This window comes from Phenylobacterium sp., from assembly GCF_041691455.1.
Classification (GTDB): domain Bacteria; phylum Pseudomonadota; class Alphaproteobacteria; order Caulobacterales; family Caulobacteraceae; genus Phenylobacterium.
In genome coordinates this window covers 1-56,145 of the sequence record NZ_JBEPUO010000005.1, presented here as the reverse complement: position 1 = coordinate 56,145, position 56,145 = coordinate 1, and the positions used below count along the sequence as shown (strand labels likewise).

Annotated in this window: 50 protein-coding genes, 2 pseudogenes and 1 riboswitch; of the genes and pseudogenes, 22 read left to right on the top strand and 30 right to left on the bottom strand. The window is 69.5% G+C overall.

What is annotated here, in order from left to right:
• Positions 1–477 precede the first annotated feature (477 nt).
• On the top strand, positions 478–696 hold the full coding sequence (locus ACESMY_RS09825) for a hypothetical protein (protein ID WP_372784402.1): 219 nt from the start codon (positions 478–480) through the stop codon (positions 694–696).
• Between the two features lie 176 nt (positions 697–872).
• Here ACESMY_RS09825 and ACESMY_RS09820 read toward each other — a convergent pair whose 3' ends face one another.
• The 8 genes and pseudogenes from ACESMY_RS09820 to ACESMY_RS09785 all read right to left on the bottom strand — a co-directional run.
• Positions 873–1,337, bottom strand: coding sequence for a lipocalin-like domain-containing protein (locus ACESMY_RS09820; RefSeq protein WP_372784574.1), 465 nt, complete (start codon positions 1,335–1,337; stop codon positions 873–875).
• Between the two features lie 221 nt (positions 1,338–1,558).
• Entirely contained in the window at positions 1,559–3,442 is a 1,884-nt protein-coding gene (gene uvrC, locus ACESMY_RS09815) for an excinuclease ABC subunit UvrC (protein WP_372784401.1), read from the bottom strand.
• A gap of 48 nt (positions 3,443–3,490) precedes the next feature.
• Positions 3,491–4,816: an amidohydrolase gene (locus tag ACESMY_RS09810; RefSeq protein WP_372784400.1), complete on the bottom strand. Its 1,326-nt coding sequence runs from the start codon at positions 4,814–4,816 to the stop codon at positions 3,491–3,493.
• Positions 4,817–4,856: 40 nt separating this feature from the next.
• Positions 4,857–5,762, bottom strand: coding sequence for an alpha/beta hydrolase (locus ACESMY_RS09805; RefSeq protein WP_372784399.1), 906 nt, complete (start codon positions 5,760–5,762; stop codon positions 4,857–4,859).
• Positions 5,763–5,773: 11 nt separating this feature from the next.
• Positions 5,774–6,079, bottom strand: a complete 306-nt coding sequence (locus ACESMY_RS09800) for a winged helix-turn-helix domain-containing protein (protein WP_372784398.1) — start codon at positions 6,077–6,079, stop codon at positions 5,774–5,776.
• Between the two features lie 3 nt (positions 6,080–6,082).
• A complete protein-coding gene (locus ACESMY_RS09795) occupies positions 6,083–6,697 on the bottom strand; it encodes a hypothetical protein (RefSeq protein ID WP_372784397.1) in 615 nt (204 codons plus the stop codon).
• An 82-nt stretch (positions 6,698–6,779) separates the two neighbouring features.
• A complete protein-coding gene (locus ACESMY_RS09790) occupies positions 6,780–8,567 on the bottom strand; it encodes a long-chain-acyl-CoA synthetase (RefSeq protein ID WP_372784396.1) in 1,788 nt (595 codons plus the stop codon).
• Positions 8,568–8,931: 364 nt separating this feature from the next.
• Positions 8,932–9,075, bottom strand: a pseudogene (locus ACESMY_RS09785) (ClpX C4-type zinc finger protein); the annotation flags it as partial.
• Between the two features lie 337 nt (positions 9,076–9,412).
• Between ACESMY_RS09785 and ACESMY_RS09780 the strand changes: the two are divergent.
• A complete protein-coding gene (locus ACESMY_RS09780) occupies positions 9,413–10,267 on the top strand; it encodes a hypothetical protein (RefSeq protein ID WP_372784395.1) in 855 nt (284 codons plus the stop codon).
• A gap of 68 nt (positions 10,268–10,335) precedes the next feature.
• Here ACESMY_RS09780 and ACESMY_RS09775 read toward each other — a convergent pair whose 3' ends face one another.
• Positions 10,336–10,827, bottom strand: coding sequence for a GNAT family N-acetyltransferase (locus tag ACESMY_RS09775; RefSeq protein ID WP_372784394.1), 492 nt, complete (start codon positions 10,825–10,827; stop codon positions 10,336–10,338).
• 477 nt (positions 10,828–11,304) lie between these two features.
• Between ACESMY_RS09775 and ACESMY_RS09770 the strand changes: the two genes are divergently transcribed.
• Positions 11,305–12,390 carry a sensor histidine kinase gene (locus tag ACESMY_RS09770; RefSeq protein ID WP_372784393.1) on the top strand — a complete coding sequence of 362 codons (1,086 nt, stop codon included), beginning with the start codon at positions 11,305–11,307 and terminating at the stop codon, positions 12,388–12,390.
• Between the two features lie 6 nt (positions 12,391–12,396).
• On the opposite strand, the gene ACESMY_RS09765 is transcribed toward ACESMY_RS09770, so the two are convergent.
• A complete protein-coding gene (locus ACESMY_RS09765) occupies positions 12,397–12,828 on the bottom strand; it encodes a hypothetical protein (protein ID WP_372784392.1) in 432 nt (143 codons plus the stop codon).
• A gap of 107 nt (positions 12,829–12,935) precedes the next feature.
• Complete coding sequence (locus tag ACESMY_RS09760; RefSeq protein ID WP_372784391.1) at positions 12,936–14,354, bottom strand: M20 family metallopeptidase; 1,419 nt, start codon at positions 14,352–14,354, stop codon at positions 12,936–12,938.
• A 153-nt stretch (positions 14,355–14,507) separates the two neighbouring features.
• On the opposite strand from ACESMY_RS09760, the gene ACESMY_RS09755 reads away from it, so the two are divergent.
• On the top strand, positions 14,508–14,717 hold the full coding sequence (locus ACESMY_RS09755) for a hypothetical protein (RefSeq protein WP_372784390.1): 210 nt from the start codon (positions 14,508–14,510) through the stop codon (positions 14,715–14,717).
• Here the strand turns inward: ACESMY_RS09755 and ACESMY_RS09750 are convergent.
• From ACESMY_RS09750 to ACESMY_RS09725, 6 genes are all read right to left on the bottom strand, one after another.
• Positions 14,714–15,466, bottom strand: coding sequence for a pentapeptide repeat-containing protein (locus tag ACESMY_RS09750; protein ID WP_372784389.1), 753 nt, complete (start codon positions 15,464–15,466; stop codon positions 14,714–14,716). The genes ACESMY_RS09755 and ACESMY_RS09750 overlap by 4 nt on opposite strands.
• Before the next feature lie 8 nt (positions 15,467–15,474).
• Entirely contained in the window at positions 15,475–16,560 is a 1,086-nt protein-coding gene (locus tag ACESMY_RS09745; protein WP_372784388.1) for an AI-2E family transporter, read from the bottom strand.
• A 111-nt stretch (positions 16,561–16,671) separates the two neighbouring features.
• Entirely contained in the window at positions 16,672–16,830 is a 159-nt protein-coding gene (locus ACESMY_RS09740) for a hypothetical protein (RefSeq protein WP_372784387.1), read from the bottom strand.
• Positions 16,823–17,437, bottom strand: coding sequence for a hypothetical protein (locus tag ACESMY_RS09735; RefSeq protein ID WP_372784386.1), 615 nt, complete (start codon positions 17,435–17,437; stop codon positions 16,823–16,825). The genes ACESMY_RS09740 and ACESMY_RS09735 overlap by 8 nt, the downstream gene beginning before the upstream one ends.
• A gap of 256 nt (positions 17,438–17,693) precedes the next feature.
• Positions 17,694–19,544 carry a phosphomethylpyrimidine synthase ThiC gene (gene thiC, locus ACESMY_RS09730; RefSeq protein ID WP_372784385.1) on the bottom strand — a complete coding sequence of 617 codons (1,851 nt, stop codon included), beginning with the start codon at positions 19,542–19,544 and terminating at the stop codon, positions 17,694–17,696.
• 75 nt (positions 19,545–19,619) lie between these two features.
• Positions 19,620–19,707, bottom strand: a riboswitch (TPP riboswitch).
• Positions 19,708–20,036: 329 nt separating this feature from the next.
• The gene (locus tag ACESMY_RS09725) at positions 20,037–20,288 is read right to left on the bottom strand and encodes a hypothetical protein (protein ID WP_372784384.1); all 252 of its coding nucleotides are present in this window, start codon (positions 20,286–20,288) and stop codon (positions 20,037–20,039) included.
• 329 nt (positions 20,289–20,617) lie between these two features.
• Between ACESMY_RS09725 and ACESMY_RS09720 the strand changes: the two genes are divergently transcribed.
• The 5 genes from ACESMY_RS09720 (at position 20,618) to ACESMY_RS09700 (ending at position 24,364) form a co-directional block, all read left to right on the top strand.
• Positions 20,618–21,316: a Crp/Fnr family transcriptional regulator gene (locus ACESMY_RS09720; RefSeq protein WP_372784383.1), complete on the top strand. Its 699-nt coding sequence runs from the start codon at positions 20,618–20,620 to the stop codon at positions 21,314–21,316.
• 81 nt (positions 21,317–21,397) lie between these two features.
• A complete protein-coding gene (locus tag ACESMY_RS09715; RefSeq protein ID WP_372784382.1) occupies positions 21,398–21,766 on the top strand; it encodes a hypothetical protein in 369 nt (122 codons plus the stop codon).
• Positions 21,767–21,807: 41 nt separating this feature from the next.
• A complete protein-coding gene (locus ACESMY_RS09710; protein WP_372784381.1) occupies positions 21,808–22,821 on the top strand; it encodes a D-cysteine desulfhydrase in 1,014 nt (337 codons plus the stop codon).
• Complete coding sequence (locus ACESMY_RS09705; RefSeq protein WP_372784380.1) at positions 22,821–23,540, top strand: aspartate/glutamate racemase family protein; 720 nt, start codon at positions 22,821–22,823, stop codon at positions 23,538–23,540. The genes ACESMY_RS09710 and ACESMY_RS09705 overlap by 1 nt, the downstream gene beginning before the upstream one ends.
• A gap of 89 nt (positions 23,541–23,629) precedes the next feature.
• A complete protein-coding gene (locus ACESMY_RS09700) occupies positions 23,630–24,364 on the top strand; it encodes a hypothetical protein (protein WP_372784379.1) in 735 nt (244 codons plus the stop codon).
• Positions 24,365–24,399: 35 nt separating this feature from the next.
• On the opposite strand, the gene ACESMY_RS09695 is transcribed toward ACESMY_RS09700, so the two are convergent.
• From ACESMY_RS09695 to ACESMY_RS09685, 3 genes are all read right to left on the bottom strand, one after another.
• Positions 24,400–24,762 carry a hypothetical protein gene (locus tag ACESMY_RS09695; protein ID WP_372784378.1) on the bottom strand — a complete coding sequence of 121 codons (363 nt, stop codon included), beginning with the start codon at positions 24,760–24,762 and terminating at the stop codon, positions 24,400–24,402.
• A 48-nt stretch (positions 24,763–24,810) separates the two neighbouring features.
• Positions 24,811–25,368, bottom strand: a complete 558-nt coding sequence (locus ACESMY_RS09690; protein ID WP_372784377.1) for a tetratricopeptide repeat protein — start codon at positions 25,366–25,368, stop codon at positions 24,811–24,813.
• A gap of 96 nt (positions 25,369–25,464) precedes the next feature.
• The gene (locus ACESMY_RS09685; protein ID WP_372784376.1) at positions 25,465–26,379 is read right to left on the bottom strand and encodes a DMT family transporter; all 915 of its coding nucleotides are present in this window, start codon (positions 26,377–26,379) and stop codon (positions 25,465–25,467) included.
• A 179-nt stretch (positions 26,380–26,558) separates the two neighbouring features.
• Between ACESMY_RS09685 and ACESMY_RS09680 the strand changes: the two genes are divergently transcribed.
• Together ACESMY_RS09680 and ACESMY_RS09675 are read left to right on the top strand one after the other, a co-directional pair.
• On the top strand, positions 26,559–26,960 hold the full coding sequence (locus ACESMY_RS09680) for a YciI family protein (protein WP_372784375.1): 402 nt from the start codon (positions 26,559–26,561) through the stop codon (positions 26,958–26,960).
• The gene (locus ACESMY_RS09675; RefSeq protein ID WP_372784374.1) at positions 26,957–28,210 is read left to right on the top strand and encodes an RNA polymerase sigma factor; all 1,254 of its coding nucleotides are present in this window, start codon (positions 26,957–26,959) and stop codon (positions 28,208–28,210) included. The genes ACESMY_RS09680 and ACESMY_RS09675 overlap by 4 nt, the downstream gene beginning before the upstream one ends.
• Here ACESMY_RS09675 and ACESMY_RS09670 read toward each other — a convergent pair.
• The 3 genes from ACESMY_RS09670 to ACESMY_RS09660 form a co-directional block, all read right to left on the bottom strand.
• Entirely contained in the window at positions 28,207–28,692 is a 486-nt protein-coding gene (locus tag ACESMY_RS09670; protein WP_372784373.1) for a hypothetical protein, read from the bottom strand. The genes ACESMY_RS09675 and ACESMY_RS09670 overlap by 4 nt on opposite strands.
• Entirely contained in the window at positions 28,689–29,252 is a 564-nt protein-coding gene (locus ACESMY_RS09665) for a response regulator (RefSeq protein WP_372784372.1), read from the bottom strand. Before ACESMY_RS09665 ends, ACESMY_RS09670 begins: the two co-directional genes overlap by 4 nt.
• A 158-nt stretch (positions 29,253–29,410) precedes the next feature.
• Entirely contained in the window at positions 29,411–30,007 is a 597-nt protein-coding gene (locus ACESMY_RS09660; RefSeq protein ID WP_372784371.1) for a TetR/AcrR family transcriptional regulator, read from the bottom strand.
• A gap of 144 nt (positions 30,008–30,151) precedes the next feature.
• On the opposite strand from ACESMY_RS09660, the gene ACESMY_RS09655 reads away from it, so the two are divergent.
• The 4 genes from ACESMY_RS09655 to ACESMY_RS09640 all read left to right on the top strand — a co-directional run bounded on the left by ACESMY_RS09655 (position 30,152) and on the right by ACESMY_RS09640 (position 36,156).
• Positions 30,152–31,108: an SDR family NAD(P)-dependent oxidoreductase gene (locus ACESMY_RS09655; protein WP_372784370.1), complete on the top strand. Its 957-nt coding sequence runs from the start codon at positions 30,152–30,154 to the stop codon at positions 31,106–31,108.
• Between the two features lie 220 nt (positions 31,109–31,328).
• The gene (locus ACESMY_RS09650; RefSeq protein ID WP_372784369.1) at positions 31,329–32,501 is read left to right on the top strand and encodes a DUF3471 domain-containing protein; all 1,173 of its coding nucleotides are present in this window, start codon (positions 31,329–31,331) and stop codon (positions 32,499–32,501) included.
• On the top strand, positions 32,501–34,360 hold the full coding sequence (locus ACESMY_RS09645; RefSeq protein WP_372784368.1) for an ABC transporter ATP-binding protein: 1,860 nt from the start codon (positions 32,501–32,503) through the stop codon (positions 34,358–34,360). Before ACESMY_RS09650 ends, ACESMY_RS09645 begins: the two co-directional genes overlap by 1 nt.
• Complete coding sequence (locus tag ACESMY_RS09640) at positions 34,357–36,156, top strand: ABC transporter ATP-binding protein (protein ID WP_372784367.1); 1,800 nt, start codon at positions 34,357–34,359, stop codon at positions 36,154–36,156. Before ACESMY_RS09645 ends, ACESMY_RS09640 begins: the two co-directional genes overlap by 4 nt.
• A 6-nt stretch (positions 36,157–36,162) precedes the next feature.
• Here the strand turns inward: ACESMY_RS09640 and ACESMY_RS09635 are convergent, their stop codons facing one another.
• The 3 genes from ACESMY_RS09635 to ACESMY_RS09625 all read right to left on the bottom strand — a co-directional run bounded on the left by ACESMY_RS09635 (position 36,163) and on the right by ACESMY_RS09625 (position 39,679).
• Positions 36,163–37,167 (bottom strand): hypothetical protein, encoded by a 1,005-nt coding sequence (locus tag ACESMY_RS09635; RefSeq protein WP_372784366.1) that lies wholly within the window; start codon positions 37,165–37,167, stop codon positions 36,163–36,165.
• Between the two features lie 125 nt (positions 37,168–37,292).
• Positions 37,293–37,622 carry a hypothetical protein gene (locus ACESMY_RS09630; RefSeq protein WP_372784365.1) on the bottom strand — a complete coding sequence of 110 codons (330 nt, stop codon included), beginning with the start codon at positions 37,620–37,622 and terminating at the stop codon, positions 37,293–37,295.
• A gap of 92 nt (positions 37,623–37,714) precedes the next feature.
• On the bottom strand, positions 37,715–39,679 hold the full coding sequence (locus ACESMY_RS09625; RefSeq protein WP_372784364.1) for a CocE/NonD family hydrolase: 1,965 nt from the start codon (positions 39,677–39,679) through the stop codon (positions 37,715–37,717).
• Between the two features lie 77 nt (positions 39,680–39,756).
• On the opposite strand from ACESMY_RS09625, the gene ACESMY_RS09620 reads away from it, so the two are divergent.
• The 3 genes from ACESMY_RS09620 to ACESMY_RS09610 are packed head-to-tail and all read left to right on the top strand — an operon-like array spanning position 39,757 to position 41,055.
• Positions 39,757–40,185, top strand: coding sequence for a VOC family protein (locus ACESMY_RS09620; protein ID WP_372784363.1), 429 nt, complete (start codon positions 39,757–39,759; stop codon positions 40,183–40,185).
• Positions 40,186–40,213: 28 nt separating this feature from the next.
• Positions 40,214–40,612, top strand: coding sequence for a DoxX family protein (locus ACESMY_RS09615; protein WP_372784362.1), 399 nt, complete (start codon positions 40,214–40,216; stop codon positions 40,610–40,612).
• Positions 40,609–41,055, top strand: coding sequence for a YdeI/OmpD-associated family protein (locus ACESMY_RS09610; protein WP_372784361.1), 447 nt, complete (start codon positions 40,609–40,611; stop codon positions 41,053–41,055). The genes ACESMY_RS09615 and ACESMY_RS09610 overlap by 4 nt, the downstream gene beginning before the upstream one ends.
• On the opposite strand, the gene ACESMY_RS09605 is transcribed toward ACESMY_RS09610, so the two are convergent.
• Positions 41,052–41,447, bottom strand: coding sequence for a DUF1801 domain-containing protein (locus tag ACESMY_RS09605; RefSeq protein ID WP_372784360.1), 396 nt, complete (start codon positions 41,445–41,447; stop codon positions 41,052–41,054). The two genes, ACESMY_RS09610 and ACESMY_RS09605, sit on opposite strands and share 4 nt — an antisense overlap.
• A gap of 282 nt (positions 41,448–41,729) precedes the next feature.
• Between ACESMY_RS09605 and ACESMY_RS09600 the strand changes: the two genes are divergently transcribed.
• From ACESMY_RS09600 to ACESMY_RS09585, 4 genes are read left to right on the top strand one after another with little or no spacing between them, the layout of a single operon-like run.
• Positions 41,730–43,673: an efflux RND transporter periplasmic adaptor subunit gene (locus tag ACESMY_RS09600; protein ID WP_372784359.1), complete on the top strand. Its 1,944-nt coding sequence runs from the start codon at positions 41,730–41,732 to the stop codon at positions 43,671–43,673.
• 50 nt (positions 43,674–43,723) lie between these two features.
• Entirely contained in the window at positions 43,724–46,816 is a 3,093-nt protein-coding gene (locus ACESMY_RS09595) for an efflux RND transporter permease subunit (RefSeq protein WP_372784358.1), read from the top strand.
• Positions 46,813–50,139, top strand: a complete 3,327-nt coding sequence (locus ACESMY_RS09590) for an efflux RND transporter permease subunit (protein WP_372784357.1) — start codon at positions 46,813–46,815, stop codon at positions 50,137–50,139. Before ACESMY_RS09595 ends, ACESMY_RS09590 begins: the two co-directional genes overlap by 4 nt.
• A complete protein-coding gene (locus ACESMY_RS09585; protein WP_372784356.1) occupies positions 50,136–51,587 on the top strand; it encodes an efflux transporter outer membrane subunit in 1,452 nt (483 codons plus the stop codon). Before ACESMY_RS09590 ends, ACESMY_RS09585 begins: the two co-directional genes overlap by 4 nt.
• Positions 51,588–51,595: 8 nt before the next feature.
• Here ACESMY_RS09585 and ACESMY_RS09580 read toward each other — a convergent pair whose 3' ends face one another.
• From ACESMY_RS09580 to ACESMY_RS09570, 3 genes and pseudogenes are all read right to left on the bottom strand, one after another.
• Positions 51,596–53,524 carry a PQQ-binding-like beta-propeller repeat protein gene (locus ACESMY_RS09580; protein WP_372784355.1) on the bottom strand — a complete coding sequence of 643 codons (1,929 nt, stop codon included), beginning with the start codon at positions 53,522–53,524 and terminating at the stop codon, positions 51,596–51,598.
• A gap of 92 nt (positions 53,525–53,616) precedes the next feature.
• On the bottom strand, positions 53,617–54,744 hold the full coding sequence (locus ACESMY_RS09575; protein WP_372784354.1) for a hypothetical protein: 1,128 nt from the start codon (positions 54,742–54,744) through the stop codon (positions 53,617–53,619).
• Between the two features lie 52 nt (positions 54,745–54,796).
• Positions 54,797–56,145 (bottom strand): annotated as a pseudogene (locus tag ACESMY_RS09570) (hypothetical protein); the annotation flags it as partial.

Here is a 56,145-nt window from a genome sequence, read left to right as displayed (position 1 = left end):
GCGCCACGCGCGCCGAAGCGGTCAGGTTGGGGAAACGCGGCGGTGGAGTGCTGCGCGCCAAGCGCAGTTCACGAGCCGAGCCGGAGTGTCGCACGGAGGGATGGGGTTGGGCACTTATGCACTTGAGATACCAAACAGGGCTGTGCTGCTGATTCGGTAGCGTGACAGGCCGGTGCATAGGAGCCGTCTCTTGAAAGGAAGAGACGATGCTCAAGGACGAAGAGGGGTCGGAAGGACTGGCCCTAGCTGAGACCATTGCGGTCTCAGCCGACAGGCGGACATGCTGGACTTCGGGTAGGGGTGGAAAGGGGACGCTGCCAACGGATCATCGCTTGCACGACGTCGGCGGTGGGTCTGAACTGATCAGAGTTGTTGATCCGAATGCCGATTTCGTTTGGACCCTGAGGACATCGCTTGAGCCCTCTAGTTCGGTACTACGGCACTCTCGCAGCCTGTCTCGCCGGTTTTGTGGCGCTGGTGATTTACGCCCAAATACTTCCAGTCGACGCTCGCGTCGTCACTGGGGTGTTCGCCGCGGTGTTCGGGCTGTTCATCTACAACACCTTCGGGATCGGCTGTCCGAAGTGCGGCAAGCGTCTGGGGCTGATGCAGAACTGGGGCGGCCTGCGCCGCGGACTGCCGGGGCGCTATTGCACCCATTGCCATGCTGACCTCTCGGTGAGGAGCTTAGACTAAGCCCTGCAGCGCCGTTCCGGCACGGGGGTGGGGGGTGCAGGGCTTCGTTTCCGAAGGTCGTCGATGGGTCGAAAGCAGTCTTCGCTTTGTCGCCGGCGAGCCGAAGTTCGGCGCAGTTTCACCGACGTCGCGTTTGCGGCGGGGAGCCAATGTCTGCTGCTGGCGCGACGCGGACCTCAGGGCCGCACGCGCCGCAGCCGGATTGACCACTCCGCCACACCTGCGGGCAACGGCGTCGGATAGAGGGTCAGGCTGTCGCCCTCGAGTTCGAAGCGTCGTTCCCGGTTGATACCGACTCCGTTCGCGGACTGGGCGATGTCGATGTGAAAGACGATGACGCCACGCGCGTCGTCGACTTCGTAGCGGGCACAGTAGCCGACCATGTGATCGTAGGCGGCGCGCACTTCAGCGTCCGTCGGGCTCGCGCCGGCCCAACGGGGCCGGTCACTGTCGCTGAACACCGTGCACATCCGGCCGGCCGGGTCGTAGATCATATAGCCGCTGGGATGAGCGCCAAGATCAGGATCTGGCCGGATCGAGCCATCGGTCATCTGCTGGCGGGTTTCCACCAGCTTCCAGGCGCCGGCAATGTGCGCAGGCGCGGCGATGGCTGGGCCCGCCAGAGCCGTGATCGCAAGCACTGCCGCCAAGTGGTTTCGCATCGCCGAAGTTCCCCAACGCCCACGCCGGACGCTATTCCACCCTGCCGCGAACCCCGCTTGGGTCGGGCGGCCGAAGCGTACCGGCTTGGTGAGTGTTAGCAACGGATCGAGAGCGGACTGGTCCGGGCGGAGCGCCTGAAGGTCGGATTTCCGGATCGGTCCCAAAGTCCGCAAATGGCGCTTAGCCTACACCCCACCCCTCACCCCTTCCTGAAAAACCCATAGATCCGCTCGGCCAGGGGGGCGCTCACCCCCTCCACCTTCAGGAGGTCGTCGACGCTCGCCCGGCTGACCCCGCGGGCTGAGCCGAAGGCGTGCAGCAGGGCGCGCTTGCGGCCCGGGCCGACGCCCTCGATCTCGTCGAGGGGGTTCTTCTTCATCTCGATGGTGCGCCGCGCGCGGTGGGTTCCGATGGCGAAGCGGTGGGCCTCGTCGCGCAGGCGCTGGAGGTAGTAGAGCACCGGGCTCTTCGGCTCGAGCATGAAGTAGGGCTTGCCGGGGATGAAGAAGCGTTCGAGGCCGGCGTCGCGGTCGGGGCCCTTGGCCACGCCAACCACGGCGATGTCGTCGACGCCGAGGTCGGCCATGACCTCCATCACCGCGTTGATCTGGCCCATGCCGCCGTCGATCAGCACGAGGTCGGGACGCACGGCCCCGCCTTTTCCGTCCAGGGCGCCCTCCTCCTCTTCCTTCACCAGCCGGCCGAACCGGCGGCGCAGCACCTCCTTCATCATCCCGAAGTCGTCGCCCGGGGTGATGTCCGTCCCCTTGATGTTGAACTTGCGGTACTGGCTCTTCTGGAAACCCTCGGGACCGGCGACGATCATCCCGCCGACCGCGTTGGTCCCCATGATGTGGGAGTTGTCGTAGACCTCGATCCGCTCGGGCGGGGCCTCCAGGCCGAAGGCTTCGCAGACGCCGGCCAGGAGCTTGGTCTGGGCCGAGCTCTCGGCCATTTTTCGGCCAAGCGCTTCGCGCGCATTGATGACGGCATGTTCGACGAGCTGGCGCTTCTCGCCGCGCTGCGGCCGGCCGATCTCGACCTTGCGGCCGCCCTTCAGGCAGAAGGCCTCGGCCAGCAGCTCTTTCTCCGCCGGCTCGATATTGACCAGGATCACCTTGGGGATCGGCTTGTCGTCGTAGAACTGGCCGAGGAAGGCCGCCATCACCTCGGGGTCCTCGTCGGACTTGTCGACGCGGGGGAAGTAGGCGCGGTTGCCCCAGTTCTGGCCGGCGCGGAAGAAGAACACCTGGACGCAGGCCTGGCCGCCCTCGGCGAAGAGCGCGAAGACGTCGGCCTCGTCCACCGTCTCGGGATTGATCTGCTGTTCCTGGGCGATGGAGGCGAGCGCGCGGATGCGGTCGCGCAGGCGCGCGGCGCGCTCGAACTCCATCTCGTCGCTGGCGGCCTGCATCTCGCCGGCGATCTTGCTCATCACCGCGCGGGACTTGCCGCGCAGGAAGTCGCCGGCCTCGTCCACGAGCGCGCTGTAGTCCTCCAGGCTGACCAGGCCCGTGCAGGGCGCCGAGCAGCGGCGGATCTGGTGCAGCATGCAGGGGCGCGTGCGGCTCTCGTAGACGCTGTCCGAGCAGGACCGCAGGAGGAAGGCCTTCTGCAGGGTGTTCAGCGTGCGGTTGACCGCGCCGGCGCTCGCGAACGGGCCGAAGTAGTCGCCCTTGATGGTGTGGGCGCCGCGGTGCTTGCGCAGCTGCGCGGCCGGGTGCTCGCGGCGGATGACGATCTCGGGGAACGACTTGTCGTCGCGCAGGAGGACGTTGAAGCGGGGCTTCAGCTGCTTGATCAGGTTGATCTCGAGCAGCAGGGCGTCGGTCTCGGTGCGGGTGGTGATGAACTCCATCGACCGGGTGAGGTCGACCATGTTGGCGATGCGCTGGGTGTGAAAACGGCCTTGCGCGTACTGGACCACCCGCTTCTTCAGGCTGCGCGCCTTGCCGACGTAGAGCACCTCGCCCTCGTCGCCGACCATGCGGTAGACGCCCGGCCGGTCGGGCAGGCGCTTGACCTCATCCTTGATAAGCGCGGCGCCCTTCAGCTGGGGCGGGGCGGCGACGTCGTCGGGCATGGCGCAGATATAGGCGAGTCCGCGCGCCGGCGCAGGGGCCTGGCGGCTTCAGCTGCCCATCACGTTCAGCACCGCCAGCGTCATGGCCTCGACGCCGGTGCGGATGGCGGGCTCCGGCGCGGGGGCGAAGTAGGGGTTGTGGTTGCCGGGCACGCGCTCGCCCCTGGCTTCGGCCGCGGCGATGGTCTTGGGGTCGTAGCCGCCGATGGCGAAGAACAGCGAGTGCGGCATGCCGGCGATCACGAACTCCGAATAGTCCTCGGAGGGCCGGCCGGGCTCGGGCTGGTGGATCGCCTTGTCGCCGAACGCCGCCTTGAAGACCGGATCGATGCGGGCGGTGAGCGCCGCGTCATTGACCACCGCCCGGCCGCCGACCTCCAGCTTCACCTCCGGGGGCGGAGCGGCGGACATGGCGGCCACCGCATTGGCGGTGCGGCGGATGCCCTCCAGCAGCTTCTCGCGCACGGCGGGGTCGAAGCTGCGGATCGTGCCGCGCAGCACCGCGGTGTCGGGGATGATGTTGCCGGCGCTGCCGGACTGGATCGAGCCCACGGTGATCACCCCGAAGGCCGCGGCGTCCTTCTCGCGGCTGACCACGGTCTGGACGTCCATGGTGAAGCGGGCGGCCTCGATGACCGGGTCGATGCTGAGCTCGGGCGTCGAGCCGTGGGCGCCGCGGCCATGGAAGGTGATCTCCAGGCTGTCGGAGGCCGAGGAATTGGCGCCGGGGCGGTAGGTCACGGTGCCCGCCGCCTGCGACTCGACGTGCAGCGCGAAGCCGTAGTCGGGCTTGCCGAACCTCTCGAAGAGCCCGGCGGCGATCATCGCCCGCGCGCCCTCGGTGGTCTCCTCCGCCGGCTGGCCGATGAACATCAGCGTGCCTTTCCACTGACTCTTCATGGCCACGAGCTGCTGGGCGGTCCCGATCCAGGCGGCCATGTGGATGTCGTGGCCGCAGCTGTGGTCGGCGGGCGTCGGCTTGCCACGGTAGTCGGCGACCACGTGGCTGGCGTAGGGCAGCCCGGTCTTCTCCTCCATCGGCAGGGCGTCGAGCTCGGTGCGCACCAGGACCAGGGGGCCGGCGCCGTTCTTGTAGATCGCCACGATGCCGGTTCCGCCGAAGCGCTCGGTGACCTCGAAGCCCAGCGCTTTCATCTCCTTGGCGAGGATGGCCGCGGTGCGGGTTTCCTGCAGCGCCAGCTCGGGGTGCTGGTGGATGTCCTTGTAGAGGGCGTCGAGGTGGGCGTAGCCGCGGTCGAGACCGGCGTCGATCGCCCGCTTGTCGGCGGCCACGTCGCGGGCCTGGGCGGCGCTGGCCAGGAGCCCGGCGGCTCCCGCGAACAGCAGGGTGCGGACGATGCGGTGCGGCAGCATGGATGATCCCCCAGGACTCGTGGGGATCACCCTAGCCGGTTCAGGGCTGGGCGAGGAAGGCGTCCAGGGCCGCGGCGAAGGCCTGCGGCTGGTCGAGCATGATGAAGTGCTTGGCGTCGTCGATGCGGACGAGCTTGACGACCGGCGCGGCGGCGTAGGCGGCCTGGTACTGCGCGTCCACCGCGGCCGTCGGCGCGCCGCTCGGCTTGTTGTCCGGATAGAGCAGCGTCAGGCGCGTCTTCAGGCCGGCGAGGTCCGGCCGCAGGTCCAGCGTGAAGTCATCGTAGGCGGCGCGCCCGACGACGCTCGGATCGCTGGCCAAACCCCAGCCGATCACCGTCTGCTGGTCGGGCTCGCGGCTCACCATGCCCTTGACCATCGGCGTCAGGCCGCTGGCGTACCCCGGGCCGCCCTTGGCCATCATGTCGCGCGTCTGAGCCGCCATCGGTCGAACGGCGTCGGCGTCCTTCGCCCCGAACAGGACGCCCATGAACGGGATGGCGTCCACCATCATCGCTTTCTTCAGGTGCTCCGGGTGCTTTTCGGCGAGGTAGAGGATGGTCGTGCCGCCGAGCGAGTGACCGATCAGCACGGCCGGCGTCAGCTTCTCCTGCACCAGGTAGGCGTCGATGGCCTCGGCGGTAGGGACCAGGACGTCGCCGGCGGCGTTGGCGCGGGCGGGTTCGCCGGCGAAGCCCGCGATCTGGATGAGGTGCAGGCGGTAGTGGCCCCGCAGGCGCTCGGCGGTCGCCTTCCAGGTGGCGCGGGAGGAGGCGAGACCAGGAATGAACACCACGTCCGGGCCCTTGCCCACCACCTCGTCGGAGAAGTGGTCGCGCACCACGATCTTCGAGTCGGCGAAGAGGCGGTTGGGATCGGGGGTTTGGGCGGCCGCGGGGGCCGCCAGCATCAGGACGACGGCGAGCGCGGCGAGGAGCTTGAACATCGGGGCGTCCTTCAGGCGGTGGAATTGACGAGTTTGGCCATGGCGTCGAGGTAGCCGATGAACGCCGCGCGGCCGGCTTCCGTCAAGGTGATGGTGGTCAGGGGCTTCTTGCCGACGAAGCTCTTGTCGATGGCGACGTAGCCGGCCTCCTCAAGCTTGCGGAGGTGAACGGACAGGTTGCCGTCGGTGGCCTGCAGCCGGGCCTTCAGGGTGTTGAAGTCGGCCGTCGCGGCGCTCGACAAATAGGCCATGATCCCCAGCCGAAGCCGGCCGTGGATGACCTCGTCGATCCCCTCGATGTCGAAGTCATCGGCCACGGCTCAGGCCGCCTTGCGGGCCTGACGCATGATGATCAATCCCGGCAGCGACAACAGCCCGATCAGGCTTGCGGCGTAGACGAGGTAGAGCGTCGCCGGCGCGGTCACGAACCAAGCGTTGACCGCTGCCATGATGAAGGCGCCGAAGGCGACGAGATAGAGCCAGCGGACGGCAGTCAGCACCGCGCCGACGAACCATGCCGCGCCATAGAGCGCCAGGATCACCGACGGCAGGGCCGCCATCACCACCCAGGCGTTGGCCCGCGCGCTGATCATCATCAGGCTGATGACGATGGCGAAGGTCGCCCATCCCACGCCCTGCCAGACGACGCCGGCGCTGCGCGCGGCGCCGCTGTTCCGGGGCAGGCGCCGTTTCATCAGGAAGAGGATCACCAGGAACAGCAGGGTGCCGCCGAACCAGACCAGCGGGAAGAAGCCGTCCCAGTTCAGGCGATAGGTGATGCCGCTCCAGCTGGCCACGCTGCAGGCGGCGTAGATCCCGCCGGCGACGACCAGGATAGATCCGCCGGCCATCGGGCCGGTGCGCCCCGCCTCAGCGAGGGTGCGCATGAAGGCGATGTCGTCGCGCATGGCGTTCTGGTCGGTCATCGGTTTCAAGTCCCAGCTCTGACAGGGACTGTCTAGGCGCTATACTTTGTGATGTAAAGTGCTTTGTACGCCCTCGAAGCGGATAGGCGGATCAGACCTTCACCGTCCCGGCGGCGATCTTCTCGTAGACACCCTTGGTGACCTTCACATAGCCCTTCTTGGCGTCGTGGAAGTAGAGCGGGCCCTTGATCTTGCCGGGGTCGAAGCCGTCGGCGACCAGGTCCGTCTTGCGGGGCTTGAAGGTGCCGGTGGTCTCGATGGCCGGCAGGATGCGCACGAAGAGCGGCTGGGCGTAGGCCGGCAGCGCCTGGGCCACCTGATTGCCGAACAGCTTGATGTCGAACTCCGGTCCGACCACCAGGCCCGCCATGCCGGCGCGGCCTTCCGCCCCCGGGACGGCCACGCCATAGACGTTGGCCTCCTTCACGCCCGGACAGCTCGTCAGGTGCTCGGCCACCTCGTTGGTGGAGACGTTCTCGCCCTTCCAACGGAAGGTGTCGCCGATGCGGTCGACGAAATAGAAATAGCCGTCGGCGTCGGTCTTCATCAGGTCGCCGGTGGCGAACCAGGCGTCGCCCTTCTCGAAGACGTCGCGCAGGATTTTCTTCTCGGACGCCGCCTTGTCGACGTAGCCGCTGTATTCGGAGCGCGCGTCACCGCCGATCTGGCCGACGCACTCGCCGATCTGGCCGGGCCCCGCCTCGATGCACAGGCCATTGGCGCCACGGATCGGCTCCTCGGTCTCGAGGTCGAACTGCACGAGGCGGATGTTGAACCGGTTGCGCAGCCACTTGGGCGCCCGGCCGATAGCCCCCTCGCGGCCATCGAAGTTGAACATCGACACATTGCCCTCGGTCGAGCCGTAGAACTCCAGGATGTCGGGGATGCGGAAGCGCTCTTTCATCACCGCCCAGATGTCCGGGCGCAGGCCGTTGCCGAAGGCCAGCCGGATCTTGTGGCGGGTCTCGTCGTCGCTCGGCGCCTGGTTGACCAGGTAGCGGCAGAGCTCGCCGATGTAGACGAACATGGTGCAGCCCTCGTCCGCCGCCTCGCCCCAGAAATGGGTGGCCGAGAACTTGCGGCGCAGGAACACCGAGCCGCCGGTCAGCAGGGCCGCGCCGAGCGCGCAGAGCCCGCCGGTGGCGTGGTAGAGCGGCAGCGCCACATAGATGCGATCGGCGGGCTTGGCCCCCGTCGCGCCGGCGAAGCCGCGCATGTAGAGCTGGGCGCGCACATGGGTGATGCGGGCGGCCTTGGGCAGGCCCGTGGTCCCGGAGGTGAAGATCAGCAGCGCGGTGTCGCGTCCGCGGATGTCCTCGCGGACGATCTTGTCGGGGGGGAGCTGGCTGCAGCTCTTCAGCGCCTGGACCAGGTCGCGCTGATCGCCATGCGCGGGCCCAAGGATCCACTGCGAGAGCTGCCGCTCCAGGAGCGGCTTGGCCTGCTCGAACACCGGCGAGGTCTCCGCGTCGACGATGACGTAGGCCGCGCCCGAGATGTTCAGGCAGTGGGCCAGCGCCAGGCCGGCGAGCTGGTTGTTGATCAGGGCGGTGACCACGCCGATCTTCGACAGGCCGTACCAGACCGCGAAATATTCCAGGCGGTTGGGCATAAAGAGCGCCACCGTCTGGCCGCGCCGCAGGTTCAGCCCCTTGCCCCAGTGGGCGAAGCGGTTGGCCATGGCGTCGAGCTCGGCGTAGCTCAGCGTGCGCCCCTCGAAGGTCATGGCGCTGCGGTCGCGCCAGCGCTCCACGGCCTCCTGCAGGTCGTCGCAGATCAGGTTTTCGCTGTCAGGCGCGATCGACTTCACCGCCTTCAGCGTCCGGTTCAGCCCGCGCGTGAAAGCCCAATCGCGCTGGAGCTTGGCCTTAACGGGCATGCTTACCTCCGACTTCGCGTCCAGCTTGCGGACGCGCTGGACGCCCGGTCAAGTTTTTGCGGCGTGGGTTCGGACGCGCCTGTCAGGCGGCCCCGGAATCGAGGCGCCGGGGCCACAAATCGTTAATCGGGTCTTAAGAGAACCGCTCCCAGGCGGACTGGCGGGAGATGCCGAGGCCCTTGCCGATATCGGCCCAGCTGACCTCGCGGCGGCGCAGTTCGTCGACGACCCACTGCAGCTGGGTGCGCTTGCCGCGGACCGTGGCCTCGACGCCGGGGAGCTGGGCGACCAGCCGCTCGGTCGGCAGGTCCTTGGGGGCGGGATATTTCGACAGGTCCGGCACACCGCCGTCGAGGTAGACCTGGCACATGGCCACGCACTCGTCGCAGATCATCACCAGGCCCGGGCCGGCGACCAGCTTGGCGACCTCGTGCTGCGACTTGATGCAGAACGAGCAGTAGAAGGTCTTCGGAGTTTTCTCGCCGAACAGCGCCTTGTACCTGGCCATGGCGGCCTCCTGTCAGGACAATCCTGGCTGTCAGTTATTCCCTGACAGCGCGTAACCGTCAAGGGTGTCCTGACGCCCGCACTCACCCGGTCCGGCGGTTACAGAAATAAGGTCATTTCTGGGCCACGGCCGGCAGAAACCCGCCATGCTTCGTAAGGTAATTCGAGATTCAGGAGGCCACAGGCCTGTAATCAAAGACTATTACGGCGCCCTGTGGACAGTTCTCGCGTCCAACAGTCGTGGCCAATGGTCAAGCTGCCGGGTAACCATCCTGGAACCGGACCCGACCTTTACCGTTTCCATCGTCGAAGCATTTCCCCTGAGGAGGGACCAGACGATGACCATCGATTTCAGCGCCACGCCCGACAACGGCCCGACCAGCACCGAGACCGAAAGCTCGATGTTCGCCCCGATCCCGTCCTGGGAACGCGGAAAGAAGCGTCGTGGACTGAGCCGCGCCTTTGGCGGCGGCCGTACCACCCGTGTGGCCGAAGAGCCCCGTAGCTTCGTCGCCGAACCCGATCGCTCGCTCGAGACCGGCGTCCTGGCCGGCGATCAGCGCGCCTATGCGTTCGATCCGATCGCGCCGACCAACGCCGCCATGGCCGAGGCCGAGCCGGCCTTTGCCGGCACGCCCTCCTACGCCAACGTCAGCGCGCGCCGGAAGTCCAACGCCGCGCCGGTGGCGATCGCTGCGGGCATCGTCCTGCTCGGCGGTCTGGCCGCGACGGGCTGGTACATGACCCAGAACCATACCGTCGGTGTCGCCCAACTGACGCCGGGCGCGGTCACCACGACCACCACCACCGCGGCGGGTGACGAGGTGCAGACGGCGCAGAACCTGACGCCTCAGGCGGCCCTGCCGGCCGCTTCGGAGAGCGCTTCGGCCCCGACGGCCGCTGCGCCGGCCGCGACCCACGTCACGACCACCACCACGACGCACAGCGCCGCCCCGGCGTCGGCGACCCACAAGACCACCACCACCGTGGCCCGGGCCCGCCCGGCCCGGAGCGCCGGTGAAGCGAGCGCCGACGTGAGCGCGACGGCCCCCGCGCAAGCCGCACCGGCTCCGGTCCAGGCCGCGCCGACGCCGACGCCGGCGGCTCCGCTGGTGCTGACCATCCCGGCCGCGCCGGCCCAGGCCGCGCCCGTGCAGACCGCGCCCGCGCCGACCGAGACGCCGCCGCAATAAGAACCCCTTCCGTTGGGGATGAGGGCCGCTCCCGAGAGGGGGCGGCCCTTTCCGTTTGCGCGGGGCGCTTAAGCCCAGCGGTGCATCAGGACTGCGTGGCCCCAGGGCGTTTCGAGCGGATCGCTGACCACCGAGAAGCCCGCGCGTTCGAAGGCCCGCCGTGCCGAAGCGTTGTCGGGGTGCGGGTCGATGCCCACAACCGGCACGCCCCGGCTGAACAGGCCGTCGACGTGCTGGCGAAGCAAGCCCGCCCCGTGCCCGCGCCCGAGCATGTCCGGCTCGCCGATGTAGAGGTCTATGCCACGCGACCCGGGCGGTAGGTCGGAGAACGGATGCGGATCCCAGCCATGGACGTCGTAGTCCTGCAGGAAGGCGAAGGGCCGCCCATCCTGCTCGACAAGCCACATGGCGATGCGGGGCTCGGCGAGCTTGTCGATCTCCGGCTCAACGCCCGGCTGGCCCCACCATCGTGCGACATGCGCCGCCGCCCGCCACCGGGCGATCAGCGGCAGGTCCGCCGGGGTGACCGGCCGGATCCCATATGTCTCCTGAGCGTCCACGGCCCCACCATCGCCGAGGCGCGGACCCAGACACAAGACCGCCCCCAGCCGTTGTGGCGGCCGGGGGCGTTCAAGGACGCGAAAGCCGGGTGGGCCGGGCCGCCTCAACCCAAGGACGCCACGATCGGCCCGTCGCCTCATGTCGGGGACCCGACCAAGGCTTTTCCCTCGCCGGTTGAATCGACGTGCGGCCCAGGAACCCGGGAAATCCGGCCACGTTCCAGGCAAGCGGGGCCGCGGGATTTCCCTATCCAATTATCCAACGGCGCCGCTTTCTTTGCCTATCGAAGCCCCCGGTCCCTGAGGATCGGGGGCTTTTCCTTAGCGGACGCGAAGCCGCTGGAGGCAAAGCCCGGCGTGGGCCTTCGGTGATATTCCGTTGGGCGGCGACATCCGCCGCCGGAAGGCGTAGGTTAAAAGTCTAGGCGCCGTTGAGGGCTCCGGCCAGGGCGCCGGCGTCGGGCGGCACGGTCTCCCATGTTCGATACCCTGCAAGCGATCGGAGACGCGCAGACCCTGGCGCAGGCGATCGTCAATACGATCCACGAGCCGTTCCTGGTGCTGGACGCCAGGCTGCGCGTCGTCGCGGCCAGTCGCTCGTTCTACGAGACATTCCAGGTCGACCCGGAACATACCAACGGGCGGCTGCTCTATGCCCTGGGCGAGGGCCAATGGGACATCCCGGCCTTGCGCGTCCTGCTGGAGACCATCATCCCGCAGGACACCGCGATGGACGACTTCGAGGTCTCCCACGACTTCCCAGGGCTCGGCCAGCGGACCATGCTGCTGAATGCGCGGATGGTGATCTACGAGACCAGCCCCGACACCACGATCCTCCTGGCCTTCACCGACGTCACCGCGCGGCGGGCCATCGAGCGGGAGAAAGCCGAGCTGCTGGAGCGGACCGAGGAGCTGCTGCGGCAGAAGCGGACCCTGCTGCAGGAGATGGAGCACCGGGTCGCCAACAGCTTGCAGATCATCGCCTCGATTCTGCTGCTCAAGGCCAAGGCGGTGAACTCGCCGGAGAGCCGCGAACACCTGCGCGACGCCCACGAGCGGGTGATGTCGGTGGCCGCTGTCCAGAGCCACCTGCACGCCGTCGACGGGATCGAGCAGATCGCGGTTGGCGAATACCTGACCAAGCTTTGCGCCAGCCTGGGCGCCTCGATGATCGGCGGCAGCCAGCCCCCCACACTGACGGTGACCGCCGACGAGGGGATGATCGGCTCGGCCGAGGCGGTCAGCCTGGGCCTGATCGTCACTGAGCTGGTGATCAATGCGCTGAAGTACGCCTTCCCCGAGGCGCGGCCCGACGCGGCGGTGCGGGTGACCTATGAGAACCAGGGGACGGGCTGGCGCCTGACCGTCTCCGACAACGGCGTCGGCCAGCGCGTCACTGGAGCGCCCAGCGCCGGCGGCGGGCTGGGCACCGTGATCGTGGCCGCCCTCGTCAAGCAGCTCGAAGCCCGGCTGGAGGTGCTCGACGCCCCGCCCGGCATGAGCGTGGCGATCACCCGGGCGGCCGCACCGGCGCTCGCCCCCGTCGCGCCCCTGGCGGCCTGAAGCCCTTCAGCCTTTGAACCACCCGGCCAGCACGCAGCTGACCTCGCCGCGGCGCACGGTCACCGTCGCGCGGCGCCCGAGACCGGGCTGGAAGATGACCGTGTGCTGGCCGGTGTCGACCGAGACCATCACCGGGGCGGGAAACTGACAGACGGCGTAGCTCTTCGGGTCCAGCGGATGGCCCTCGGGCGGCGCGACGCAACTGACCTCGCCGGACTGTCGGCCGAAGCGGATCCCCTGGTACTCGAAGAACTGCGGCGAGCGGCGGCCGACCACGGCCCGATCCGGCTTGGCGACGATCGGGCAGGCCGGGCCGGCGATGGTCCATTGCCGCTGCAACGCCACGCGATCCATCCAGGTGGACCCGACCAGCCACACCGGCAGCATGACGCCGGCGACCGCCAGCGCGGCTATGCCAAGCTGTCGAGGAGATCTCATGGCGCATCTCCGACTTACATCTGTAATAGTATCGCAAGTTTACAGATGTAGTCAGAATGGTCAACGCCGCCTCTCCCCCAGGCGGCGGGGAGGGAGCGGCGAAGCGGCTAGCGCTCCAGCGCGGCGTGGTCGGCGAGGATTAGGGCGGCGGCGGCGGTGATCTTCTGGCCGGTCGGCAGGTGGATGAATTCGTTGGGGCCGTGGGCGTTGGAGTGGGGGCCGAGCACGCCGGTGATCACGAACTGGGCGTCGGGGAATTTCTCGCCCAGCATGCCGATGAACGGGATCGAGCCGCCCTCGCCCATCAGCGCCGCCTCGCGCCCGAAGGTCGCCTGGCTGGCCCGCTGGACGGCGGCCTCCAGCCAGGGCGCGAGCGGCGGGGCGTTCCAGCCGGGGCTGGCCTGATTCTCCTCGAAGCTCACCTTGGCGCCCTGCGGCGGCTCAAGGGTGAGGGTCTGGGCGAGCGCCTTGGCGCAGGCCTGGGCGTCTGCGGTAGGCGGCAGGCGCAGGCTGAGCTTGAGCGTGGTCTGCGGGCGCAGCACATTGCCGGCGCTGGTCGGCTCGGGCAGGCCGTCGGCGCCGACCACGGCGAGCTGCGGGCGCCAGGTTCGGTTCAGCACCAGCTCGGCGCCGTCCTTGGTGATCGGGGCGGTGGAGCCGGCGAACGGGAACTTCTTCCAGACCTCGTCGCCCAGCGCCTTGGCCGCGACCAGGGCCTGCGCGATGCGGTCGCCGGGGATCTCGACGGTGAAGGCGCGCGGCAGGATCTGGCCGGTGGCCGCGTCCTCCAGCCGGCCGAGCAGGGCGCGGGCCAGACGGAAGCTGTCGGGCACCACGCCCGAGGCGTCGCCGGAATGGACGCCCTCCTCCAGCACCTCGACGGTGAGGAGGCCGCCCGCCATGCCGCGCAAGGATGTCGTCAGCCACAGCTGGTCGTAGTTCCCGCAGCCTGAGTCCAGGCAGATCACCAGCGACGGCGAGCCGATGCGGGCGGCCAGGTGATCGACGTAGAACGGCAGGTCGAAGGAGCCGCTTTCCTCGCAGGCCTCGATCAGCACCACGCAGCGCGCGCGCTTCACCTTCTGGCGCGCGAGGCCGACCAGCGCGGCGACCGAGGCGTAGATGGCGTAGCCGTCGTCGGCCCCGCCACGGCCATAGAGCTTATCGCCGCGGATCACCGGCTCCCAGGGGCCAAGCCCCTCGGACCAGCCGGTCATCTCCGGCTGCTTGTCGAGGTGGCCGTAGAGCAGGACGGTGTCGTCCACCTCCCCCGGCGCCTCGATGAAGATCACCGGCGTGCGGCCGGGCAGGCGCACCACCTCCAGCGTCGCGCCGGGGAGTTCGGCGAGCTTGGTCCGCGCCCAGCCGGCCATGTGCTCGACGGCCCGGTCGATGCAGCCGTGGCCCGCCCAGTCCGGGTCGAAGGCCGGCGACTTGGCCGGTATGCGGATGTAGTCGACCAGCGCGGGGGTGATCTCGTCGCGCCACAGATCGGCGACGAAGCTGTTCAGGGCAGGCGCGTCCATGGGCGGTCTCTCGGGCTCGGATCGGCGCTCTCTATAGCCGGGCCCCGCGTGCGCCCCAATGCCGCATCGCGGCGGCCGGAAGGGTTTCGCTAAGAGTCAGGTGGCTTCTATGGGCGAGTCTTATTGGCTTCGAACGCCGTCCCGGGGATTTCCATGATCACGTCGAAAGAACTCATCGATTGGGCGTCCGCCTCGCTGGTGGTGATCTGCGGCGGCCTGGCCGGCCACTATGCGGCGGTGGGCATGACCCCGGTCCAATGGGCGGGCGCGGCGACGGCGGTCCTGGGCTCGGTGACCGTGGCGGTGGCCGTGCGCATCTGGACGCCGGTGGGCGCCAAGGCGAACACGCCGCAGCGCGACTAGTCGGCGTAGACGTCCAGGCCCATGGCGGTGAGCAAAGCCTGCTGCTGGGACAATCCGATCTTCAACCCCGCATAGCTGCCGAGCGCGGCCAGGCTGAGGCCTGAGACCTCCGCGCCGCGCAGGTCGGCGTCGGCCAGTTTCGCGCCGGCCGTGAGCGCCTGGAAGAGATCGCAGTTCGACAGGTTCGCGCCTTCCAGGTCGGCCTCGGTGAGGTCGGCCTCGCGGAGGGACGAACCCGTAAGGTCGCAGGTCGCCAGCCGGGCGTCGGAGAGGTCGGCGAGCTCCAGGTTGCAGGCGGTGAAGGCCGCGGATGTGCGCACCACCTTGGGCCCGAAGGACCGCGAGAAGTCGGCGCGGTGGAAGCGGGCGCCGCGCAGGTTGGTCGAGGCGAAAACCACAGCCCAGAGGCTCGTGCGGTCAATGCCGGCGAAGGAGAGATCGCAGGCCTCGAACCGCGCCTGGTCCAGCTGTGAGAAGGCGATCTGGACGCCGGAGTGGCTATCCGGATCGGCGAGGTTGCAGCGGGTGAAGGTCGCTTCGCGCAGATCGGCGTGGGCGAAACGGCAGCGGGTGAACCGGCAGTCGGTGAACCGCGCGCCCTGCAGGATCACCGCCGAAAGCTGCACATCGACCAGGGCGCAGTCGGTGAGGACGAGGTCGGTGAGATCGCGCTCGGCGAAGTCGACGCCGGAGAGATCGGCGCCGGAGATCACCGCGCCGGGCGAGAGGTCGGGGACGTCGTCGGCCATGGCGGTCCCTATTCGCCCGAGGCCAGGTCCGCGTAGGGCTTGCCGTCGCTGGACAGCAGCACCGCCAGCGGTCGGCTCCCCTTGAACTCGGCCAGGATCGCCATGGCCATGACCGTCAGCGGAGTCGACAGGAAAGCTCCCACGACGCCCCAGACCACGCCCCAGAAGGCGAGCGCCAACAGGACGACGATCGGATCCACGTTCAGGCTCTTGCCCTGCATCCGCGGCTGCACGACGTGGCTGACGGCGAAGTGGATCGCCTCCAGCCCGCCCACCAGGACGACCGCCCGCCAGACGCCGTCGAATTCGAGCAGCCCGAAGGCCGCCGGGAACAGCACCCCGATCGCCGCCCCGATCGCCGGGATGTAGTTGGCCAGGAAGATGATCGCGCACCAGAAAGCCACGTGCGTCAGACCGGTAGCCCACATCATGGCCGCCGAGAGGGCCGTGATGATCAGGCCCACCACCGTCTGCACCCAGATGTAGCGCTCCACCCCCTGGCGGACCCGCTCGAAGATCAGCGCGGCCTCGCGCCGCTCGGGTCCCGTCCGGAAGAATTCCTGCGCCTTGGCCGCGAAGCCGCGCCGCGAGGCCAGCAGGAAGCCGAGATAGATCAGGGTGAAAACCGCTCCCTCCGCAAAGTGGCTGAGCCCGCCGGCCAGTTCGCCCGCGAAGCGCGCCGGATTGAGCTGGCGGATCAGGCTGGCGGCGGTGGGGGTGACGGTCAGCCCGAACTGCTGGGCGGCGAGCGACAACAGCGCGTTGACCCGCACGGTATAGGCCGTCGACTCCGCGGCGAAGCCCGCGGCGTTGTCGAACGTCAGCCAGATCGTCAGGCCGAAGATCGCCAGGATCGCGGCGATGGCGGCGGGCAGGGCCGCGGGCCGCGGGAACCCCGGGACCCGGTTGCGCAACGCCCGGGCCAGCCCGTCGATCATGATCAGCAGGAAGACCCCCAGCACGAAGGGCTCGAGGATGCGGCGCAGCGCCCAGAGGGTGAAGCCGGTGAGGATCGTGGCGGTGATGATCTGGGCGATCTGCAGCGACTTGAGCTCGATCGACAGGCTCTGGTCCGGGCGCTTGACGGCAGGCATGAGGGCGCTTCCGGGTTGCGGGGGCGTGGCGCGAAGGCGTCGGACGCCGTTCGCCGGATGGCGGCCAGGATGACAGAGGCGGACGACCGAGTCTCCAGGCCCGCCTATGACCTAGCCGCCGGCCGCCTCGCCGGGGCTGGCGTTGTCCGGCGCCTGACGCTCGGTCTGGCGCTCGTCGTGAAGGGCTTCGGACTCAGGCGCGGACTGGCCGGCGTCCCGGCCTCGGTCCGGCTCGGCCTTCGGATCGGGTGTCCGCGGATCGTCAGCCACGGAGCGACGTCCCGTGGTGACCCCAGAACATGGTGTGCATCTCGTCCCGGCGCAGGCCGCCGATCGCGGCGGCGACTGAGGCGGTGAAGGCTCCCAGGAGGAGGCCGACGGCCATGAACAGCGAGAACTGGGCGGCGATGTTCGCGTGACGCGCGGCGGCGAGCTGCAGGACGGCGGGATCGGCGGCGGCGGCGGCGGCGGCGGTCGCGATCTCCGCCGGCGGCGCCAGCAGGGTCGCGGCCAGGATCACCCCGGCGATGGTGCTCACGGCCCAGACCAGCAGCCCGTGGGCGGTGTCGCGGAAGTGGACCTCGTGGGTGTGGACGTTCAGCCACTTGGTCCGCAGGCGCCCCGCCAGATAGCCGCCGAGCGCGCTGGCCAGCACCTGCACGACGAGCATCCAGGCGCCGAGGATCGGCGTGAAATCCGTGAGCGCGGGGTGCGCGCCGGGCCAGGGTGAGGCGAGCTTCAGGCCGAAGCCGGCCGCCAGGCCCAGGAGCACGAAGGAGATGGCGAGCGCCGCCACCGCGCCGGCCAGGACGGCGCCCCACGAGACCGCGGATTGGGTTTCGTGCGTGAGGGTCGGTGTCGAAAGGTCGCGTTCCATTCAATCCTCCGGGTTCAGAAGTGATGGGTGCAGAAGGCCATCAGCAGGATGAGTGGGAGCGGCACGCCGAGAAGCATCAGGAGGATCGACCGCATCGTTGGGCCCCTTATCAAGGTTCGAGTTGACCGGGTCCGCGAGCCAAGCCTCACGGACCGTCGCCCGAGCCTGAAGGTGTCGATCGAAACCGGCGCCGTCCTGCCAGAGCCCAGCACGAACGCCGCCTGGCCCCGCTTGTTCCCGGACGGCGGTCGGGCGGCTATTCCGCGGGCCTCACGGGCACTAGGATCTCGCCGCCGGATTCCTTGAACTTGGCGGACATGGCTTCCAGCCCGGCTTCGATATCGTTCTGGCCCAGGTCGTTCTGGCCGCGGGCCGCGTCGCGGATGTCCTGGCTGATCTTCATGGAGCAGAACTTCGGCCCGCACATGGAGCAGAAGTGGGCGGTCTTGAAGGCCTCCTTCGGCAGGCTCTCGTCATGGTATTCGCGCGCGGTTTCCGGGTCGATGCCGAGGTTGAACTGGTCCTCCCAGCGGAACTCGAAGCGGGCGCGGGAGATGGCGTCGTCCCAGGCGCGCGCGGTCGGGTGGCCCTTGGCGAGATCGGCGGCGTGGGCGGCGAGCTTGTAGGTCATGACGCCGACCTTGACGTCTTCGCGGTTGGGCAGGCCGAGGTGCTCCTTGGGCGTGACGTAGCAAAGCATGGCGGTGCCGAACCAGCCGATCATCGCCGCGCCGATGGCCGAGGTGATGTGGTCGTAGCCGGGGGCGACGTCGGTGGTGAGCGGGCCCAGCGTATAGAACGGCGCCTCGCCGCAGACCGCGAGCTGCTTGTCCATGTTGGCCTTGATCTTGTGCATCGGCACGTGGCCGGGGCCCTCGATCATCACCTGGACGTTGTGCTTCCAGGCGATCTGGGTGAGCTCGCCCAGGGTCTCAAGCTCGCCGAATTGGGCCGCGTCATTGGCGTCGGCGATGCAGCCGGGGCGCAGGCCGTCGCCCAGCGAGAAGGAAACGTCATACGCCTCCATGATCTCGCAGATGTCTTCGAAGTGCTCGTAGAGGAAGTTCTCCTTGTGGTGACTGAGGCACCACTTGGCCATGATCGAGCCGCCGCGGCTGACGATGCCGGTCACCCGCCTGGCGGTCAGCGGCACATAGGCCAGCCGCACGCCCGCATGGATCGTGAAGTAGTCGACGCCCTGCTCGGCCTGTTCGATGAGGGTGTCGCGGAACACCTCCCAGTTCAGGTCCTCGGCCACGCCGTTGACCTTCTCCAGCGCCTGGTAGATCGGCACGGTCCCGATCGGCACGGATGAGTTCCTGACGATCCAGTCGCGGATGTTGTGGATGTTGCGGCCGGTGGAGAGGTCCATGACCGTGTCGGCGCCGCACCTTTTCGCCCAAACAAGCTTGTCGACCTCGTCGGCGACGTGGCTGAGCACCGCGGAATTGCCGATGTTGGCGTTGATCTTCACCAGGAAGTTGCGGCCGATGATCATCGGCTCGAGCTCGGTGTGGTTGATGTTGGCCGGGATGATCGCGCGGCCCCGGGCGATCTCGTCGCGGACGAATTCCGGGGTGCAGAAATCGGGGATCGAGGCGCCGAAGTCCTCGCCGTCGCGGATGAAGGGATCGCTTTCCTGGCGGCGCAGGTTCTCGCGGATCGCGACATATTCCATCTCGGGGGTGATCAACCCCCGGCGGGCGTATTCCAGCTGGCTGACATTGGCGCCGGCCTTGGCGCGGTAGACCCGGCGGGGCGCGGTGAACTGCGGCGCCAGGTGTTGGCCCTTGGCGAAGCCGTTGTCCTCGGGCTTCACCTCGCGGGGATTTTCGACGATCTCCACATCGCCGCGGGAGACCACCCAGGGCTCGCGGGTCTTCGACAGGCCCTTCTCGATGTCGATACTGACCGTCGGGTCGGTGTAGGGGCCGGAGGGGTCGTAGAGGGTCAGCGGCGGCTCGTTGGCCGAGGGGTGCACGGCCACCTCGCGGAACGGCACGCGGATGTCGGGCCAGAGCACGCCGGGCTGATAGACCTTGCGCGAGCCGGGGCGTTCGCCGGTCGGGATCTGTGCGGGTTCCAGGTTTCCGGTGGGCTTGTTCATCGCATGCGCTTCCGCTCTTGGCTGGCCGCCGACTGGGGAGATCGAAGCGGGCCCGTGAACACCGGCGGCCGCAGGTCCTTCCCTTCGCCGGCATGACCCGGATCAGGTTCGACGGGTCGCGGGATCACCCGCCTCTCAGCCGCTTGGCGCGGCCCCCCGAGGAGGCGGCGACGTTAGGCTGGAAGCCCGCGCTGCGGAAGGCGGAATCCGCCTTGAGGAATCTCTTGATCGGGAGGCGGCCTATGTCGGCTGCCTGCTAGACCGGCCCGGCTCCGCGGAATTAGTTTCGATCGCCAGGTGGGCTGTCGGGAGCAGACAGATGACCGCGCCAACGCCAATCCCCGTCAACCGGACGCCGATCGCGGCCTCCGCCTACGACGGTGAGGTCGTGCTGCAGAGCGCCGGCCCTAAGGTCTTCGATGTAGCCTTCACGCCCGAGGCGGTGCTGGAAAGCCTGGAGCCCTTGCGGCGCGCGGCCGAGCGGGCGATGGCTCAGAGGCGCTTGCCGCCGGGCGGCCGCGGCCGCGGCGAAGGGCCCGACCAGGGTTGAGACGGCAGCCGCTCGCGGAACTGGGTCAGCACCGGCCGCTCGCCCGACCAGACGGCGACAAAGGCGCAGCTTGGATGCTCGCCGAGCATCTTGACCGCGCGTGACTGGGCATCCTCATCGGTCGACAGTTCGAAGGCCTCGAACGAGGCGGCGTTACCGAGCCGGTTGCAGGGATAGAGGGTGTACATGGTCATATTCACTACTCCCCGACGCACGCTGTGGGCGGGAGCGGGAGGCACGATCGGCCTGGTCTCTCAGGCGCCGGCGGCAGGGCACAAACCGGCGATGTCGGGACCATACCATGGTCCAGCCTGAAGACCGAATCTGATGAGCCTTGGCGTCACAATATGTAATCAAGCTGCACAGCTAAATATTCTACCCGACATATACCTTGAAAAAGCCGACTATCAATTTTCTCAATCCCTAGTAGAACATTCAAATCCCAGGTTTTTGCTTGGGAATTCTTTATCCAAAAATGCAAGAGTCTCGTCCGCATGCCGCACAGTCGCGGCGAAGGACCGGAATGCACTTCAGGAATTTCCTGCTTCGCGCCCTTCGCGCCGACGACGCCGCCTATCTGACGCCGCACCTGCGGGAGGTCAGCCTGTCGCGCGGCCAGGCGCTCTACGAGCCGGGCGATGAGGTGGACACGCTCTATTTCGCCAGCAGCGCCTGCGTCTCCGTCGTCTCGGTCATGCGGGACGGCCGCATCGTGGAAACCACGACCGTGGGCTGCGAGAGCGTGGCGGGCCTGCTGGACGCGGTGACGCACCAGGCCACCGCGTCACGGATCTTCGTGCAGGTCGCCGGCGCGGCGCTCACCCTGCCCTCGGCGGTGTTCCGCGCACGGCTGGCCGAGAGCGCCGGATTGGTCAACCTGACCCTGCGCCACGCCCGCGGCCTGGCCCAGCAGGCGGAGCTGGCGGTGGGCTGCAACGTCGCCCATTCCGCGGACGGCCGGCTGGCCCGCTGGCTGCTGATGACCCAGGACCGGACCGGCAGCGACGTGCTGCCGCTCACCCAGGACTATCTGGCGGTGATGACCGGCGTCCAGCGCACGACGGTCAGCCTGATGGCCGCCGCGCTCAAGAAGGCGAACGTCATCAGCTATTCCCGCGGCCAGCTGACGATCCTCAACCGGCCGGCGCTGATCGAGCGGGCCTGCGAATGCTACGCCATCAGCGAGCGGCAGTTCGAGGAGTTGGGCGAACCCGCGGACTAGGATCGCGTCGGCGCGTTCAGCGGCGGTTCACCGGAGCAAGCGCAGGCGTGGTAGGTTGCCGGCGGCCCAGGAGGAAAGCCCATGAAGATCGCCCTAGCCCTGATCGGCGCCGCGAGCGCCGCGGTCCTCGCCCTTCCCGCCCAGGCGGCCCAGGACGACAGTTCCTGCTTCCTCACCCGCGACATGCGCAACCACACGGTGGGCAGCGACCACACGCTTTATTTCGACGTCGGCGGCCGTTCGGTCTGGCGCGCGGAGATGAGCAACAACTGCCTGGCCGGCTCCACCTCGTCCGATCCGATCGTCCTGCGCGACCGCGGCGGCATGGGCCGGATCTGCCACAAGATCGACCTGGACGTCGGCGTGCGCGGGATGCGCTGCATCGTCGACAGCCTGGCCAAGCTGACCCCCGCCGAAGTCGCCGCCCTGCCCCGGAAGATGAAGCCTTAAGGGGCTGGCCGCACGGCTGCGTTGGATGTAAGCGCGGGGCCATGCACCTCGCCCGCTTCAATCCCGTCCGTTTCGCCCACCTGCCCACGCCGCTGGAGCCGCTGCCCCGGCTGAGCGAGGCCCTGCTGACGCCCGGCGGCGGACCGAACCTGTGGATCAAGCGCGACGACTGCACCGGCCTGGCGGGCGGCGGCAACAAGACCCGCAAACTCGAATACCTGCTGGGCGACGCGCTCGCCAACGAGGCCACCACGCTGGTGACGCAAGGCGCCGTGCAGTCGAACCATGTGCGCCAGACGGCGGCGGCCGCGGCGATGTTCGGGCTCGACTGCGAGATCATCCTTGAGGAGCGGACCGGCTCCAACGCCGTCGACTACACCCAGTCCGGCAACGTGCTGCTGGACGAGCTGATGGGCGCGAAGATCCGGCGCGTGCCGGGCGGGACCGACATGAACGCCCAGCTCGCCGAAGTGGCGGCCGAGGTCGCGGAGCGCGGCGGGCGTCCCTATGTGATCCCCGGCGGCGGCTCGAACGTGATCGGGGCGCTGGGCTATGTGGAATGCGCCATGGAAATCGTCAGCCAGGCCAATGAGATGGGCCTCGAGATCGACCGGATCGTCACCGCCACCGGCAGCGCCGGGACCCACGCAGGCCTGGTGGCCGGCATCGCGGTGATGGGCGCCGACATCCCGATCCTCGGTATCGGCGTGCGCGCGCCTAAGGAGGCGCAGGAGGCCAATGTCTTCAAGCTGGCTGTCGAGACCGCGGACCTGCTGGGCCACAAGGACCGGGTGACCCGCGACATGGTGATCGCCGACTGCGACTACGTGGGCGCCGGCTACGGCCTGGTCGACGAGGCGGTGATCGAGGCCCTGAAACTGGCGGCGCGCACCGACGCGATCCTGCTCGACCCGGTCTACACCGGCAAGGCGATGAAGGGGCTGATCGCGCTCTCCAAGGCCGGCGCCTTCGACGGCGAGACCGTGGTCTTCCTGCACACCGGCGGGGCGCAAGGCCTGTTCGGCTATCAGTCCGTTCTGGACGGCCACCTGTAATGTCCGAGGACGCGCCCGACACCTCGCTGGTCCTGGGCGTGCTGGGCGGGATGGGACCCGCCGCGACGCTGGAGTTCCTGCGGCAGCTGCAGGCCTTCACCCCGGCCAAGGGCGACCAGGACCACATCCGCGTGCTGATGGACCTGAACCCCAAGGTGCCGGACCGTAATCTCCTGGGCTCCGCCGCGGGCGCGGTGCTGGCGGAGATGGCCGGGGCGCTGGCCGGCGCCGGGGCCGAGGTGCTGGCCATGCCCTGCAACACCGCCCACGCCCATGCCGACCTGATCCAGCGGGCGAGCGGTCTGCCGCTGATCGACCTCATCGAGACCGGGGCCAGCGCCGCCCGCGACCTCGGCGCGCGGCGGGTCGGCGTGATCGGCACCAAGGGCGCGACGCGGCTCTACCGCGAATACCTGGCGGCCCAGGCCATGGGCCTGGTCAGCCTCGACGCCGACCGGCAGGAAGAATTCATGGCCACGATCTACAAGATCAAGGGCGGCGACCTGGGCCCCGCCGTGCAGCGCGAAATGGCCGGCTACGCCGCCGATCTGGTGGCCGCCGGCGCGGAAGCCGTGATCGCCGGCTGCACCGAGGCCCCGCTGGTGATGGGCGCCCACGACGTGCGGGTGGCCTTCATCGACCCGGGCGAACTCCTGGCGCGGCGCTGCGTGGCGGTGTGCCTGGGGCTGGAGCCGGCGCCCGCCGCCCTGGGCGCCTGAAGCCCGTCTGAAGCCCGCTTGAAACCGAGCGGCCTTGCTTCCGCCATGGCGGGCGCTGCAAACACTGGGCGAACAGGGGGACGGTGAAGATGCGGATCGGGCTGGGCGCGCTTGGAATCCTCGGCCTGCTGGCGGGCGTGGCGGCGGCGCAGCCGGCGCCCGGCGTCGCGCACCTGGTCGGCGGTTTCACCCAGCTCTTCATCAGCCCCTGCGGCGAGCCCTATCGCGGCCGGCCAGGAGACCCCTATCCGGTGGCTCTGTGGTTCAAGCAGGCCGACCTGAACCACGACGGGGTCATCGACAAGGCCGAATTCCGGGCCGACCACGAGGGTTTCTTCGACGCGCTGGACTCCGACGGGAACGGCGTCCTCGACGGGACCGAGCTCGGCTTCTACGAGCACAAGGTCGTGCCCGACGTCTTCGGAGCCCCGCTGCCGCGCCTGGGCGCCCTGACCCTGCCGGGGCGCGATGGCGCGAAACTGATCCTCGTGCAGGGCGCGGGCCAGCCGCCCGGCGCCCGGGGGACGGACTCCGGCCTGGAAGGCGCGCGCGGCCCGCTCCCCGGCCTCAACGCCCAGCGCCCACCTGCGCCGCGAACCCTGGAGGGCGCGGCGGCCTACAGCCTGCTGGGCGAGCCTGAGCCGGTGACCGCGGCGGACACCGATCTCGACGGCCGGGTCAGCAAGGCCGAGTTCCTCGCCGCCGCCGACCGCCGCTTCAAGCGCCTGGATAAGCGCGGGGACGGCAAGCTGACGCTGGACGAGCTGCCGAAGACAGCCTCGCAGGCCGAGGCGGAAGACCCGGGGCGGCGGGGCAAGCGCTGAGACGCTGCACGAAACGAAGACCGCCTGAGCGCGTTTCAACGGCGGTTGTCGGCGGCCGCGCGGACCCGGGCGTTGGACTGGGCGAGCGTCGTGTCGGGGATGGTCGCCAGCTTGCTCACGTCGATCTTGGGCGGCGGCGTGTAGGGGCCAAGCGGGATGACCGGCACGGCCGGGCTGACGCGTAGCGCCGCCACATCGCCCAGCGCCTGGTCGCCCTGGACTCGGGCCTGCAGGGCCGACAGCTCGTTGGTGAGCGCGATGTCGCGGCTGCGGGCGGCCTGGGCGTCGGCCACGCGCCCCGCCTCCTGCTGCAGCGGCAGGCCGCGATAGTCCTGGGCCGTTACGGGGGCCGCGATGGCCGCGACGCCGAGCCCGAGCAGGACGAGAAGCACACCCATCAGAAGCTCCTTCGGTCCCCCCGGGATCAGGACCGTGGAACGCGCCGGCTAGTTCTTCGGCTCCACGTGGAAGCGGGCGAGTTCCTGTTTCGGCGCGCTCCAATCAGGGCTCAGTTCGACGGCCTTCTGGTAGTCGAAATAGGCCGACTTGATGTCGTCGAGGCCCTCGTAGGCGAGCGCGCGGTTGTAATAGGCCTTGGCCGGTTCCTCGACGCCGAGCTGGATGCCCTTGTTGAGGTCGGTCAGGCCATCGGCGTAGCGGTGCTGGCCGATCGAGGCGGCGCCGCGATTGACGTAGGCTTCGCCGAGGTCGGGCTTCACCTTCACGGCCTGGTTGAAGTCCTTGGTGGCGGCCACGAAGTCCTGGCGGCGCAGCCGAAGGATGCCGCGGTTGACGTAGGTGCCGGCCCGGTCGCGGGCGTTGAGCTGCTCTTGATCGATCGCCTCTGTGCAGGAGGCCTCGAAGCGGAATTCCGAACGGCCGGCCAGCGCCGCCTTCGCGCAGGCCTCGGCAAGCCCGCCGCCGATCACCGTCACCGACGCCCGGGCCCCGGTCCCCACCATCAGCGCCGCGGCGACCGCCGCGTAAACAATCAGCCGCTTCATCGGGTTCGCTCCATCGACGCCGGCGCGGGACACTGCGCCGCGTACCGGCGTTCGACCCGAGACTCCTCCTGCGACCAGCGGCTGTCAACGCGAAGCTTACGTTGGGTTAGGCTGGACCGCGGGACGGAAGCGCCGCAATTCGCGGTGCAGGATGTAGATGCCGCTGGCGGCGACCACGAGCGCGCCGGCGAGTGTCGCGGCCTGGGGCAGCTCGCCCCAGATCAGGAAGCCCAGGCCTGTGGCCCAGATCAGCTGGATGTAGTCGAAGGGCGCGACGACGCCGACCGGTGCGACCCTGAGCGCCTCGGTGAGCAGGAGCTGGCCGACGCCGCCGATCAGGCCGCCCAGCACCAGCAGGCCGAAGGTGGTCAGGTCGGGCGTGACCCAATGGAAGGCCGAGCCCACCACGCCCAGCGCCGTGCCGGCGGCGGTGAAATAGAAGACGATGGTCGCCCCCTTCTCGGTGGCGGCGATCTGGCGGACCGCGACCATGGCGCCGGCCGCCCCTACGGCGCTGCCCATGGCGAGCGAGACCCCCAGGACGTTCATATGGCCAGGCTCGGGGTGGACCATGATCAGCACGCCGACGAAGCCGACGATCACCGCCCCCCAGCGATGGCGGCCGACGTGCTCGTGCAGGATCAGCGCCGAAAGCGCGGTCATGAACAACGGCGAGGCGAAGTTGAAGGCGGTGGCCGAGGTCAGCGGCAGGTGCTGCACCGCCGAGAAGCCGCAGGTCATCCCGAAGATACCGATGGCGCTGCGTGTCAGGTGGCCGAGCGGCCGTTGGGTCCTGAGCACCGAGAAGCCGGTGGTATGCCAGATGTAGAGGCCGAGCGGCACGAAGGCGAAGAGGTTGCGGAACAGGATGATCTCGAAGACCGGGATCCCGCGCTGGCCGGTCCACTTCACGATCGCCGACAGGCAGGCCATGCACGCCATGGCCGCCACCCGGTAGGCGATGCCCAGGCCGTTGTGCTGGTGCGGCATTTGCGAGGCGGCGGCGGTCACAACGGCGGTTTGCGGGTGGTCGCGCCAGGGGTCAACGTCCGCGCGGCGCAAGCTTGGCAACAGTTTGTGACGCGTCCAGCCCAGGCGCGGCGCCGGACCCGCCCCGTGAACTATTTTGCGGACCCCTGTCGGAGACGGCTAGGCTGGGGCGTCCTAAGCGCGACGAGGAACCGATCACCATGCTCTACGCCATCCTCTGCTACAATTCCGAAGAGGTCGTCTTCTCCTGGACCAAGGAAGAGGACGCCCAGGTCATGGAAAACCTTGCCGGCGTACAGGCCCGGTGGGCGGCCAGCGGCAAGCTCGGTCCCAGCGCGCGGCTGATGCCGACCACCGCGGCCACGACGCTTCGCAAGGGCGACACGCCGCTGGTCATCGACGGGCCGTTCGCCGAGACCAAGGAGCAGTTGCTGGGCTTCTACCTGGTGGACTGCGAGGACCTGGAGGAGGTGCTGACCTTCTGCAAGGAGCTCGGCGCCGTGAACCCCGGCGGGGCCTATGAGATCCGTCCGCTGCACTACTTCTCCAACGGCAGCCTGCCCGCCGACCATGTGGCCGCCCCTGAGCGTGTGACGGCATGACCGACCTCGCCTGGATCGACGCGGCGCTGACCTCCGCCCGTCCCCAGGCGATCGGCGCCCTGCTGCGCTATTTCCGCGACCTCGACACCGCCGAGGAGGCCTATCAGGAGGCCTGTCTCAGGGCGCTGAAGAGCTGGCCGCAGAAGGGCCCGCCGCGTGACGCGGCCTCCTGGCTGATCATGGTCGGGCGCAACGCCGCCCTCGACGGCGTGCGGCGCAAGAGCCGGCTGACCGAACTGCCGCCGGAAGACGCGATCTCCGACGTCGAGGATGTCGAGACGCCGATGGCCGATCGGCTGGACGGCGCCCACTACCGCGACGACATCCTGCGGCTGATGTTCATCTGCTGCCATCCCGAGCTGCCGGCGACCCAGCAGATCGCTTTGGCGCTGCGCATCGTTTCCGGGCTTTCGGTCAAGCAGATCGCCCGGGCCTTCCTGGTCGGCGAGGCGGCCATGGAGCAGCGGATCACCCGGGCCAAGGCGCGCATCGCCAAGGCCGAGACCCCGTTCGAGACCCCAGGCGCGGTGGAGCGGTCCGAACGGATCGCGGCGGTGGCGGCCATGGTCTACCTGGTGTTCAACGAGGGCTATTCGGCCGGCTTCGCCGAGGCCGAGGCCCGCGCGCCGCTGGCCGAGGAGGCGATCCGCCTGGGCCGGCTGTTGCTGCGGCTCTTCCAGACCGAGCCCGAGATCATGGGGCTGACCGCGCTGATGCTGCTGCAGCACTCACGGGCCAAGGCGCGGTTCGACGCCGACGGGGCGATCGTGCTGCTGGAGGACCAGGACCGCGGCCTCTGGAACCGCGACATGATCGGCGAGGGCCTGGCGCTGATCGACAAGGCGATCCGTCACCGCCGCCCCGGCGCCTATCAGGTGCAGGCGGCGATCGCGGCCACCCATGCGCGCGCCGCGCGGCCGCAGGACACCGACTGGGCGCAGATCGATGCGCTCTATGCGAGCCTGGAGCTGATGGAGCCCTCCCCGGTGGTCACGCTCAACCGGGCGGTGGCGGTCTCAAAGGCGCGGGGGCCCGCCGAGGCGCTGGCGATGATCGAGCCCCTGGCCGAGGCGCTGGGCGGCTATTTCTACTTCTATGGCGCGCGCGGGGCCTTCCTATTGCAACTCGGCCGCAAGGCGGAGGCTCGGGAGGCGTTCGGCCGGGCGATCGCTCTGGCCAACACCGCCGCCGAGGCCGGCCACATCCGCCAGCAGATCGACCGGCTGACCGCGGACGCGGCCGCGCGCTAGGCGGCGGGCGACGCGGAGGCGGGTTCGGCGTAGCGGGCGCTGACCTTGCGCAGGCCATCGAGGATCGGGGCGCAGCCTTCCACCGGAAGGTCCAGGGTCGCCAGCAGGCGCCAGGCGCGCACGTTCACGCCGATGGCGTTGCGGTCGAAGAGCCGCTGGGTGCGAAGATGATCGAGCAGGTCGCAGAGGCTGGTGAGCGCCTCATCGACGGCCGGGGCGCCGCAGACGCTGCCCGCGCCGATGCCGCGCACCGCCAGCGAATAGAGTTCCGCCATGCCTTCGTCGTCGAAGGTCTCGCCCAGGGTGGCGTAGGAGGCTTCGGCCAGCTCGAGGAGGGCCAGCAGCTCGGCTCTGCAGGTGGGCTTGATCGTCTCCAGGTTGGCTTGGGCGCGCTCCAGGGCCTCGACCACGGGCAAGCCGCCGGGCGAGGCCAGGATTTCCGCGAGCCTGTGCTTGGGGAAGACGAAACGGACGCTGCTCATGCCTCTTTGCTTTCCTCTTCGGCGCTCGCCGGCGCCTGGGCCGCAGCCTTGTCTTCCCGCCGCCGGCCGACCTCGCCCGGAGGGCCGTCGTCCCGGAACCGGCGGTCTGGGCCGACGTACTCATCGGAATAGAGGAAGGGGCGGCCGTTCTTGGACACCCAGATGATTCGTTCCAGCATCACCACAGGCGCGATCGGTTTCTTGACCATGATATGCCCGCCGCAGTCGCGGGCCTTGTTGACGTCCTTGGCCGGCGTGTGCGCCGTGGTCACCAGGACCGGCGCGAAGCAGTTCGGCTCCTGGGCGTTTTGCCGCAGCCATTTCACGAAGTCGTAGCCGCCTCCCGACGGCGACAGGCTGTCGACGATCGCCAGATCGAGCTGGTGAGCGCCTGCGGCCTCTTGGGCCTGTTCCACCGTCGCGCAACGATGGAGCTGCTTGGCCCCCAGGCCAGTGACGATCTGCACCAGGATCGACATGCCGACCGACGTCTCGTCGAGCAGCAGGATCGAAGCCCTTTCGAGGTTGAATCGCGCGCGGGAGGCAGGATCCAGCGCCATCTCGGTAAGCCCCTCCATTACGCGCCGACGGACGACTCATCGGTGAATAACTGTGCTCACAGATGCGGTTAACAGGGCATTTCACCCCACTAGGTTGGGCGATCCGACAGCGAGGGCAGATTGACGCGCTCCCGGGGCCAGATCGGCCGCCGAACACGTCAGGACCCGGCCGACCGCCGCGCCGGCCTGAGCCCGTCCATCAGGATGTCGATCAAGCGCAGCGCGCTGGGTTGCCAGCCCGGGCTGGCGTTTCCGTAGGTGAAGCCGACCAGGGCGCGCAGCAGGTCCTCTGGATCGGCGTCGGCGCGGATGTCGCCGCTATCGGCGGCGCGGCGCACGAGCAGCGACATGGCCCCGATGATCTGGGCGCCCGACGCCGCGTAGAGTTCCGCGCCGCCGACGATCGCGCCGAGCGCGGAGGCGATGACCTTCTTGGTGGCGATATAGTCGACGAAGAGCCGCATCCATTCGTGCAGCGCCTCGCCCGGCGGCCGGGTCTCGAGCAACCGGGTCGCCGCCTCGGCCAGCTGGCGGACCTCGCGGCGGTAGACCGCCTCGACGATGGCGTCGCGGGTCGGGAAATGGCGGTAGAGGGTGCCGATGCCGACGCCGGCGCGGCGCGCGATCTCCTCCAGGCTGACGTCGGGCCCCTTGTCGGCGAACGCCGCCTTGGCGGCATCGATCAGCCGCTCGCGATTGCGCTCCGCGTCGGCCCGCGGCTTGCGCGCCGCCGGCGCGGCGCCCTCGAAACTCACGATCGTCTGCCTCTTGATAAACGGAGGACCCCTCCGTATATAGCCGGAGACACCCTCCGTTTATACCCGCCGAGCGTTCCCGGCAACGCCCGGCGCGGATTTGCGGAGGCCGGACCCCAGCCAGCCAACCCGCGGAGCACGAGCATGACAGGATCCTTTGGAGCCACTTCCACCACCGACGAGGTGCTGGCCGGCGTCGACCTCTCCGGCAAGCGCATCCTGGTCACCGGCGTCTCCGCCGGGCTGGGCGTCGAGACCGCCCGCGTGCTCGCGGCGCACGGCGCGCAGGTCGTCGGCGCGGCGCGCGACCTTGCCAAGGCCAAGGGCGCCACCGAGGAGGTCCGCGCCCAGGCCAAGAACGGCGGCGGGCTGGAGCTGGTCGAGCTCGACCTGGCCTCGCTGAAGAGCGTGCGCGCCTGCGCCGACGCCCTGGTCGCCGCCGGCAAACCGTTCGACATCGTCATCGCCAACGCCGGCGTCATGGCCACCCCGTTCGGCAAGACGGCGGACGGCTTCGAAACCCAGTTCGGCACCAATCACCTGGGCCACTTTGTGCTGGTCAACCGGATCGCCTCGCTGATGAAGCCCGGCTCGCGGCTGGTGAACCTCTCCTCGTCCGGCCACCGGTTCTCCGACGTCGACCTGGAAGATCCGAACTTCGACCACACGCCCTACGCCGAGTTCATCGCCTACGGCCGCTCGAAGACCGCCAATGTCCTCTTCGCCGTCGAGTTCGACCGGCGGCACAAGGCCCGCGGCGTCCGCGCCACGGCCGTCCACCCCGGCGGCATCCAGACCGAGCTCGGCCGCTACATGACGCCCGAGGTCCTGCAGGGGCTGGTCGACTCCATCAACGCCAACCAGCCGGCCGGCGCGCAGTTCAGCTGGAAGACCATCCCGCAAGGCGCGGCGACCTCGGTCTGGGCCGGCGTGGTGGCGGAGGCCGATCTCGTGGGCGCCCACTTCTGCGAAGACTGCCACGTCGCCGAGATCGTGGAAGGCGTCGACATCCGCGCCGGCGTCCGCAGCTACGCCCTCGACCCCGAGCGCGCCAAGGCGCTCTGGGCCAAGAGCGAGGCGATGGTCGGCGAGCGGTTCTGACCGCCGCCGCTCAAGCTTCCGGAGGGCTTTCGGCCGAGGCGATCGTCGAGGGGCTCGAGCCATCTTGCGTTCGGCGCGGACCCGTTGTTATCGTGGCGCTGGCCTTCGGGAGGCCGACCGTCCGCGTAAAGGGCTTAGCCCACTCGATGATTCCAGGTCTTTACGAACCTGACTTCCAGCCCGTCTGTGCGGACATCGGGCGCTTTCGGAAGGAAGGTCCATGCCTGATCTCTTCGGGTCGCTCGCCCCGCACACCCTGCCGGCCAAGCCCAATCTCGAACGCCTGAAAACCGAAGCCAAGCAGCGGCTTGAGGGCCTGCGCGCCAAGGCGCCGGGCGCCAAGCTCGCCGAGGTGCAGCATCGGATCGCCCGCGAGTACGGCTTCGCCCACTGGCGCGAATTGAAGGCCGAGATCGAGCGCCGCGCGGGTCCCGCCGCCTCGCCGGCCGCCGAGACGGCCATCGGTGACTGGATCGGCGAGCTGCCGCTCAAGACCCGAATCGCCCTGCACATCCGCGCGGCGGACGGCGGCGGCCTGGCGGTGTCCGTGGACAGCCATGACTTCGGCTTCTTCGGGCTCGTGGCCGACGCCGTGAAGGTGGAGGACGACCGGTTGTCGTTCGCCCTGCTGGCGCCCCTGATCGGCGGCTTCCACCAGGCGCTCTACCAGGCGCGGTGGGACCCAAGAGGCGAGCGCTGGGTGGGCGAATGGACGGCGCACGGCATGACCACCGCGCTCGATTTCGTGCGCGGCGCCTATCCGCCGGCGCCGCGCATCGAGGGTCTGGAGGGCTTCTGGGATGGCCGGGTGGAGACCCGGGAAGGCCTGATCCGGATCATCATCCGCTTCAAGACCGACGAGCACGGCACCTTCGCCTGGCTGGACGCTCCGGAGCGCACGATGATCGGCCGCCCGGCGGTTTCGGTGGCTCGGGTGGGCCGCAGGGTCACGGTCGTGATGAAGACCATCACCGTGATGGGCGACCTCACCGATGACGGCGAATGGATCGAGGGGCGGCTGATCAAGGGCAAGGTCAAGCTGCCCCTGACCTTGATCCATCGCCCGCCAGGGGCCGCGGCGCCCCTGCCGCAGCGGGCCCCGGCGATCGAGCTCGATCCGGCGGTGCTGGCGGCCTATGCCGGCCTCTACGCCATGGAGTCAGGTCCGATCCTGACGGTCAGCGTCGAGGACGGGCGGCTGCACATGCAGCCCGCCGGCGGACCGAAGCTCGACCTCCTGGCCTCCTCGCCGACAAGGTTCTTCTGGCGCATCCTGGACGCCACGGCGGAGTTCGCGGTCGATCCCGCCGGACAGGCTGCGGCCCTGGTGGTCCGCCAGAACGGCCGGACCACGCGCGCCATCCGGCTGGCAGCGCCGGCGGAGGAGGTCTGATGGCGGCCTGGGAGTCTGCACGAACGTTGCTCAGCGCGCGCTGGAACGCGCCACATGTCCGCGGCCTGCGCACGGCGGTGAGCGTGGGCGGCTGGCGGCCGGCCGTGGTGCTGGTCCTGCTGATCCTCGGCGCGGCCCTGCCGGCGCTGGAGATGCTGGCCCTGGGCGCCATGGTCGGCTCCCTGCCCGCGACCGTCCACGCCGGCCTCGCCTCCCCCGCCGGACACCGCACGATCCAGGCGCTCAGCGCCTGGGCGGGGTTGATGATGCTGCTGCAGATCGTGCCGCGCCTGCGAACCGCCGTCTCCACGTCCATGGGCTGGCGGCTGGACTCCAACCTGCGGCAGCGCGCGATGGCCGCCCTCAACCGGCCCTGGGGCATCGGCCATCTGGAAGACCCGGCCGTCGCCAACCTGATCTCCCAGACCGCCGGGATCGGCGTCGCCGGCTACACGCCGGGCCTGGCGGTCAACCAGCTGATCGGCACGCGCTACGCCACCACACTGACGGCGGTGGTCTCCGGCGCGCTGCTGTTCGGCTACCACTGGTGGGCTCCGGCGCTGCTGTTCGTGGTGCTGACCGTCTTCTCGACCGTCAGCCGGCGCACCTATGTCCGGCAGGTCAGCATTGTGGTCGGACAGACCGCCGCGGTGCGACGGGCCCAGTACTTCCGCGACCTGGCGCTGGCGCCGGCCTCGGCCAAGGACGTGCGTCTGCTGGGGCTCGGGCCCTGGATCGTCGGGCGGCTGCGTGGCGAGTACGAGAAGGGGCTGGGCGAGCACCGCCGCCCGCAGGCCAACGCCTTCCGCGCCACCCTCGCCGCCTCGGCCGCGGTGATGCTGGCCAACGCGCTGGTCTATGGCCTGCTGGCGTCGGACGCCGCGACGGGTGCGATCAGCCTGGCGGCGCTGGTGGTCTATCTGCGCTCGGGGATGGCGCTGGGCGCGTTGGGCGGCCTCGGGCCGGCCGACTCCATCATCGCCCACGGTTTCGCGGCCCTGCCCGCCATCCTGGAGCTGGAGCGGATCACCGAGCCCGCCCCCGGCCCGCCGCCCGGCAAGCTTCCGGCGCCGGCGCCGGAGCGCGAGATCCGCTTCGACAAGGTGAGCTTCACCTACGCCGGCGGCCGCACCCCGGTGCTGCGCGAGTTCGACCTGACCATTCCGGCGGGCACCTCCATGGCGCTGGTGGGGCTGAACGGGGCGGGCAAGACCACCTTGGTCAAGCTGCTCGCCCGGCTCTACGACCCGACCGGCGGCGCCGTGCGGGTCGACGGCGTCGACCTGCGCGAGGTCGACCCGACCGACTGGCAAAGGCGCATCGCCGCCATCTTCCAGGACTTCCTGCGCTACGGCCTGCCGGCCCGCGACAACATCGGCTTCGGCGGCCTCTCGATGGCGGGCGACCAGGCGGCGCTGGAGCGGGCGGCGGCCAAGGCAGGCGTGCTGGCGCGGATCGAGGCCCTGCCCGCCGGCTGGGACACGCCGCTCTCGCGCCATTTCACCGGCGGGGCGGACCTGTCGGGCGGCGAGTGGCAGAAGGTGGCCCTGGCCCGCGCCCTCTTCGCGGTCGAGGCCGGGGCGAAGGTGCTGATCCTCGACGAGCCCACGGCCAACCTCGACGTTCGCGCCGAGGCCGAGCTCTACGACCACTTCCTCGACCTGACCAAGGGCCTGACGACGCTCCTGATCTCGCACCGGTTCTCCACCGTCAGGCGGGCCGACCGCATCTGCGTGATCGAGGACGGCGCGGTTGGCGAGCTGGGGACCCACGACGAGCTGATGGCGCGCGGCGGCCGCTATGCCGAGATGTTCGCCCTGCAGTCCTCCCGGTTCGTCGAGACGGGAGCGCCCGCATGAAGCCGATGCAAAGCGTGCGGAACTTCGTCCGCAATGTCGCCGCCCTGATCAAGCTGGCGTTCAGCGCCGCGCCCGGACGGACCACCGCGTCCGTGGCCGCCGAGCTGCTGGGTTCGGTGCTGGCGCTGGCCGGCTCCTACCAGGTCAAGACCGTCGTGGAGGCGGCGTCCGGCGGAGACCCGCGCCATGCGCTCACGACCGGCATCCTGCTGGCGGTGACCGGCGGCGCGGCCTGGATCGCCTTCCTGACCTACGGCCAGCTCGCGCCCCGGACCATTGAGGCGATCACCGTCCACCTGGACGCGGAGCTGATCCGTCTGACCACCCGCATCCCGACCCTGGAATACGCCGACCGGCCGGTCCACGCCGACAAGATCCAGCTGATCCGCAACTCGAGCCAGCAGCTGGCCGCCGGGCTGCAGGCCGTGGCGCTCAACCTGCGCACCCTGGTGATGCTGGGCGGGACCTTCATCATCCTGGTCGGGGTCGATCCGTGGCTTTCGCTCTTGCCGATCTTCGCCATCCCCCGCGCCCTGGCCGGCCAGCGGGCGCGGCTGCTGCAGGTGCGCGCCCAGGAGGCCACCGCCGAGCCGATGCGGCTGCGCGGGCACATCTTCAACCACGCGACCTCGCCGGTCGCCGGCAAGGAACTGCGGATCTTCGGTCTCGGCGACGAGCTGGCCGACCGCTACCGGAAGATCACCGCCACGACCCGCCACCTGAACGTCCGGGCCAACTGGGGCGGGGCGCTCTGGTCGGCGCTGGGGGACCTGGCCTTCACCGTCGGCTGCGTCGGCGCGATCGCCTGGGTGGTGGTGCAGGCCGCGGCCGGCAAGGTCAGTCCGGGCGGGGTGGTGCTGGCCGCCACCATGGCCACCGGCCTGATCGTGCAGATGACCTCGGCCCTGCAGTTCGCCCAGTACCTGCAGACGATCATGGTCACCGTCGAGCGCTACCTATGGCTGGTCGACTTCTCCGACGAGGCGGTCCGCGGGGTCACCGCACACGCGCCGGCGCCGGCCCGGCTCAGCCGCGGCATCCGGATCGAGGGCGCATCCTTCACCTACCCCGACCGCGAGAAGCCCGTGCTGGCCGACATCTCGCTCGAACTGCCCGCCGGCCGGGTGATCGCGCTGGTCGGCGAGAACGGTTCGGGCAAGTCGACGCTCGTCAAGCTGCTCTGCGGCTTCTACCCCCCGTCTGCCGGCCGCATCCTGGTGGACGACACCGACCTCGCCGAGATCGGCCTGGCCGACTGGCGCGGGCGGGTCAGCGGCGCCTTCCAGGACTTCACCAACCTGGAGGTGGTGCTGCACGAAAGCGTCGGCCTGGGGGACCTGGAGCGGCTGGGCGACCGCGGCCGCGCCGCCGCCGCCCTGGACCGGGCCGGGGCCGCCGACCTGGCGACGATCGGCGCGGCGGGCCTCGACACCCTGCTGGGCAAGAAGTGGGGCGGCGTCGACCTCAGCGGCGGCCAGTGGCAGAAGCTGGCGCTCGGCCGGGCCCTGATGCGCGAGGCGCCCCTGCTGGCGGTGTTCGACGAGCCGGCCGCGGCGCTCGACGCCAGCGCCGAGCACGACATGTTCGAACGCTTCGCCGCCGAAGCCCGCTCGGCCCAGTCGGCTGGCCGCGCGACCCTGCTGGTCTCGCATCGCTTCTCGACCGTGCGGATGGCCGACGCCATCGCCGTGCTCGACGGGGGACGGATCGTGGAGTTCGGCCCCCACGAGGCGCTGATGTCGGCCGGCGGCAAGTACGCCGAACTCTTCGAGATGCAGGCCAGCGCCTACCGCTAGGACGCCCTACTTCGCGGCGGCCTTGGCGTCGGCGGCGCGGACGCCTTTCAGGATGTCGACCAGGGCGTAGTTGCCCTCATGGCAGGCGTATTCGAAGAGCTGGTCCTTCGAGGCGCCTAGGCTCATCTCGGCGCGCCAGGGGCGGCTGTAATAGACCGGGTCCTCGACCTCGAAGGTATAGAAGATCTGGCCGGCCGAGACGCGGGTGAAGCGCTCGGTCACCCGGCCCCTGGGCGTCAGGTAGATCGGCCCGGCGCGGCCCTGCTCGGCGTTCACATTGACCGTCTCGACCATCAGCGCATCGCCCTCCCACCAGCCGGTGGAGTCGCCCAGCCAAGGGTGCAGGACCGCTGGGCCATGGCCCGCTTGGGCGGCGGCCTTGTCGCGGAAGATCGGGATGGCGCGGACGTCGTGGATCATCTCGATCATGATCGCCACCTGGCCCGGCGTCTGCACGATCTGGAGGTTGGAATTGTAGATGTTGTTGAGCATCCCCGGGCCGCCGGAGCCCCGCGAGGAGATGATGCAGCGGTCCCAGGGCTCGAGCGCCTCCGGGCCCGCGGGGAAGTCGGCCTTGCGCGCGAAGGCGTTGGCCTCGGCGACCAGCTTGCGGCCGGCCTCGGAGAGCGGCAGCTGGCCGTCGGCCGGGTCGACGATCCAGGAGGTGCGGAACTCGCCCTTCACCTCCCCGAACGTCCGCCCGGGATCGAGCCAGAAGCCGTTGTAGCCGCCGGGGTCGCCGGGCGCGGGCGCCCCCTCCTCCGCATCGGACGGCTTGGCGTCGGCGTCCAGGCGCCGGACCTGGGGATTGGACTTGGCGAAGGCCGCGGCCTCGGCCCCGGTGAGCGCCAGCTTAGCCACGCCCGGAGCGCGGGTGAGCTTGGTCAGCGAGGCGTTGCTCCAGACGCCGGAGAGGTCCGGATGGCCGTCGGCCGCGCGCGGCGGCGACCAGGCGGCGGGCGCCGCGGCCGCGGCTGAGCCGAGCGCCAGCAAGGCGGCGGCGAGAAGCACGGAACGTATGATGGTGGGCCTCCGCCAAACCGGCTCGCCGGGATGGCGCATCCCACGACATCGGCCGGGCCTGCGCAAGCGATAGCGACGCTTGCTCAGGCGGGAAGGTCCCGGCGCCTAACCGATCAGCGGATCTTGATCTGCACCGAGCCGTTCGGGCCTTCGAGGATGAAGGTGTCGCCGGACTTCTTGTCCTTGGGATAGGCGACGCAGGTCTCGTTCGGGTCGGCGGAGGAACTGGTGCACAGCTTGTCGCTGTCGATCCGCCAGGTCCCGGTGACCGCCCCGTCCATGGCGCTGAGCTTGCCGTCCGGTGTGTAGGTGACGGGGATCTCCATGTCGCCGAGGGTCAGGATGATCCCGTGGGTCGTGACCTCCTTCAGCGTGTCGGCAAAGGCCGGGGCGGCGAGGGCGAAAGCCGCGGCCCCCGCGACGGCGATAGTCAGCTTGCGCATCGAAGTCTCCCTAGGAACCGCGCCGGTCGTGGCGCTTAGGTTTATATCATAGACTTGTTTATGCGCCCAGGGGGGCAGGCGGTCAAGAGGCGCTATCGGCGACTGGGGATCACCGGCAGAAGGACGTGGCTTGGACGGCTGGAATCCACGAAGACGGTGTTCCTGGCGATGCGGCGGGTCATGCCGGTTCCTTCCGGCGCGCCGGTGTTCGGGTTCACGTCGAAGTGCGGGAAGTTGCTCGACGAGACGTCGAGGCGGATGCGGTGGCCCGCCTTGAAGAGGTTTGAGGTCGGGAAGGCCGCGACGTTGATCTCGTAGGTCCGGCCCGGCGTCATGGGCGTGGGCTTTTCCCAGCTGTCGCGGTAGCGGCACCTGAGGATCCCGTCGGTGAGGTTGAGCGCGAAGCCCTCGGGATAGTCCTCGCTCGGCGGATAGACGTCGATCAGCTTGATGGTGAAGTCGGTGTCCGGCCCGTCGGTGGCGACCCACAGATTGGCTTCGATCGCGCCGGTGATCTCGATGTCCTCGGTGAGCGGCGGGGTCTGGAAGACCAGCACGTCGGGCCGTTCCGCCAGCGGCCGGTAGGGCTGGCGCGAGCCGAAGACCTGCGGGCCCTCGCGCTGGTCGTAGCCGCCGCCGCGCATCAGCGGCTCGCCGGAGGTGATCGTCCCACCGATGCTGGGCGCCGGCCGGTTCGGATCGAAATCGTAGCTCAGCGGCTCGGCGGTCGCCGACGGGTTGGAGATTGCGAGCAGACCGCCGCGGTGCAGGGCGTAAGGGGTGACCTTGGCGTCCGGGATCGGCCAGGCTTCCTCGGTGCGCCAGCGCCCGCCGTGCATCAGCCGGCCCTCCGGCGTCTTGCGCCCGGTCCCGCCGCCCATGACGAACAGGCGCACCGCAGGCTCGGGCTCGGCGGCAGTCGAGCCCTTCAGGTGGCGCTCGAACCACGCCAGCCGCTGGGCGTCGTAGTCGGCGTGGCCGAGCGCATCGAGCGTCGAGCCGGGCCCGAATTCGACGTCGCCCGACCAGGTGGTCGACCGCGCGCCGTGCGTCCACGGGCCCATGATCAGGCGGACCGGGCCCTTCTTGCGCTTCGAGAGGCCCACGTAGTTGTCGGTCGCGGTGCGCGAATAGGCGTCGTACCAGCCGGACATGTGCACCATGGCCGCGTCGGCGAAGCGGTCGTAGGAGCCCTCGGCATAGATCCCGACCTGCTTCCAATAGGCGTCGAACGTCCCGTGCCGCCACTGGTCGAGGACATAGGCCTCGTAGTCGGGAATCAACGACAGCGGCGTGTGGCCGGGCGCCCAGGGCATGGCGGCGAAGGCGGCCTTGATGTCGACGGCCTTCAGCGCGGCCATCAGACGAGGATCCTTCTGGGCCTCGGGACTTTCGAGGCCGAGGTTGTAGGCCCAGGTCACTTGCTTGAGCTCGAACGCCCCGCCCTGGCGGATGCCGTCCTGGTAGGCGTTGGAAAAGCCGCCGCAGTCGATGAACATCGCCTTCAGGCCGGGCGGGTCGAGACAGGCGAGCGCAACTTGCGTGTGGGCCGCGTAGGACAGGCCCATGGTGCCGATGCGCCCATCGCTCCACGGCTGGGCCGCCAGCCAGCGGCAGGTGTCGAAGCCGTCGGCGCCTTCGCTGAGGTATTTGACGAACTCGCCCTCGGAATCGTAGCGGCCGCGGCAGTCCTGGAAGACCACGACATAGCCCTTGGCCACATAGCCGGCGGCGACCTCGGCGCGGGTCTTGGGCGTCTTCGGATTGGCCTGGGTGATGTCGCGGAAGCTGGTGACATTGCGACCATAGGGCGTGCGCTCCATGACCACCGGGAAGCGGCCTGGTGCGGGCTTCCCGCCGCGCGCCGGACGGTAGACGTCGGTGGCGAGCTTCACCCCATCGCGCATCGGCACGCGGATGTTGCTCTCCAGGACCCACGCGTAGGGGCCGGCGGGCTCGGCCTCGGCGCGCGCGGCGCCGGCCAGGGTGAAGGCCGCCAGCAGCCGCGAAAGGCCCCGGCGTGTGAGGGCGCGGGCGGGAGGCGTGTCGTGAGTCATGGCTGAAAAAGTTCGCACGCCCTGTCGGGGCCGCCTAGCGTGCTTCGTCCTTCGGGCAGAGCAATGGAGGAATCGCCATGAGCGAGAACCGCATGCCCCAGATCGAGCCGGGCTCCCTGCCCCGTCCCAAGGGCGGGATCGTCAGCTATATGCAGCTCAGCGACGCGGCCGCGGCGTCCGACTTCTACCAGAAGGCCTTCGGCGCCCGGGAGGTCACCCGGATGCTGCATCCGGACGGCAAGCGGATCATCCACTGCCACCTCTATATCAACGAGGGCTCGATCATGCTGAACGACGCCTTCCCCGACCAGGGAATGCCGCTGGAGGCGCCGCAGGCCTTCACCCTGACCCTGATGGTCGACGACATCGACGCCTGGTTCAAACGCGCCGCCGACGCCGGCTGCGAGGTGATCACGCCAGTGGCGACCATGTTCTGGGGGGACCGCTTCTGCGCGCTGAAGGACCCGTTCGGGGTAAGCTGGGCGATGAACCAGGGCGCGGCCTGACATCTGAATTGCGATCGGGGGGAAACCGATGACTGACACGACGACATCGCGGCCCATGCTGTGGGCCGGCTGGGGGCTCACCGGCCTCTTCACAGCCTTCATGATCATGGACATCGGCATGAAGCTCCTGCGCCTGCCGATCGTCGAGCAGACCGGCGCCCAGATGGGCCTGCCGAAGGGCTCGGGCTTCTGGATCGGGGTGATGGAGCTGGCGATCCTCGCCCTCTACCTCCTCCCGCGCACTGCGGTGCTGGGGGCGGTGCTGATCGCGGCCCTGATGGGCGGGACGGCGGCGATCCACTGGATGCACGCAGACCCCTGGCCAAGCCACATCCTGTTCGGGGTCTACCTGGCGCTGATAGCCTGGGGCGGGCTCTGGCTGCGCGACGGCCGCCTGCGGGCGCTGATGCCCTGGCGGGCGCCATGAAATTCCGCACCACCATCCTGCAGGGCGGCAAGACCACCACCGGCATCCACGTGCCCGACGAGGTGGTGGCCGCGCTCGGGACCAGCCGCAAACCCGCGGTGAAGGTGACCCTGAACGGCTACAGCTACCGCAGCACGGTCGCCGTGATGGGCGAGCGGTTCATGGTCGGCGTCAGCGCGGAAGTCCGCGAGAAGTCCGGCGTGAAGGGCGGCGACACGCTGGACGTGGAGATCGAGCTCGACACCGCGCCGCGGGTGCTGGAAATCCCCGCCGACTTCGCCGCGGCGCTCGCCGCCGAGCCCGCCGCCAAGGCCGCGTTCGAGGCGCTCTCCTATTCGAACAAGCGCCGCCACACTATGCCGATCGAGGACGCCAAGGCGCCGGAGACCCGCGCCCGGCGGATCGAGAAGTCGGTGGAGAATCTCGAGGCCGGAAAGGGCTAGGCCCGCGCCTTCCACGCGGCGGTGACCAGCTCGTCCAGCACGCCCGCGTCCACGTCGGCGAGCTTGTTGATGTAGAGACAGCTCTTGCCCGTTCCGTGCTTGCCGAGCCGGGCCAGGCGATCCGCCCAGCCCTCGGCGTGCGCGATATAGAGCACCAGCGAGGCCTTGCGGGGCGAGAAGCCCATCATCAGCATGTCGCCCTGCTTGCCGCCGGCGAGGTCGTACTTGCGGCTGCCGAACCCGACGATGGTCGGGCCCCACATCTTCGGCTCGATCCCGCTCACCCGGCGCATCAGCGCGCAGAGCACCGCCCCGTCGGCCGGCTTCGGTGAACCGGCGATGAAGGCGTCGACATCGACTGCGGTCACCTTGGTCTTGGCTTCATAGGCCATGGCCCAGGATGACGATTTCAGCGAACGCCGGTCAAGAGCGCCCGCGAGGCGCGCATTGCGGGACGGTTACGCAGTTGCAGTGGCGGAAGGTTCCGACGCACGGCAGAAAGACGCCTGTCATGGGGAGGCCCTAGTTGGACCTGTAAGGTTACGCCTCGAACGCCGCCGCACACCGCGGTCGACGTTGGAACAGCGTGGCCGCCAAACCGTTATGGCGAAGCTTGCGCCGACGAGCGCCTGGTGACCGAGCGTCTCGAACCCGCGAGTCACCCTGGAGGAACGATGGACAACCGCGCGCGAGCCAAGGGATTCTGGGCGAAGAGCGAGGGCCATCCCCTCCAGAGGACCCTGATCATCCTGCTGGTGCTGGCGGCGCTGGCGGGCCTGATCTGGTTCGCGGTCTCGCTCGCGCACTCCAGCAAGAGCGGCGCGGGCGGCCCTCCCGGCGCAGGCGGCGGCGGATTCGGCGGCGGCGGACGCGGGCGCCGGCCCTCGACCACCGTCGGCGTGGCGACAGCCATGAGCTCCGACATCCCAATCACCCTGGACGGCCTGGGCACTGTGACGCCGGCCGCGACGGTCACGGTGACGCCGCAGGTCTCCGGCGTGATCACCCAGATCCTCTTCAAGGAAGGCCAGACGGTCAAAAAGGGCCAGGCGATCGCGGTGATCGATCCCCGGCCGCTGCAGATGGCGCTGTTGCAGGCGCAGGGGAACGAGAAGCGCGACGAAGCGCAGCTGGCCAACGCCAAGCTCCTCCTGCAGCGCGACCAGACCCTGCTCGCCCAGGACTCCATCGCCCGCCAGGACGTCGACACCCAGGCCGCGCTCGTCAAGCAGCTCGAAGGCACGGTGATGACCGACAAGGCGGCCACCGGGACCGCCCGGCTGAACCTCGGCTACAGCCGCGTGGTGGCGCCGGTGGGCGGCCGCATCGGCCTGCGCGCCGTCGACCTCGGCAACTTTATCCAGGCGGGCAGCACGACGGGCCTGGCGACCATCACCGAAGTGACTCCGATCGACGTGGAATTCACGATTCCCCAGGACGCTGTGCCCAACCTGCAGGCCCAGGCCGACCATGGCCGCCTGCCGACCACGGCCTATGACCGCACCAAGACCGTCATCCTCGACCAGGGGGTCTTCTCGACGCTGGACAACCAGGTCGATCCGACCACCGGCACGGTGAAGGCCAAGGCGCGCTTCCCCAACGCCCAGGGGACGCTGTTCCCGAGCCAGTTCGTCAATGTGCGCATCGCGCTCCAGACCCTGCACAACGTGGTGGTCGTGCCGGTGACGGCGGTCCGGACCGGGCCGGACGGCGACTTCGTCTGGGTGCTGCAGCCCGACAAGACCGTGAAGAAGCGCAAGGTGACCCGCGGGCCCGGCACGCCGACCACGACGAGCCTGACGCAGGGGGTCATGCCCGGCGAGAAGGTGATCACCGAGGGCGGCGACCGGCTGACCGAGGGCGCCAAGGTGACCCTGCCCGGCGACCGGCCGAGCCCGCTGATGGCCTGCGCGGCCGACATCAAGAAGCTCTGCGACGGCAAGCAGGGGCGTGACGCGATGATGTGCCTGCGCGAGAACCAGGCCAAGGCCAGCGCCCCCTGCAAGGCGGCGATGAGCGCCGCGGCGGCGGCTCGGGCGGGCGGCGGCGGCGGCTCCGGCGGCGACAGCGCGGGCGGCTACGGCGGCGGACAGGGCGGCGGCGCAAGCGGTTCTGGCGGTCAGGGCGGAGCCGGCGGCTTCACGCCATCACCCGAGATGCTGGCGGCGCGGGCGGCCATGAAGCAGGCCTGCGCGGCCGACAACACCAAGCTCTGCCCCGGGCTCGAGGGCCGCGAGCTGATGATGTGCATCCGCCAGAACGACGCCAAGCTGAGCGCGGCGTGCAAGGCGGCGGTCGCCAAGATGCCCCACCGCACGCCGTCGCCCGATGGCGGCGGCGCGACCACGACGACAACCACGACGACCACGGTCGGAGCGTCCCCGGCCCCGGCCGGCGGCGGCGCCGGCGGTGGGGGCGGCTTCACGCCCTCGCCGGAGTTCGCCGCGGCGCGTCAGGCGATGGTCCAGGCCTGCGGCGGGGACATGAAGAAGCTCTGCCCCGGCCAGGAGGGCCGCGAGGCCTTCATGTGCCTGCGCCAGAACACCGACAAGGCCAGCGGCGCCTGCAAGGACGCCATGGCCAAGATGCCCCATCGGCCGCAACCGGCCGGCGGGTGAGATAGAGCCCTGGCTGGTCCGAACGGATGAACCCGTCACGCCCCTTCATCATGCGACCCGTCGCGACCGCGCTCCTGATGGTGGCGATCGTGCTGGCCGGGCTGGTGGGCTTCAAGCTGCTGCCGCTCTCGGCTCTGCCGGAGGTGGATTACCCGACCATCCAGGTCCAGACCCTCTATCCCGGCGCCAGCCCCGAGGTGATGGCCCAGACGGTGACCGCGCCGCTGGAGCGGCAGTTCGGCCAGATGTCGGGCCTGGAGCGGATGACCTCGGTCAGCTCGGCCGGCGCCTCGATTGTCACCCTGCAGTTCACGCTGGCCGAGAAGCTCGACGTGGCCGAGCAGGAGGTGCAAGCCGCGATCAACGCCGGAGGCACGCTGCTGCCCGCCGACCTGCCGGCCCCGCCGGTCTACGCCAAGGTGAACCCGGCCGACGCGCCGGTTCTGACGCTCGCCGTCACCTCCCACACCCTGCCGCTGACCGACGTCCAGAACCTGGTCGATACGCGGCTGGCCCAGAAGATCAGCCAGGTCTCCGGCGTCGGCCTGGTGACGCTCTCGGGCGGCCAGCGGCCGGCGGTGCGCATCCAGGTCGACACCCAGTCGCTGGCCTCCTTCGGCCTAACCCTGACCTCGGTCAGGAACGCCATCAGCGCCGCCAACGCCAACACCGCCAAGGGCAGCTTCGAGGGCCCGACCCGCAGCTATTCGATCAACGCCAACGACCAGCTGCTGACCGCCCAGGACTACCAGAACCTGATCATCGCCACCCGCAACGGCGGCTCGGTGCGGCTCTCCGACGTCGCCACCGTGATCCAGGGCGCGGAGAACGTCAGGCTCGGCGCCTGGTCGGGCAAGACGCCGGCGATCATCGTCAACGTCCAGCGCCAGCCCGGCGCCAACGTCATCGCCACCGTCGACGCCATCAAGGCCCAGCTGCCGGACCTCACCGCCGCCCTGCCGCCGGCGGTGAAGGTGACGGTGCTCTCCGACCGCACCACCGGCATCCGCGCCTCTGTGCACGACGTGGAGGTGGAGCTCTTGGTCGCCGTGGTCCTGGTGGTGCTGGTGATCTTCTTCTTCCTGCACAGCCTCCGCGCCACGGTGATCGCCGGGCTGGCGGTGCCGATCTCGCTGATCGGGACCTGCGGGATCACCTACCTGCTGGGCTTCAGCCTCAACAACCTCTCCCTGATGGCGCTGACCATCGCCACCGGCTTTGTGGTCGACGACGCCATCGTCATGCTGGAGAACATCTCGCGCCACGTCGAAGAGGGCGAGCCGCCGTTCGAGGCGGCGCTGAAGGGCGCCCGGCAGATCGGTTTCACGATCATATCGCTGACCGTCTCGCTGATCGCGGTCCTGATCCCGCTGCTGTTCATGGGCGACGTGGTCGGCCGGCTCTTCCGGGAGTTCGCGATCACGCTGGCCATCACCATCCTGATCTCGGCGGTGGTGTCGCTGACGCTCACGCCGATGATGGCCGCCCGCTGGATGCGCCCCAACGACGGGGTGAAGCCCGGCAGCCTGGGCGAGAAGACCCAGGCCTGGTTCGACAAGCTGGTCGCGCGCTACGACCGCGGCCTGATCTGGGTGCTGGACCGCCAGAAGGCGACGCTGATCGTGGCCATCGCAACCTTCGTCTTCACCATCCTGCTCTACATCCTGATCCCCAAGGGCCTGTTCCCGGTGCAGGACACCGGCCAGCTGCAGGCGCGGGTCCAGGCGCCGGAGACCGTCTCCTATCCACGGATGGTCGAGATCCAGCAGCAGGTGGCGGACGCCATCCTGGCCGATCCGGCGGTCGACAACCTGTCGTCCTTCGTGGGCGTCGACGGGGCCAACAACTCGACGATCAACACCGGCGAGCTGCTGATCAACCTGAAGCCCAACCACGGCTCGCAGCCGAAGCTGATGCAGCGGCTGCGCGACCGCGCCGTGCAGGTGGCGGGCGTGCAGCTCTACCTGCAGCCGACCCAGGACCTGACCGTCGACGCCGAGTCCGGACCGACCCAGTACCGCGTCTCGGTGGAGGGCGCCAACACCCAGGAGGTCAAGGACTGGACGGTGAAGCTCGCCGCCGCCATGGCCAACGAGAAGAAGCTCCAGAACGTCACCACCGACGCCGCCGACCAGGGGCTGTCGGCCTTCGTCGACATCGACCGCGACACCGCCGCACGCCTGGCGATCACGCCTGCGGCCGTGGACGACGCGCTCTATTCGGCGTTCGGCCAGCGGATCGTCTCGACCATCTTCACCGAGACCAACCAGTACCGGGTGATCCTCGAATCCCGGCCGACCGACGCCACGCCGCAGGGCCTGGCCGGCGTGCAGCTGCAGTCGACCGGCGGCTCGACGCCGTTGGCGGCCGTGGCCACCATCAAGGAACAGAACGCCCCGCTCGCCGTGCGCCACGTGGCCCAGTTCCCAGCCGCCACTGTCGGCTTCGACACCGGCCCCGGCGTCTCGCTGGGCGGAGCGGTGAGCGACATCCGCAAGACCGCCGACAAGGCCGGCAAGCCGGCCGGCCTGACGCTCACCTTCCTGGGCGCGGCGGGCGCCTATGAGCGGAGCCTGAACAACGAGCTCTGGCTGATCCTGGCCGCCGTCGTCTGCGTCTACATCGTGCTGGGCGTGCTCTACGAGAGCTACATCCACCCGCTGACGATCCTCTCCACCCTCCCCTCGGCCGGCGTCGGGGCCCTGCTCGCCCTGATGCTGACCGGCAATGACCTCGGCGTGATCGGGATCATCGGCATCATCCTGCTGATCGGCATCGTGAAGAAGAACGCGATCATGATGATCGACTTCGCGCTCGACGCCGAGCGCGAGCAGGGGATGAGCCCGCGCGACGCCATCCACCAGGCCGCGCTCCTGCGCTTTAGGCCGATCCTGATGACCACCATGGCGGCGCTCTTCGCGGCGATCCCGCTGATGCTGGGCATGGGCGAGGGCGCGGAGCTGCGCCGGCCGCTCGGCATCGCGATCTTCGGCGGCCTGATCGTCAGCCAGCTGCTGACCGTCTTCACGACGCCGGTCGTCTATCTGGCCTTCGACCGCCTGGCGCCCAAGAAGAAGAAAACCGGCGCCGCCGAGGGCGAACCCCGGCCGCCGGCCGAGCCTGGCCCGGAGCCCGCGAGGTGAACCTCTCGGCCCCCTTCATTCGCCGGCCGATCGCGACCGTGCTCCTGACCATCGGGCTGGCGCTGGCCGGGATCGCGGGCTTCCTGGTGCTGCCGGTGGCGCCCCTGCCGATGGTCGATTTCCCCGCCGTCTCGGTGCAGGCGAACCTGCCCGGCGCCAGCCCGCAGACCATGGCCTCCAGCGTGGCGACGCCGCTGGAACGCAGGCTCGGCACCATCGCCGGGGTCAACGAGATCACCTCATCCAGCTCCACCGGTTCGACGCGGATCAGCCTGCAGTTCGACCTCTCCAAGAACATCGACGGAGCGGCGCGCGAGGTGCAGGCCGGCATCAACGCCGCCCGCGCCGACCTGCCCTCGACGCTGCGCAGCAACCCGACCTACCGCAAGATCAATCCGTCCGCCGCGCCGGTGGTGATCCTGGCGCTCACCTCCGACACCAAGACGCCCGGTCAGATCTACGACAGCGTCAACAACATCGTGCAGCAGCGCCTCTCCCAGGTGACCGGAGTCGGCGACGTCGAGATCGGCGGCGGTTCGCAGCCCGCGGTGCGGGTCGAGGTCTCGCCCTTCGCGCTCAACAAGTTCGGGGTCAGCCTGGAGGACGTGCGCGCCGCGATCCAGTCGGCCAACGCCAACCGGCCCAAGGGCATGGTGCAGGACGAAGGCGGCCGGCGGCTGCAGATCTACACCTCGACCGGCGGGACCAAGGCGGTGGACTACCAGGGCCTGATCATCGCCTACCGCAACAACGCCCCGATCCGTTTGTCCGACGTCGCCAGCGTGATCGACAGCGTGCAGGACACCCGCACCATCGGCCTCTTCAACGGCAAGCCGGCCATCGTCGTGCTGGTCACCCAGCAGCCGGGCGCCAATGTCATCCAGACGGTCAACAAGGTACGCGCCACCCTGCCGCTGCTGGCCGCGCAATTGCCGAGCGACGTGAAGCTGGAGGTGGCCTCGGACGCCACCACCTCGATCCGGGCGTCGCTGCGCGAGATCGAGATCACGCTCTTGATCGCGACCCTGCTGGTGGTGCTGGTGGTCAGCGCCTTCCTGCGCAGCGTGCAGGCGACGATCATCCCGGCGGTGGCGACGGTGGTCTCGCTGCTCGCCACCTTCGGGGCGATGTACCTCCTGGGCTTCAGCCTGAACAACCTCTCCCTGATGGCGCTGACGGTGGCCGCGGGCTTCGTGGTCGACGACGCCATCGTGGTGCTGGAGAACACCAGCCGGCACCTGGAGAACGGCATGGGCCGCTTCGAGGCCGCCCTGGCCGGCGCGCGCGAGGTGGGCTTCACGGTGCTGTCGATGAGCACCTCGCTGGTGGCCGTGTTCATCCCGCTCCTGTTCATGGGCGGCCAGGTCGGGCGGCTCTTCCGGGAGTTCGCGGTGACCCTGTCGGCGGCGGTGATGATCTCGCTGGTGATCTCGCTGACCACCACCCCGATGCTCTGCGCCTTCCTGCTGCGCTCGAAGGACGAGCAGAAGCCGCCGGGCCGGGTCTCGCGGGTTTTCGAGGCCGGCTTCAACGGCCTGCACCGGGCCTATGAGCAGAGCCTCGACTTCGCGCTCTCCGCCCGGCCGCTGATGATGCTGATCCTGGCCGCGGTGATCGGGCTCAACGTCTATCTCTACACGGCCATCCCGAAGGGCTTCTTCCCGACCCAGGACTCAGGACGCTTGAACGGCGGCCTGCGCGCCGACCAGTCGATCTCCTCGGAGGAGATGGGCCGCAAGATGCGCCAGCTGGTGGCGATCCTGATGAAGGACCCGGCGGTGGCGACGGTGGTCGGCTTCACCGGCGGCGGGCGGGGCGGCGGCGGGTTCCTGTCGGTCGACCTGAAGCCGCGCGGCCAGCGCAAGGAAGGCGGCCAGGCAGTGATCATGCGGCTCAGGCCACAGCTCGCCAAGGTGACCGGCGTCACCCTCTTCCTGAACCCGCAGCAGGACGTCCGGGCCGGCGGCCGCCAGGGCAACGCCACCTACCAGTACACGCTGAAGGCCGACAACGCGCAGGACCTGAAGACCTGGGCCCAGAAGCTCAACGACGCCATGTCGGAGCACACAGACGTCATGACCGACGTCAACACCGACCAGCAGGACAACGGCGTCGAGGCCTATGTCGACGTCGACCGCGACACCGCCGCCCGGCTTGGCGTCAACATGCGCGACGTGGACAACGCCCTCTACGACAGCTTCGGCCAGCGGCAGGTCGCCAACATCTACGAGGATCTGAACCAGTACACCGTGGTGATGGAAACCGCCCCACAGTACAGCCGCGGGCCGGACGCCCTGAGCGGGGTCTATGTGCCGGCCAGCGGCTCGATCTCCACGACGCGGGCGCCCCAGGCGATCCCAACCCAGAGCGCCGCCGCGGTGGCCGCCGCCAACCAGGCCGCGACCCAGGCCACCGGCGGCGCGGTTCCGGCGGCGGCCTCCGGTGGGGCGACGGGGGCCAGCGGAGCGGCCGCCACCGCCGCCGCCAACCCCGCTTCCCGCGATCCCTCGACCGGCAGCGCGCTCAACACCGCGGTGCGCCGGATGGTGCCGATCACCGCGATCGCCCGGTTCTACAACCGCGCCACGCCGGCCGCGGTGAACCATCAGGACGCCGAACTCGCCACCACGGTCTCGTTCAACCTCGCGCCCGGAAAATCGCTCAGCGACGCCCAGGTCGCCATCGCCCAGGCCGAGGCCGACATCGGCATGCCCAACAATGTGCGCGGCAGTTTCCAGGGCACGGCCAAGAGCTTCGCCGACTCGCTTAAGCAGGAACCGATCCTGATCCTCGCGGCGCTGATCGCGATCTACATCGTGCTCGGCGTTCTCTACGAGAGCCTGGTGCACCCGATCACCGTGCTCTCGACCCTGCCCTCGGCCGGCGTGGGCGCGCTGCTCGCCCTGATGATCTTCAAGATGGAATTCTCGATCATCGCCCTGATCGGCATCTTCCTGCTGATCGGCCTCGTGAAGAAGAACGCCATCCTGATCATCGACTTCGCGCTGGACGCCCAGCGCAGCCGCGGCCTCTCCGCCGTCGAGGCGGTGCGCGAGGCCTGCCTGCTGCGCTTCCGCCCGATCCTGATGACCAGCCTGGCCGCAGGCCTCGGCGCGCTTCCCTTGGCCATCGGCTTCGGCGAGGGCTCGGAACTGCGCCAGCCGCTGGGCGTCGCCATCATCGGCGGGCTGGTCGCGAGCCAGCTGCTGACGCTGCTCACAACGCCCGTCGTCTACGTCTACATCGACAAGCTGCGCCGCCGCCGCCGGGACGAGCGCTACCTCAGCCGCCATGGCGGCGAAGGCCAGGTCCAGACCGCATGAAGCATTCCCTGTTCCAGTCCGCCGTCCTCGGCCTCGTGAGCGCCGCCGCCCTGGCCGGCTGCGCGGTCGGGCCCAACTATGTGCGGCCCTCCGCCCCGATCTCGCCGACCTTCAAGGAGGCGGCCGGCTGGTCGCCCGCGGCGCCCGCCGATACGCTCGACCGCGGCGACTGGTGGACGCTGTTCGGCGACCCGGCGCTGAGCGCGCTCGAGGCCCGCGTGCAGGTCTCCAACCAGAACATCGTCGCCGCCGAGGCCGCCTACCGCCAGGCGCGCGCGGTGGTCAGCGAGCAGCGGGCATCGCTCTTTCCCACCGTCAATCTCACCGGCAGCGGCACGCGGTCCGGCAGCGGCGGCGGCGGCGGAACCCTGATCGTCAATCCCGACGGCTCGACCTCGGGGGGCGGCACGGGCGGCAGCAGCTCGCGCTCGACCTACCGCGCCAGCATCGGGGCGAGTTGGGAGCCGGACGTCTGGGGCCGTATCCGCCGCACCATCGAGGGCGCCAAGGCCCAGGCCGACGCCAGCGCCGCGGATCTGGCGGCCGCCCGGTTATCGGCGCAGGGCGAGCTCGCCACCGACTACCTCGGCCTGCGCGAGGCCGACGCCGAGATCGCGCTCGACCAGGCGACGGTCACCGCCTACCAGCGCGCGCTGACCATCGCCCAGAACCGCTACAACGCCGCCGTCGCGCCCAAGAGCGACGTGCTGCAGGCCCAGACACAGCTCTTCAACGCCCAGGCGGACCTGGCGGGCCTGGCCCAAACGCGGGCCAATTTCGAGCACGCCATCGCCGTCCTGGTCGGCGAGGCGCCGGGCAATTTCAGCCTGGCCGCCGCGGCCTGGACCGAGACCGTGCCCGACGTGCCGCCGGGCGTGCCCTCCACCTTGCTGCAACGGCGCCCGGATATATCGGCGGCGGAACGGCGGGTGCAGAACGCCAACGCCCAGATCGGCGTGCAGACCGCCGCCTATTTCCCCAACCTGACGCTCACCGGCTCCTATGGCTTCGCGGCCAGCGAGCTCGGCCATCCGTTCTCCAGCGCCAACTCGGTGTGGAGCTACGGGGCGTCGGTCGCCGAGACGATCTTCGACGCCGGCGCGCGGCGCGCGCGGGTGAACGAGGCCAAGGCGGCCCACGACCAGGCGGTGGCGCAATATCGCGAGGTGGTGCTGGAGGCGCTGCAGAACGTCGAGAACGAACTGGCCGCGACCAAGGTCCTCGCCCAACAGAGCGACCTGCACCGCCAGGCCTCGGCCGCCGCCGACCAGGCCGAGCAGATTCTCGCCAACCAGTACAAGGCCGGCACGGTCGCCTACAGCGACGTGGTCACCGCCCAGACCGCGGCCTACCAGGCCCGCCGCGCCGTGGCCCAGGCCGCCGCTCAGCGCCAGACCACCGCCGTGGCCCTGATCCAGTCCCTCGGCGGCGGCTGGAAGGCGCCCTAGGCGCCGCCCTACTTGCCGTCGACCGAGTAGGCCAGGAGCACGTTGACGCCATTGGAGCCCACGCGGGCGGCGCCGTTGTTGCCGCTGGTGACGAAGATCATGCCGTTGGCGATCGTCGGGCCCATGCCGTCCATGCCGCCGCCGGGCTGACCCTTGACCCCGTTGACCGTGTCGTAGGTCCGCGAGGTGGTGGAATCCTCCCAGACGATCTTGCCGGTCTTGGCGTCATAGGCGCGGAACCAGCCGTCCAGCGCGCCCTGGAAGACCAGGCCCGGGATGACCGCCGGCGGCGTCGACTGGCTGCGGATGCAGCGGCTGGGCTTGCCCTTGTCGCTGGCGTAGACGCAAGGCGCGCTGGGCGCGGGCGTCGACCAGACGATGGCGCCGGTGGCCGGATCGAGCGCATTGAGGCCCGGTTTCGCCTTCGCCGCCTCGGCGGGAGAGAACAGCCGGCCGAGGTCGGAGATCGGGACGTAGACCTTGGTGTCGTCGGCGCCGATGCCCCATTCCACCCCGCCCAGCGCCGAGCCCGCGCCGACCGTGGTCTTCCAGAGCAGCGCCCCGGTGTCCGGGTTCAGGCCGTAGACGATGCCGGACTTCTGGCCGGCCACCAGCACCTGCTTGCCGCCCTTCAGCGTCATCAGGATCGGCGTCGCGCCGAAGTCGTAATCGGGGCCCAGCGGGGTCGGACAGTTGCCGGAGGTCGAGGCCGGGCCGCAGCCCATGACGAAGTTGTCCTTCTCGGTCACCTGGCGGCGCCACTTGATCGCCCCGGTCTTGATGTCGAGGGCGACGATGGCGTCAGGGCCGATGGTGTCGATGTCGGTGTAGCTGTCGCCGGTGACCACATAGACGAGGCCGCGCTTCCTATCGAGCGAGGGCGCCGCCCAGAGCGCCGCGCCCGCCGGGCCCTGCACCTTCACCCCGGTGTCCTTCTCGCGGATCACCTTGCCGGGCTCCGGGATCATCGAGGTCTTCCAGAGGAGCTTGCCGGTCTTTAGATCGAGCGCGGCGAGCGAGCCGCGGAAGGTGCAGCAGGAGTAGGTCTTGCTCATCGCCGCGGCCTCCTCGATCGAGGAGATCGGCACCAGCAGGCGGTCGCCGGCGATCACCGGCGAGCCGGTGAGGACGGAGATCGGATGGTCCTCCAGCCGGGCCGAGCGCCACAGCTCCTTGCCGGTCTGGGCGTCGAAAGCGCGAACGACACGATCGTTCTGGCCGACCACCGTCAGCCAGCCGCTGGGCGAGATCGGCGACTTGATGACCATGGGCGTGGTGCGCGACACGAGATCGTCGACCGACCAGTGGACGCAGCCGGTGTGGGTGTCGAGCGCGTAGAACTTGCCCGACCTGTTGGTGACGAAGAGCCAGTCGCCGACCACGGTGGGCTGGCCGCCGCCGGTCATGGCGAAGGACCACTTCACCTTCAGCCTGGGGAGGTCGGCGGCGGTGAGGCCGGGGTTCTTCTGGAAGCGCGAGGCGCGGTCGTCGATGCCGGTGCTGGCCCAGTCGCCGGGCGTCGCCGAGATCGGCGGGTTCGTGGCGCACTTGGGATCGGGGACGCTCGGGCCCTTGACCGCGACCTGCGGCATCTCCGCACCGCTGGCGCGAGCGGCCCGTGCGGGCGCGGCGCCTTCGGCCGGGGCGGCCGCGGTCGTCAGATAGGCGGCGACCGCCTGCTTGTCGGCGTCGGACAGGCCCTGGGCCATGGGCGCCATGATGCCGGTGGTCAGCGCCGTGACGATGTCGCCCGGCGCGCGCTGGCCGAGGTCGGCGCGGCTGGGCGCACGCGGGTTCCCGCCGTCATGGCAGGCCTTGCAGCGGGTCTCGTAAACCTGCTGTCCGGCGGATGCGGCGGGCTGAGCCTGGGCCGTGGCGGCAATGGCGGAAACGCCCGCGAGCGCGAGCCCCGCAAGCCAAGTGCGAAGTGACGACAAAACCAGTTCCCCCATACCGCTCTTATGATTCAGGCGGGCGTCAGGATGCCCCGTCGCCCGGCCGCCGTCACCCCTTGGTCACTGACCGCTTATCACTGGCCGCCATTCGCCGGCTTGGCGACCGCGGCTTCCTTTTCCTGCCGGCGCGCGCCGGCCAGGATCGCCGGCAGGGCGTAGTTCCCCTCGTGGCAGGCGTATTCGTAGACGATGCCCTTCAGCGGGGCGAAGTCGTACTCGCCGCCCCAGGGCTTGTCCCAGCTGTCGGGGTCTTCCAACTGGAACTGGTAGTTGATCCGGGTCGGCGAGACGCGGGTGAAACGCTCGGTCACCTTGAGGTTCTTCCAGGAGCCCATGAAGGCCTGGCCCTGCGGGATGTTGGTGGTTTCGACCACCAGGGTGTCGCCCTCGAAATGGCCGATCGAGTCGCCCATCCACTGGCGCACCCCGTCGGTGCGGTGGCCACCCTTCAGCCGGATGATCCGCGCGTCGTGGATCAGCTCGACCTGGATCACCACCGCGTCGGGCGACTGCTGGATGTAGTAGTTGTTGTTGTAGTAGCCGTTCGCCAGCATCGGCGGGCCGGCGTTGGCGCCGAAGCCCATGATGCAGCGCTCGCCCAGCGAGCGGTTCTCGTAGCTGTCGTAGACGTCGCGGTAGCCGCGGCCGGCGGGCGCGCCGGCCTTGCGGGCCGGCGGCAGGCCGTTTGGGGTGGTGAGGATCGACGAGCGGTACTCGCCGTTCACCGCCATCATGTGGTTGCCGGGATCGATCCAGAAGGTGTTGTAGCCGCCCACGTCGCCGCCGGCGGCGGCGAAGTCGGGCCGGATCTTGACCAGCTGCGCCTCGGGCGAGTTGGGGTCGGTGACGGCGCCAGGCCCCTTCTTTTGATCGGTAGGCGCGTCGGCGGCGGCCAGCGCCTGGGCGAACACCTTCTCCAGCGATGCGGCCTGAGCCGCCGGGATGACCAGCTTGTCGGTGAGCCGCGAATTGCGGGTCAGCGGCGTCATGGTGGCGTTGGACCAGTAGCCGGAAAGGTCCGGCTGGCCCATGGCGTTGCGCGGCGACTTCCAGCCCGGCGGCGAGATGGTCGGATCGACCGCGACCGCCCCCATCTTGACCGCGGCCTTGGCGGCCGCGGGCTTCTCGGCCGCCGCGCCGGCGCCCCAGGTGAGCAGGGCCGCGCCGGCCATGAGCGCCAACGTCCGGGTCATCGTCTTCATCGTTTCCTCCCGCCCATTCGGGCTCGGGTTCGTTCCGGGTGGTCGGCGTCGGTCAGCGCGAGGCCGCCGGCGCCGCCTTGGAGTCCGTCGACGCGACCGCCGGGGTGGCCGCCGGGGTCGCCGGCGCAGCCGGGGCCTCGGCCGCCTTCGGCGCGGGTCCGCGCTTCGGCAGCAGCTTGGAGGCCGCCGCCAGCTCGCTCGGATCAAGCGCGCCGTCGTGGTTGGCGTCAATCAGGGCGAAGTACTTCTTCAGCATGCTGGCCGGACCCTGCGGGCCGCCCTTCAGCTCGGACAGCTGGATCTTGCCGTCCATGTTGTCGTCGAGCACGCCCATCATCAGGTTGGCGCCGAGCATCTTCTCGTATTCGGGCGTCTGGTGCTTCACCGTCTCGTCCACCCAGCGGTAGTGCAGGTAGGTGGCCATCATCTCGTCCTTGGTCTGCTCGCCCCAGTAGACCGTCTTGTTCGGATCGGGATTGCCGGGGTTGCGGGTCGAGTTGTCGTAGGTCCAGCGGGCGATGATCTTGGACCCCGCCGGCACCTTCAGCGGCGTCTTCAGGAAGTACTCGTACTGCCAGTTGAAGTCGTAGCGCGGCAGGGCGAGCAGCTTCTCCTCCTTGCCGTCCGGATAGAGGATCGAGACGTTGGTGGACTGGCCGCGCATGTGGGCGTGCGGGGTGATCCCGTAGAGGACCGCCTCCTTCGGGAAGGTTATGTACGAGGTCTCCTTGTGGAACTCCTCGTTCGCCGGGATCTCGATCGAGAAATCGAAGATGCCGAAGGTGCGCAGGATGTACTTCGGCTCCTGGCCCTTGGGGTAGAAGTAGATCCCCATCTGGGTCTTCTCGGTCGTCGCCTTGCCGTAGGGCGTGTAGTGGTTCTGGAAGCCGACGCCGCCGGAGGGCGGCACCCAGACGCCGGTGTTCACCGGCTGGACGTTGGAGCCGCGGCCCGGGCCGTAGCCGCCGAGCGACGCGCCCCAGGAGCTTTCATTGAAGGTGTCGCCCGCGTGATCGGTCGCCACGACGCCTGTCAGGATGTGGTGCACCACCTGGCGATCGGAGATGCGGAAGGTGGTGGCCTTCATCCAGCGCCCTTCAGCCATGGCGTTGGCCACGACCGGATGCTGGTAGTCCATGATGCCGGAGGCCGGGATCTTCACCTCGGGAACGTTCAGCACCACGTCGGGCTTGCCGAGCGGCCAGTCGGGAGCCTTGAACGCGATCTTCTTGAGCGGGTCCTCGCCCGCGCCGCGCGGCGCGCCGGCGTCGATCCAGTGGACCAGGGTCTTCATCTGCTCGGGCGTCAGGCGGTCGTCGTCCTGGAAGGCGCCCACCGTCTCGTCCGCCAGGTAGGGCGGCATGCGGTGGGTGCGGATCACCTCGCGGATCATCGGCGAGA

Excerpts from the sequence above, each read along its gene's own strand:
- uvrC (WP_372784401.1), bottom strand. The coding sequence starts at position 3,442 with ATGCCCGACGACGTCGCCGCCCCGCCCCAGCTGAAGGGCGCCGCGCTT.
- ACESMY_RS09810 (WP_372784400.1), bottom strand. The coding sequence starts at position 4,816 with ATGCTGCCGCACCGCATCGTCCGCACCCTGCTGTTCGCGGGAGCCGCC.
- ACESMY_RS09805 (WP_372784399.1), bottom strand. The coding sequence starts at position 5,762 with ATGTTCAAGCTCCTCGCCGCGCTCGCCGTCGTCCTGATGCTGGCGGCC.
- ACESMY_RS09790 (WP_372784396.1), bottom strand. The coding sequence starts at position 8,567 with ATGCCCGTTAAGGCCAAGCTCCAGCGCGATTGGGCTTTCACGCGCGGG.
- ACESMY_RS09780 (WP_372784395.1), top strand. The coding sequence starts at position 9,413 with ATGACCATCGATTTCAGCGCCACGCCCGACAACGGCCCGACCAGCACC.
- ACESMY_RS09770 (WP_372784393.1), top strand. The coding sequence starts at position 11,305 with ATGTTCGATACCCTGCAAGCGATCGGAGACGCGCAGACCCTGGCGCAG.
- ACESMY_RS09765 (WP_372784392.1), bottom strand. The coding sequence starts at position 12,828 with ATGAGATCTCCTCGACAGCTTGGCATAGCCGCGCTGGCGGTCGCCGGC.
- ACESMY_RS09760 (WP_372784391.1), bottom strand. The coding sequence starts at position 14,354 with ATGGACGCGCCTGCCCTGAACAGCTTCGTCGCCGATCTGTGGCGCGAC.
- ACESMY_RS09755 (WP_372784390.1), top strand. The coding sequence starts at position 14,508 with ATGATCACGTCGAAAGAACTCATCGATTGGGCGTCCGCCTCGCTGGTG.
- ACESMY_RS09750 (WP_372784389.1), bottom strand. The coding sequence starts at position 15,466 with ATGGCCGACGACGTCCCCGACCTCTCGCCCGGCGCGGTGATCTCCGGC.
- ACESMY_RS09745 (WP_372784388.1), bottom strand. The coding sequence starts at position 16,560 with ATGCCTGCCGTCAAGCGCCCGGACCAGAGCCTGTCGATCGAGCTCAAG.
- ACESMY_RS09735 (WP_372784386.1), bottom strand. The coding sequence starts at position 17,437 with ATGGAACGCGACCTTTCGACACCGACCCTCACGCACGAAACCCAATCC.
- thiC (WP_372784385.1), bottom strand. The coding sequence starts at position 19,544 with ATGAACAAGCCCACCGGAAACCTGGAACCCGCACAGATCCCGACCGGC.
- ACESMY_RS09725 (WP_372784384.1), bottom strand. The coding sequence starts at position 20,288 with ATGACCATGTACACCCTCTATCCCTGCAACCGGCTCGGTAACGCCGCC.
- ACESMY_RS09720 (WP_372784383.1), top strand. The coding sequence starts at position 20,618 with ATGCACTTCAGGAATTTCCTGCTTCGCGCCCTTCGCGCCGACGACGCC.
- ACESMY_RS09715 (WP_372784382.1), top strand. The coding sequence starts at position 21,398 with ATGAAGATCGCCCTAGCCCTGATCGGCGCCGCGAGCGCCGCGGTCCTC.
- ACESMY_RS09710 (WP_372784381.1), top strand. The coding sequence starts at position 21,808 with ATGCACCTCGCCCGCTTCAATCCCGTCCGTTTCGCCCACCTGCCCACG.
- ACESMY_RS09705 (WP_372784380.1), top strand. The coding sequence starts at position 22,821 with ATGTCCGAGGACGCGCCCGACACCTCGCTGGTCCTGGGCGTGCTGGGC.
- ACESMY_RS09700 (WP_372784379.1), top strand. The coding sequence starts at position 23,630 with ATGCGGATCGGGCTGGGCGCGCTTGGAATCCTCGGCCTGCTGGCGGGC.
- ACESMY_RS09695 (WP_372784378.1), bottom strand. The coding sequence starts at position 24,762 with ATGGGTGTGCTTCTCGTCCTGCTCGGGCTCGGCGTCGCGGCCATCGCG.
- ACESMY_RS09690 (WP_372784377.1), bottom strand. The coding sequence starts at position 25,368 with ATGAAGCGGCTGATTGTTTACGCGGCGGTCGCCGCGGCGCTGATGGTG.
- ACESMY_RS09680 (WP_372784375.1), top strand. The coding sequence starts at position 26,559 with ATGCTCTACGCCATCCTCTGCTACAATTCCGAAGAGGTCGTCTTCTCC.
- ACESMY_RS09675 (WP_372784374.1), top strand. The coding sequence starts at position 26,957 with ATGACCGACCTCGCCTGGATCGACGCGGCGCTGACCTCCGCCCGTCCC.
- ACESMY_RS09670 (WP_372784373.1), bottom strand. The coding sequence starts at position 28,692 with ATGAGCAGCGTCCGTTTCGTCTTCCCCAAGCACAGGCTCGCGGAAATC.
- ACESMY_RS09665 (WP_372784372.1), bottom strand. The coding sequence starts at position 29,252 with ATGGCGCTGGATCCTGCCTCCCGCGCGCGATTCAACCTCGAAAGGGCT.
- ACESMY_RS09655 (WP_372784370.1), top strand. The coding sequence starts at position 30,152 with ATGACAGGATCCTTTGGAGCCACTTCCACCACCGACGAGGTGCTGGCC.
- ACESMY_RS09650 (WP_372784369.1), top strand. The coding sequence starts at position 31,329 with ATGCCTGATCTCTTCGGGTCGCTCGCCCCGCACACCCTGCCGGCCAAG.
- ACESMY_RS09645 (WP_372784368.1), top strand. The coding sequence starts at position 32,501 with ATGGCGGCCTGGGAGTCTGCACGAACGTTGCTCAGCGCGCGCTGGAAC.
- ACESMY_RS09640 (WP_372784367.1), top strand. The coding sequence starts at position 34,357 with ATGAAGCCGATGCAAAGCGTGCGGAACTTCGTCCGCAATGTCGCCGCC.
- ACESMY_RS09630 (WP_372784365.1), bottom strand. The coding sequence starts at position 37,622 with ATGCGCAAGCTGACTATCGCCGTCGCGGGGGCCGCGGCTTTCGCCCTC.
- ACESMY_RS09625 (WP_372784364.1), bottom strand. The coding sequence starts at position 39,679 with ATGACTCACGACACGCCTCCCGCCCGCGCCCTCACACGCCGGGGCCTT.
- ACESMY_RS09620 (WP_372784363.1), top strand. The coding sequence starts at position 39,757 with ATGAGCGAGAACCGCATGCCCCAGATCGAGCCGGGCTCCCTGCCCCGT.
- ACESMY_RS09615 (WP_372784362.1), top strand. The coding sequence starts at position 40,214 with ATGACTGACACGACGACATCGCGGCCCATGCTGTGGGCCGGCTGGGGG.
- ACESMY_RS09610 (WP_372784361.1), top strand. The coding sequence starts at position 40,609 with ATGAAATTCCGCACCACCATCCTGCAGGGCGGCAAGACCACCACCGGC.
- ACESMY_RS09605 (WP_372784360.1), bottom strand. The coding sequence starts at position 41,447 with ATGGCCTATGAAGCCAAGACCAAGGTGACCGCAGTCGATGTCGACGCC.
- ACESMY_RS09600 (WP_372784359.1), top strand. The coding sequence starts at position 41,730 with ATGGACAACCGCGCGCGAGCCAAGGGATTCTGGGCGAAGAGCGAGGGC.
- ACESMY_RS09595 (WP_372784358.1), top strand. The coding sequence starts at position 43,724 with ATGCGACCCGTCGCGACCGCGCTCCTGATGGTGGCGATCGTGCTGGCC.
- ACESMY_RS09585 (WP_372784356.1), top strand. The coding sequence starts at position 50,136 with ATGAAGCATTCCCTGTTCCAGTCCGCCGTCCTCGGCCTCGTGAGCGCC.
- ACESMY_RS09575 (WP_372784354.1), bottom strand. The coding sequence starts at position 54,744 with ATGAAGACGATGACCCGGACGTTGGCGCTCATGGCCGGCGCGGCCCTG.